Below are 55,993 nucleotides of genomic sequence, written 5' to 3' on the forward strand. Positions count from 1 at the left end.
GTAGACAAGGCACGCATGGCAGCAAACCCGCCAATACCCAGTGGTGAAACGGTTGACTCAGCGCCACCAGCAATCATCACGTCCGCATCACCGTACTCAATGATACGAGCCGCTTCACCGATTGAATGCGTACCTGTTGTGCAAGCGGTCACCATGGCAATATTCGGGCCTTTCAGGCCGTACATGATAGACATGTGACCAGAAATCATGTTGATAATGCTGCCAGGCACGAAGAACGGGGAAATGCGTCGATATCCCTTGTTGATCAAATCGGTGTGCGTATCTTCAATCATTGGCAAACCACCAATGCCTGAGCCAATGCTCACACCAATTCGTTCAGAATTTTGTTCGGTTACTTCAAGACCGGAATCTTTGAAAGCCTGAATTCCCGCCGCCAGGCCGTAATGGATAAAGGTATCCATGCGGGCTGCTTCTTTCCCGGGAATGTAATCGGCCACGTCGAAGCCTTTCACTTCGCCAGCAATTTTTGCTGCCAAGGCCTCGGTATCGAACCTGGTAATCGTCGAAATGCCGGATTTGCCTTGAGTCAGGCTTGTCCAAGCCTCGCTAACAGAATTACCCACAGGGCTAATGATGCCCAAACCGGTAATAACAACACGTCTACGGCTCACAAGCCCTCCCTGTATCCTGTGTTTGCATGAACAGGCAGAGGCCGAGGAAGACAGGCTTCCTCCGCACCTCTTCAAATTCAGCTATTAAGACTTAGAGTTTGTCTTAACGTAATCAATCGCTTGTTGAACTGTGGTGATCTTTTCAGCTTCTTCGTCAGGAATTTCTGTTTCAAATTCTTCTTCCAAAGCCATGACCAATTCCACTGTGTCCAAGGAATCAGCGCCCAGATCATCTACGAAAGAAGATTCGTTTTTGATTTCCTCTTCCTTTACGCCGAGCTGCTCGGCCACAATCTTTTTAACGCGCTGTTCAATGTTTTCCATTACGGAGCCTCCGTGGGTTTTTAATAAAATCGAGTGAGAATAGCAAAGCGATATGACAGATCATATTCTATATGCCCTGCTATTAGCCCATCCACATTCCACCATTCACGTGTAATGTGGTTCCAGTCACATACCCCGCCTGATCGCTGGCCAGATATAGCACTGCCGCAGCAATGTCACCTACCTGCCCCAAACGGCCCAACGGGATTTGTTGCTTCAACTGATCTACCTGAGTTTCATTCAGTGCATCAGTCATGTCAGTTTGGATGAACCCGGGCGCCACACAGTTTACCGTGATATTGCGACTACCGAGTTCACGTGCCAGCGCTTTTGTCATTCCAGCCACACCGGCTTTTGCGGCGGCATAATTGGCCTGGCCGGCGTTGCCACTGGTGCCTACCACCGAAGTGATATTAATCATGCGGCCAGTGCGTGCTTTCATCATGGGTTTCATGGCCAGCTTGGACAACTTGAAAACGGCGGACAGATTCGTGGCAATAACCGCATCCCAATCTTCGTCCTTCATTCGCATGGAAAGCTGATCACGAGTAATTCCAGCGTTGTTCACCAATATTGCCAACGGCCCAAGTTCTTCGGAAATTCTGGTGAACAACGGCTCAAGGCTTTCCGAGTCAGTCACATTCAGCAACGCCCCGAAACCCTTCACACCGGCTGCCCTAAGACCTTCGGTGATGTCTGCTGCCCCCGCTTCGGAGGTCGCAGTGCCCACTACAGCCGCCCCAGCTTTGCCCAAAGTAATTGCGATCTCACGGCCTATGCCGCGACTGGCACCAGTTACCAAGGCCACTTTTCCAGTCAAATCAAACATGGTCATCCGGCTTATCCTCTTATTCCACAGCAAGCACTGCTTGAATGCTGTCGGGGTCAAATATATTGACTACAGGCACATCACTAATCCGCTTCACCAAACCTGCCAAAACCTTGCCGGGTCCGCATTCAACAAACAGGGTTGCACCCGCCGCGGTCATGGCTTCAATGGTTTCAACCCATCGCACCGGCCCATAGGCCTGACGCACCAGCGCGTCACGAATTCTAGCGGGATCGGATTCTACAGCCACATCAATGTTGTTGTACACAGGCACTGCCGGAGAATTGAAGTTTGTGTTGGCCAAAGCTGTCGCCAATTTAACAGAGGCGGGCTTCATCAGGCTTGAATGGAAAGGCGCAGACACAGGCAACTCGAGGGCGCGCTTGGCACCCAGTGCCTTGGCAGCCTCGCAAGCCGCCTTTACGCCTTGTGCACTGCCTGCGATAACCACTTGGCTGGGCGCATTGAAATTCACGGCCTCGGCCACTTCCCCATTCACACAGGCCTGCTGACAGGCTTGGATTACTTGCTCATCGGTCAGACCCAAAATGGCGGCCATACCGCCTTGCCCGACAGGAACCGCCTCTTGCATGGCTTGGGCACGAATGCGAACCAGCCCCAACCCCTCGGAAAAGCTGAACACGCCCGCAGCCACCAAAGCAGCATATTCACCCAAAGAGTGGCCTGCCACCAAATCGGGTGCACTACCACCCGCGGCTAGCCAAGCGCGCAACACAAGCACATCAGCCATTAACATGGCCGGCTGCGTGTTGGTCGTCAAATTGAGAGATTCTGCGGGACCTTGTTCAATTAAAGCTGCAAGATCTTGCCCCAATGCCTGTTGGGCCTCGAGCGCTGTCGTGGTGTACAAACTGGCAGTTGCGCTGTTGCTTTTGAATGCGTTCAACATGCCGACAGCTTGGGAACCCTGCCCAGGAAACAGGAAGGCAATTTTCTTTGTCATTTTCGAGGAATTCATCTAATTTGCAATTTGCGCTATTTTACATGCGAACGAGCACGCTGCCCCATGTAAAACCGCCCCCGACACCCTGTAACAGCACGTTATCGCCTTTTTTAATCTGTTTTTGCTCAATTGCATGGTTCAAAGCCAAGGGAACCGAGGCGGCAGACGTGTTTCCGTGCATGCCGACAGTGATGACAACCCTTTCTTCAGGAAGCTTCAATTTTTTCGCAACGAAATGCAAAATTCTCACGTTGGCTTGGTGCGGAACCAGGAAATCGAGGTCCTCGAGCCTGAAGTCAAGGCTTTCAAATAACTCAAGCGCATTGCTGCCCAACACTGACACCGCTTGGCGGAACACGGCTTGACCATCCATGCGTAGAAACGGATCTCCCACAATTTTCCCGCCTTCAATGCGGCCAGTGGTGTTCAAAATACAGCCAAGGGTGCCGTCGGAGTGCAACTTACAGCCTAATATTCCCGGCTCAGAACTGGCTTGAATGAATACCGCGCCAGCACCATCGCCAAACAACACGCAAGTGGTGCGATCATTCCAGTCCATCAGGCGGCTAAACACCTCCGAACCGATGACCAGTGCATTACCCACCTGACCGGAACGGATCATGGAATCTGCAACAGTCAACGCATAGACGAAGCCACTGCACACGGCCTGAATGTCGAAGGCCATGGCTTTTTTGGCGCCAATTTCGGCTTGAACCGCACAGGCTGTGGATGGGAAAACCTGATCGGGGGTTGAGGTGGCCAACACGATCAAGTCCACTTGATCTGGAAGAACGCCTGCAGCTTTCAGAGCCTGCAAGGCAGCCTTGCTGGCCATTTGACAGTTTGTTTCATCGGCTTCGCAAAGATATCTTTGCTTGATCCCGGTGCGCGTTTCAATCCATTCGGCACTGGTTTCCACGCCTTTCTTGGCCAGAAACTCAGTCAACTCCTGATTTGAAACCGCACGCCTTGGCAGGCTTGCGCCGGTGCCAAGGATTGCACTGTATTGAGACATTAAATCACTTGGTCTGGTTTTGCCTCGACTAGTGCAGTTGCTGCCTCTTGATTACCATTGGTCGCTGGGGCGGCCAATGGCACATAGTGCGACATGGTGAGCCTGATGCTATCCAGCAAATTGCCGTTGGCTGCATCGTAAGCTCGCTTGATCGCATAGAAGAAGGCATAGGCATCTGCCGAGCCATGGCTTTTGATCACAATCCCTTTCAGCCCAAGCAATGCAGCTCCGTTGTAGCGGCGGTGGTCCACCCTTTTTTTGAATCGAAGCAACACTGGCGCCGCAAATACTGCAGCAACTTTGGGCCACAGGCCTCTCTTGAACTCTGTCTTGATTATATCGCCCAGCATTTGTGCCAGGCCCTCAGAGGTTTTGAGGGCTACATTGCCCACAAAACCGTCACACACCACTACGTCGGTGGTGCCTTTGTAAATATCATTACCTTCCACGTTGCCATAGAAGTTCAACTCACTGGCGCGCAGCAATTCCGAGGCCTTTTTAACCACATCATTGCCCTTGATCACTTCCTCACCAATATTCAGCAAACCTACTGTGGGCCTTTCAATTCCCTCAGTGCCTTTCACGAAGGCTGATCCCATGACAGCGAACTGAAACAAATGGGCCGGTTCGCAGTCTACGTTGGCTCCCAGATCGAGCATTAGCGTGCCCTTGCCTTTCATGTTGGGCAAGGCCGAGGCAATTGCGGGTCGATCAATGCTATCAAGGGTTTTGAGTACAAAACGGGAAATAGCCATCAGCGCACCTGTATTGCCAGCACTGACGAACGCGGATGCCAACCCGTCTTTTACCAGGTTGGCGCATACTCGAATAGATGAGTCTTTCTTGTTGCGCAAGGCCTGTGCGGGAGGCTCGTCCATCTCAACCACCTCACTGGCGTGACGGATCGTGATCTGGGGATGCTCCAGCGCTTTTTTCTTGGCCAGGGCCGCCTCTATTTCAGCCTGCTTTCCGACGAGCACAAGCTGAACGTCGGGGTGCTGTTTGAGAAAGCGCAAACAGGCCGGGACGGTGACCGACAAACCGTGGTCTCCACCCATGCAATCAATTGCTATGCGAACCATCCGTTCTTAGACCTTTTGGTTTTCATGGCAACATGACTGCAGTTGCCTTGTTGATTTGTAATTAATTACTCGTCAGCTTTGGTTTTTACCACTTTCTTGCCACGATACATGCCGTTGGGGCTGATGTGGTGGCGCAGGTGTGTTTCACCAGATGATGAGTCAGCGGACAAGGTGGGCGCTGTCAGGTTCTGGTGTGAGCGGTGCATTCCACGCTTTGAGGGTGATTTTTTGTTCTGTTGAACGGCCATTTTAAAGCTCCATGTATAAAAGTGTTACTTCTTGCCACCCTTGAGCAAATCGCCCAGGTTAGCAAAGGGACGCTGTACTTCCTGTGTTTGACCATCAGCAGTGTCATCCTGATAGTCGTCAGTATCTTGCATGTCGGCCCCCTCTTCTCGCCAGCTTCGCCCCGCTAATTCAGCGCAGGCATCATGCTTGGGAAACATAGGGCATGCCAACAAAATCTCGTCTTCCAGCCAATCTCGCAAGTTTATCGCACCCGGACATGCAACAACGTCAGTGTCCTCATCGAGCGTGTCCTCATCATAGCTGTCCGCCTGCGTCTCTGACGTCATCAAAATCAAATGACGATCAAAGTCAATGACGTTCTGCACACCTGAACCACACACTACACAAGAAAGCTCTGCGGTAAAACGGCCTTTGAACCGAATTACGCTCTCAGACTTGGCGTTGATTCGCCCGGAAACCTCCCAATAAGCGACGTGACTGGACAGAATGTTTTCATCGCTTGCCAGCCTTGGGAAATCAAACTTCACATCTTCGCTGCAGATGCTTTCGCCCAAGCGAGAAAACGACCAAGCGTCGAATTCTTCAAACTGTTTTAATGGGCCTTTTTGGCGCATGCCGATAAGAAAAGCAGGAAACGCGCGATAATACTCTGCCTAACGTAATCTGTCAAAGCCAGCGCGCTATCCAAATGACCCGTTCACTGTATCTAGCTTCCAGTTCCAAGTATCGCCGTGAGCTGCTGACTCGCCTGCAAATCAGTTTCAGATGCGAATCGCCTCAAATTGATGAATCCCCGGAACCCAATGAATCTCCCTTGGAAACCTGCACGCGTCTCGCTCGGGAAAAAGCCATGGCAGTGGCCGCCGAGCACCCGACTGCAATTGTCATAGGATCAGACCAGGTGGCAGACGTGGATGGCGTGGCCATTAGCAAGCCCGGCACCCATGATAGAGCCCGTGCACAATTGCGAAGCATGAGCGGGAAGACAATTGTGTTTCATACCGCCGTCTGCATTTACTGTCATGAAACCTCTCAAGCTGTGGAGTTTACAGTGCCCACTTCAGTGGAATTTCGGGAATTGAATTCCGCTGAAATTGAACGTTACCTCATTGCGGAAGAGCCTTATGATTGCGCAGGTTCAGCAAAAAGTGAAGGCTTGGGCATATCGCTACTCAAGCGAATTGAGTCAAGTGACCCGACTGCCCTGATAGGGCTGCCTTTGATCGAGGTGGCCAACGCACTTCGGCAATTCGAAATCACTCTTCCTTGACATGCTTTATTTAGTTCCGAGCCCGCTAAGCCAGAAAACTCCAAAACTGCCTTTACTGGAGGCCGACCTGCCCTTGGTGCGGCAATGCAACACCTGGCTGGTAGAGAACGCAAAACCGGCTAGGGCTGCCCTAGGGCATTTCAATATGCCCACGGCCATTCGGGATCTGCAAATATTTGAAATCGCGCAACTAAATCCCCAGCAACGCCAAGATATCGTGCAACGCTGCAAGGCAGGGGAACCAATTGCGGTGATGAGTGACGCAGGCTGCCCCGGCGTGGCAGACCCAGGCGCCGAGATTGTAGGTCTCGCGCACCGACTGGGATGCCCGGTTCACCCTTTGGTAGGTCCAAGCTCTATTTTATTGGCGCTCATGGGAAGTGGCTTGAATGGACAAAACTTCCGCTTTTACGGATACCCGCCCTTGGACCCGGGGCAGCGTGATGCATGGATAAAACAGACGGAGCGAGAGTCCAGGACGCAACGCTGCACTCAAATCGTTATCGAAACACCATTCAGAAATGACAAACTGATTGAGGCACTTCTGAAACAGCTTTCTGACTCAACCTTGCTTTGCATAGGCTGGGACTTGACAGGCGACGAGCAGCAAATACAAACCAAAACTGTTGAACAATGGAAAAAACGGATGCCTACGCCAGGCAAGTCACCCTGTCTGTTTTTGTGGTTGTCAGCCTGATTTGTTCAACTCTTTTACTGAAAACCAAGGGTTTGCTTAAGCCCGAGCTCTGGAAACACACTGCGAACACCCTGACCAAACACAACACCCACCCGCTGAGCAAAACGCTCCGCAAATGAATCTTGCTCGGTGTAGTCCAGAATATCTTCGGCCTTCAGCACATCACGCGCAACGGTATCAATCGACCCTAATTCGTCTGCCAAGCCTAACTCAACACTCTTTGCGCCAGTCCAGACCAAACCACTGAACAATTCGGGGTTCTGTTGCAGCTTTTCACCTCGACCTTCTTTAACTACCTCGATAAACTGTTTGTGAATTTCCTCTGCCATTTGCTTGGCGAATTCAGTCTGGTAGGGATCTGCTTCACTGAAAGGATCCAGAAAACCCTTGTTTTCGCCAGATGTGATCAAACGGCGTTCGACGCCCAGTTTCTCCATCGTTCCTGTGAAGCCGAAACCATTCATCACCACCCCAATGGAGCCCACCAAACTGGCTTTATCCACAAAAATTTTGTCAGCTGCCGCCGCGACGTAATATCCACCCGAGGCACAGACCTCTTCTACTACTGCATAAAAGGGTTTGTCGGGATACTTGGCGCGAAGACGCTTGATCTCGTCGTTGATCAGGCCAGCCTGAACGGGGCTACCGCCGGGGCTATTGATTCGGAGAATGACACCGACAGAGCCTTCACTTTCAAACGCCGCTCTGAGGCTGGAGTTTATTCTGTCAGCGCTGGCCAGGCTATCACTGGAAATGACACCATCTAGATCCACCAGTGCAGTGTGTCGGCTGACTTCAAGGCTGGGCGTGGCGGTAAACCCCAGCACTGAGGCAATTAAAATACCCACATACACCAAACCGATCAACTTGAAAAAGATGCCCCAACGTCTCTTTCTTCGTTGCTCAACCAACGCTTCGGAGGCCAGCTTTTCCAGAAGCTTTCGCTCCCATTGATTGTTTTCATCACTCATATTCAATCCTCAATACCATCGGCCGGCACCGTAATCAGCTCAGTAGGGGTCCAGTACACGACACCGTTTTTCTCTTCTACATTCAATCGCACCAACGGGTTACCGTCACATGGGCCACCCAAGCAACTGCCGTCGGTGGCGTCGTAACTGGCACCGTGAGTGGCACACACCACAATTCGACCAGAATCGTCGAGAAATTCGCCATAATTCCAGTCAAGTTCAACGGGTACATGGGAACAACGATTCAAAAAACACCTCACTGCATCATCAACACGTACCACGAATGCAGTGGTTTCCTCGTTGTTATACAAAACCCTGAAGCGGTAGCTTGTGCCGCCCTCTTCTAGTTCACTGGATTGACATACCTGAATTTGCTGCATATTGATTGATTAGCGGGCTGAGATTGTTTGAATGAGCCAAGGGGCCAACTCATTGATTGAACGAAAAGACTCCAGATGAGGCACTTGATTCAGTAATTTGGGTGGGTGAGCGCCTGTCTGAACCGACAAGGCGTGCACGCCAGCGGCTTGAGCCATATTCAGATCGTGCGTCGTATCACCGATCATGACCACATGTGCTGGGTCTGTATTGAACTCCTCCATCAACTCCAAAATCATTTGAGGATGGGGTTTGCTGTGACATTCGTCTGCGCAACGTGAACTCATGAAATAACGAGCTGTATCAGAGTTCGCCATGGCGCGGTTCAGGCCTTGCCTGCTTTTACCCGTGGCCACTGTGCAAATAACCCCCATTTCATTCAGTTGTTTAAGAAGGGGAACGGCACCGGTAAACAATTCCAACTCGTGATCTTTGCTGAGGTAGTGCTTGCGGTAGCTTTCAACCAGCAGGCCAATTTGGGCCTCGCTTGCTCCGGGGGCTGCATGGCGTAACGCATCACTCAAGCCCAAACCGATGACATAAGAGGCAATCTCCTCGCCGGGATCAGGCAAGCCGGCATCTAGACAGGCTCTCTGAATGGAGCGCGTAATCGCACCGGTTGAGTCGAGTATGGTGCCATCCCAATCAAACACCACCATTTTGTAGGTCATCTGCTTTGTACTGCCTGTAACGATTTTAAAAAACTGTTCAATTCGGGGGCCAAAGGAGCCTCTAGTACTATAGTTTCATTTGAAGCCGGATGAACCAGCTGCAAGCGTGCTGCGTGCAAAAACATGCGTTTCAGGCCATGTCTGGCCAATTGTTTGTTCATTTCAAAATTTCCGTAGCGATCATCGCCAGCAATTGGAAACTTGTTGGCACTGGTGTGCACCCTGATCTGGTGAGTCCGTCCAGTCAAAATTTGCGCCTGAATTAAAGTAAAAAGTGAGTAATTCGATTTATACTCCTGAATTATCTTGAACTTTGTTAAAGCCTTATCCCCATTCTCATCGACAAAAACCCTTGCTTCCTTCTCACCCGCCTGAGTTTTCAGTAAAGGTAGATCAACTTGTCGAAGTGTCGTTGGCCAACGTCCGAGTACCAAGGTTTGGTAGTACTTCTTCCAAGATCGAGCTCTCAGTTGTTCCTGTAAGATTCTGAGAGCGCTACGCTTTTTAGAAATAATCAAGATTCCCGACGTTTCACGGTCAATGCGGTGAACAAGCTCCAAATCTTGATGGGTTTCAGACCTAAGTGCCCGAATACATTCAATTAATCCAAAGCTTGAGCCCGAACCACCGTGAACTGCCATGCCAGAAGGCTTGTTGACCACCAGCAAATGTTCATCTTCAAACAACACGGGTATTTCAGCGGCGGTTCTTAACAGCTGTGCTTTATTTACAGTGTTACTTGATGAAAGAGATTCAAGTGTCTGTTTTTCCAGTACTTGAATTGGAGGAATACGTACCACATCACCCACACACAGCTTGGTTTTAGCCTCTGCACGCTTTCTGTTGATTCGCACCTCTCCCGACCGGATAATTCGAAAAACATGGCTTTTGGGTACGCCTTTGCAGACGCTGCACAAAAAGTTGTCCAGTCGCTGGTTTTGATGTTTTTCGTCAATTTCGAGCAAAACAGCCCTGTCTGGATTGGGTTTTTCCTGTGTTTTCAATTCTTTGTTTTACCAATTGGGCGGGTTCAGCATATAATCGGATTATCGCTTGGGAAGCGTCCGAAATCACTTCTGGATACGCCCCATGGCGATTTTATTTAGTGGGTGTGCCGCCTACCCTGGATGGTGGCAATGATGGCTGAAAAAGAGGCGCGCGGCTGAATGCCCGCCTTAAGCTGGAAACAAAGAATTTTACGCACCAGCGCGCACAAGAAGCGCTGGGTACTAACAAAAACGACGCAGGCCCACCTTACGCAGGTGAAATTTGAACCAATATTTATTATTAAATATCAATGCCTTAGTTTAATCGCCGCTCTTGGTTATATCCGAGTGGCGCATTGTTGTATTCGTTTTTGAATCTCTTTGTTCCTTCCGCTTTTTCAGCATCTCTTTTCGCACTGCGGTGCCATTGGAGTGTGCATGAAGCGCATGTTATTTAACGCAACTCATTCAGAAGAGTTGCGGGTCGCGATTGTCGACGGCCAGAAACTTATCGACATTGACATCGAAACTGCGGGCCGTGAACAACGGAAAAGCAATATTTACAAGGGTGTAATTACCCGAGTAGAACCTAGTCTTGAAGCCTGTTTCGTCAACTACGGCGAGGACCGACACGGTTTTCTGCCTTTCAAGGAAATTTCCCGACAATATTTCAAGGAAGGCGTTGAAGCCGGGAAAGCCCGTATTCAAGACGTCGTCAAAGAAGGCCAGGAGCTATTTGTTCAGGTTGAAAAAGAGGAACGTGGCAACAAGGGCGCGGCCCTGACCACTTTCATTTCACTGGCTGGCCGTTATTTGGTACTGATGCCCAACAACCCCCGCGGAGGAGGCGTTTCCCGTCGTATTGAAGGTGAAGAACGGCAGGAACTGCGTGAAGCGCTCGACAAGCTTGAATACCCCAAAGGAATGAGCATTATTGCTCGTACAGCCGGTATCGGCCGCTCGGTAGAAGAATTGCAGTGGGACTTAAATTACCTGTTGCAACTCTGGACTGCCATCGACGGGGCCGGGAAATCTGCCAACGGCGCATTCCTGATTTACCAGGAAAGCAGCCTTGTTATTCGCGCCATTCGCGATTATTTCAGCCCTGATATCGGCGAAGTGCTCATCGACACCGATGAAATTTACGACCAAGCCAAACAATTCATGCAGCATGTGATGCCTGACATGATGAATTTGGTGAAGCGCTATCGCGATGATATCCCCTTGTTCAGTCGTTTCCAGATTGAACACCAAATTGAAACCGCCTACAGCCGCATGGTTCCCCTGCCTTCGGGCGGAGCCATCGTCATCGATCACACGGAAGCCTTGGTATCGATTGACGTGAACTCGGCCCGCTCTACCCGCGGCACCGACATTGAAGACACTGCCCTTCGTACCAACCTGGAAGCAGCGGAAGAAGTAGCCCGTCAGTTGCGCTTGCGCGACTTGGGTGGCCTGATCGTGATCGATTTCATCGACATGGAAAAAGCCAGCAACCAGAAAGAAGTGGAAAACCGGGTTAAAGACAGTCTGCATTTTGACCGTGCACGTGTGCAAATGGGCAAGATCAGCCGTTTCGGCCTGATGGAACTAAGCCGTCAACGCATTCGCCCTGCCCTGAATGAAGGCTCGCACACCACTTGCCCACGCTGCAACGGCACGGGTGTGATTCGCGACACAGAAAGCACAGCGCTGCATGTACTGCGCATTCTGCAAGAAGAAGCCATGAAAGAAGGCACCGCCAGCGTGCACGTGCAGGTTCCGGTCGATGTGGCTACGTTTCTTCTGAACGAAAAGCGTTCAGAAATTTACAAACTGGAAGCGCGCTTGAAGGTCAATGTGCTGTTGATTCCAAACAAACACTTGGAAACACCACACTATGAAATTACCCGCTTGCGCCATGACGATGAACGCCTGGAGGATCCGCGTCAGAGTTTTGAACTGGCTACATCCAAAGACGAACAAAGCTACTACGACAAGAAAACCGAAGGCGAAGCGGTAAAACGTCAAGAAGCGGTGATCAAAGGCGTCATTCCAACCCAGCCTGCCCCACCCCACCAGGAACGCAAGCCAAAGGCTGAACTGGCTGTTGTGGCTGCAGCACCCGCTGGCCCTTCCTTGATTCAGCGAATAATCAGCTGGTTCAAGCGAGGCACCACAGCAGAAATACCGGCAGTGGTGATTGAACAAAAGTCCAATGATCGCACTGGCCGGGGACAGAACCGTTCCCAGGGAGATCGCAACGATCAACGCAATGGGCGCGGTGGAAGAAATCGCCGACGTGGTGGGCGCGGTCGTGACGATGAGGCCACAAACACATCCTCTGGTGACGAGGTCAAGGCCTCCGATGCCCAACAAACAAGTGCCGGGCAACCGAATCGTGGTGGCAGAGGCAAACCACGCGATGAACGCGCTGCCGGCGCCGAGGTTCTGGAAGTGAAACCTTTGGCGGCCGTCGAGGCTGTGGCTGGCGATTCGGCCGAGTCATCTGCCGAACAAAGCGAACGCACTGGCGGTCGCCGCCGCCGCCGTCGCGGTCGTGGAGGCCGCGGTGCGGGCGAAGGTGAAACCAGCACATCTGTGGATCAGGCTGCGATGCAATCCGAAGACGCATTCCAGGCCGCAGACTCAGCAGAAGACGAAGAGCTGGCCAACAAGATTGCTGAAACCATGTCGTACGGCAGTGATGAAGAAACGGGTGGAGATGAGCCACGTCGCCGTCGTCGTCGCCGTGGTCGTGGTGGCAATCGTGACGGTGCTGCACGTGATAACGCTGAAACCGGACAGAATTCAGAAACTTTGCTGGACAAGCCCGATGAAGTTGCGGATGCAATAGGTGACCAGCCAATTGCAGCTACTGGCATGCATGTTTCGGAAATGGGCTTACCTGCTGAACCTACTCAAATGGGTTCCACCGAGAACAACCCTGATGAGTCCAACGTAGCTATCGCAGATGTACAGGCGGTGCAATCAGTGATCGCGGCGGTAAGCCAAGTTCAGGACGCTGATCCAGTCGTGGTTGAATCGGAAGCCGTCTCAACACCGGTCACGGAATCTGATGTCATTGCCGCCCCAGTCCAGGCATCAGAAACCCTGACTGAAGCTGGGGCAGACACCACAGCCCAGCCAACGCCCGTTGTTGATAACGAGGTGGTGAGCAAAGCAGCCCCACCCCAGCCAACAGCACAGTTGAATAAGGCTGAACTGGAACAAATGCTGAGCAGCGCTGGCATGCTGTGGGTTGAAACTGATCACGAAAAATGGTCAGTGGTTCAATCCAACCTGGCGGCAGCACCCAAACCTGTTCGTGTTCCTCGTGAACGCAAACCAGTTGTTCAAATTGCAAGCGAGAACCTGGTACTGGTTGAAACCAAGCCTGAGTTTAGAAGCGGTTCCAACTAAGATGAAGTGATGCGGCTGTGACCATCAGTCACTGCCGCATGGGTGTACAGGTGCAGCACGAAAGTCTCTAGATGCGGTGAAGTGTGAGTGGTTCGCTAAGCAGTCAACCGCCACTCGACAACATTCAAACAAAAAGCCCGATGAGAGCAGTATTCATCGGGCTTTTTGTTTAATCGATAAAAAAACCCACTCGTTATTGAGTGGGTTTTGTGTTGCTCTAAAGGCATCTCAAGATGAGAGTAACTTTTATTGCGCCATGACCTGAGAACCCATGGCGGTTGCGCCTTCCTTGGAACGCACCGGCGAAATCTTGCCGGACTTGATGTCATCGTACCAAGCATCGTGGTGAGCCTTTGCCCATGTTTCATCCACATAGCCATCACGCATCGCTTCCAGAGCACCTTCCATGCCAATAGAGCCAATGTAAATGTGGCCCATGGACATGATGATGAACAACAGTGCGGCACTGGCATGAATCACGTGTGATTGTTGCATCAGCAGGCGTTCCTGGTCGAAGTTGGGGAAGTTCAGGATCAGCCCCGTGGTGGACACGACGATACCAAGTACCGTCACACCGCCCCAGAACCAGATCTTTTCACCCATGTTGAAGCGACCTGCAGGCGCGTGGCCGAACAAACCGCCACCCTTCTTCAGCCACTCAATGTCATTCTTCTCAGGCATGTTGTCCTTCACATACATGATGAAGAACACAATCACGCTGACTGCGAACAATGGACCCACGAAGTTGTGAATCACAATGCTGATGGAAGCGAGCCAAGAGTTAAGCGTAAGCCCCATCCAAGGCGCCAACACATACTTGCCAAACATCAACAGCAAGCCGGTCAAGGCGAGTGCCACGAAGCTGAATGCCATGGTCCAGTGGGCCACACGCTCAGCCGATGTAAAACGCTCGATCAACCTGCCAGTGCGTGGCTCTGGCAACTTGACAGGGCCTTTCACCAAGTGAGCACCCACAATCAACAGGAAAATTACCGCAACAGCCCAGCCGCCGTAGTAAGAAATCCAGTCATTGCGGATTTGACGCCATGTTTCACCGCTTTTATTGATCAACACACCAGTTTCACGACCTTTGATCACGGTAGTGAACGATTCACCAGACGCAACGTCTTCCCACACTGGCGAGTTGTTGAGGGGCTGCGTTTGTTGCTTTTGAACCTGCGCTTGTGAGCGTTCAGAAGCATCTTGCGCCATGGCCCCCATTGACCAAAGTGAGCACACGGCAAATACCATGGCCATGAACAAAGCCACGAAGGCCTTGTTCAGACCCGGATTTGCAGCGGCCCGAATGGTTGAATGTGTCATGATTGACTCTCCTTATTGGGCCTTTGCCGAGTCGCCAGTACGAACATACTCGTTCTGGGCTTTGGCTCGGACGTTCAGGGTTTCTTGCCAGCTTTCCTTGTCGCCTGCCTTGAAACCGCCGGCAGTATACTGACCGCCGCCTGTTTCAAATGCTGGTGTATCAGCCTTGCCTGCATACCCCTTGCCGTTGTTGGCGTCTTCCAAGGGTGAACAGCCAGTGACCAAGATAAGGCCCGCGAAGGCCCCGGAAAGAATCAACTTGCCGCGAAGCGCCATATTACGCGCCCTCCTTGGCGGGTTGACCATAAGCTGAACTCCAGCCCCATACCTCTGCACCCTTGCCTCGAACAACTACGCGATTGCGGAAGATGTCGGAAACCACGTCGCCGTCACCTGCCAACAATGCCTTGGTTGAACACATTTCGGCGCACAGCGGCAATTTGCCTTCAGCCAAACGGTTACGGCCATATTTCTCGAACTCGGCCTGAGATGCGTCTTCTTCCGGACCACCCGCACAGAATGTGCACTTGTCCATTTTGCCGCGTTGACCGAACGCACCTTCCTGAGGGAATTGTGGCGCACCGAAAGGACATGCGTAGAAACAGTATCCGCAGCCGATACACAGATCCTTGTCGTGCAATACAACACCTTCGTCGGTCTTGTAGAAGCAGTTCACGGGGCAAACGGCCTGGCAAGGCGCGTCTGAACAGTGCATACAGGCCACGGAGATTGAGCGCTCGCCCGGTTCGCCGTCGTTGATGGTTACCACGCGGCGGCGGTTAATGCCCCACTCTACCTCGTGCTCGTTTTTACATGCGGTGACGCAGCCATTGCACTCAATGCAACGCTCGGCATCACACAGAAACTTCATACGTGCCATTTTCTTATCTCCTTTGCATTAGTGCTCAAACCAGCTTTTCAATCTGGCAAACAGTGGTCTTCGTTTCCTGCATCATGGTTACGCTGTCGTAGCCGTATGTGGTTGCAGTGTTCGCTGCTTCACCACGAACCACAGGCGCCGCACCTTCTGGGTAGTACTGCAGAAGGTCTTTTCCTTCCCAGTGTCCAGAGAAGTGGAATGGCAAGAACACCGTGTCTTCGCCCACACGACGTGTGACTAAGGCTTGCACCTGAATCTTCGCGCCAGTCGGGGTCATCACACGGACCTGATCACCATGCTTGATGCCACGATCGTTCGCTGCCTTGGGGTTGATTTCAACAAACATGTTTTGCTGAAGTTCAGCCAGCCATGGGTTGGAACGAGTCTCCTCACCACCACCTTCGTATTCCACCAGTCGACCTGAAGTCATGATCAATGGGAAGGACTTGCCAATGTCGGCGTTCTTCTCTTGAATTGACTTGTACAACGTTGGCAAGCGCCAGAAACTGGCCTTGTCATCGTGAGTTGGGTACTTGGCCACCAAATCTGGCTTGGTTGAGTAAATTGGTTCACGGTGCTTTGGCACTGGATCAGGGAAGTTCCACACCACGGCGCGCGCCTTGGCGTTACCGAATGGGTGGCAACCGTGCTTCATGGCTACGCGCTGGATACCGCCAGAAAGATCGGTTTTCCAGTTCTTGCCTTCGGCTTCGGCCTTCTCGGCTTCGGTCAGGTCATCCCACCAGCCCAACTGTTTGAGCATGTCTGCGGTGAATTCAGGGTGACCAGTAGTAATCTCGGCACCCACTGGGTGTGAGCCAGCTTCAGCCAACAAATTGACACCGTCTTTCTCAACACCAAAGTTGGCGCGGAAGTTACCTCCACCGTCCATCACTGATTTCTCGGTCGAGTACAGATTGGGCGATCCTGGGTGCTTGATATCGGCTGTACCGTAACATGGCCATGGCAAACCGAAGTAGTCCCCGTCACAAGGACCGCCTTCCGCCTTTAATGTACGCACGTTGAAAGTGTGCATGTTTTTCATGTGCAACTTCAAGCGCTCTGGGCTTTGTCCGGTGTAACCGATAGTCCATGTGCCTTTGTTGATTTCTTTCAAGACGGATTCCATTTCGGGTTCCATCATGCCACCCTTGCCTTTCACCAGAGTGTGTGAACGGCTGAACTCATCCGCAAAGCCCAGCTTTTCGGCCAACTGATACATGATCATGTGGTCTGTGCGGCTATCGAACATGGGTTCGATCACCTTTTCACGCCACTGCAGCGAACGGTTGGAAGCCGTACAGGAACCAGAACACTCGAACTGTGTTGCAGCAGGCAGCAGGTATACCTCGCGGTTTGGATTCAAACCAGCCGGATCACCTGGCATGGCCGCCATGGAGGCAGTTGCTGACGGATAAGGATCGATCACCACGAGCAAGTCAAGCTTGTCCATGGCTTTCTTCATGTCCAAACCACGGGTTTGTGAGTTTGGTGCGTGGCCCCAGAAGAACAAACCACGCAGGTTACCGGCCTTTTGATCAATCAGCTCTGGATTTTCAAGTACACCATCAACCCAGCGAGACACCGTCATACCCGCTTTAGTTGACATACCCTCGGCGTAACGGCTCTTGATCCATTCGTAATCCACTCCCCAAACACGGCACCAGTGTTTCCACGAACCTTCCGCAACACCGTAGTAACCAGGCAATGAGTCTGGGTTTGGACCTACGTCGGTAGCACCCTGAACGTTGTCGTGTCCGCGGAAAATATTTGCACCGCCGCCAGATACACCAATGTTGCCCAATGCCAATTGCACGATACAAGAGGCGCGAACCATGGCATTACCGATAGAGTGCTGAGTTTGCCCCATACACCACACCAACGTGCTTGGACGATTTTTGGCCATCATCTCAGCCACTTTGTACATTTGCGCTTCGCCAACACCGCAGGCTTCTTCAACCTTGTCAGGAGTCCAGTTGGCCATTACATCGGCCTTGATCTGGTCCATGCCATACACGCGGTCATTGATGTACTTTTTGTCTTCCCAACCATTCTTGAAGATGTGGTGCAACAAACCAAACAGGAAAGGAATGTCTGAACCGGAACGAATGCGAACATATTCGTCAGCGCGCGCAGCGGTTCGAGTGAAACGCGGATCAACCACGATCATTTTTGCGCCAGTTTCCTTGGCATGCAGCATATGCAATACAGACACAGGGTGAGCTTCAGCAGCGTTTGAACCGATGTACAACGCACACTTCGTGTTTTGCATGTCGTTGTAGGAGTTGGTCATTGCGCCGTAACCCCAAGTGTTTGCGACGCCAGCCACTGTGGTGGAGTGGCAAATGCGAGCTTGGTGATCGGTGTTGTTGGTGCCCCACATGGACACCCATTTGCGCAGCAAATAAGCCTGTTCGTTGTTGTGCTTGGAAGAACCGATGAAAAACACGGAATCTGGACCGTTTTCTTCACGCAGCGCCAACATTTTCTTGGTGATACCGTCCAGGGCCTCGTCCCAAGTGATCTTCTGGTATTTGCCGTTGACCAGCTTCATGGGGTATTTCAGGCGATATTCACCGTGACCGTGTTCGCGCAAGGCCGCACCCTTGGCGCAGTGTGCGCCTAGGTTGATCGGACTTTCAAATACAGGGTTCTGCCGAACCCAAACACCGTTTTGAACAACCGCGTCGGTGGCACAACCCACAGAGCAGTGCGTACAAATTGTTCGCTTAATCTCGATAGGGCCTCCAGCAGTGCCGCCCTCAGCGGCAGCTTCAGCCTTGCGCACCATGCCAAATGGCAAACTGCCCGCTACCGCACCTGCACCCACACCGATACCGGAGCGCTTCAGGAATGCACGGCGATCCATGGTGGCGCCCAAGCGTGACCCAATTTTATTGAGCAAACTGTGGTTGTGATTGGGAATCACTTTGGCCACTGTCTTTTCGTCTCTTCTCTTTAACATCCTGGTCTCCTTGATTTACACCAGCAAGGTTCTGTAATAGGTTTTCACATGCTCAGAGAGCTGATAACCCTTCGATTTTTTCTCAGTGCCTGCGGCAGCGGCCTGTTCAGCCACTTCAGGTTGTTTGCTGACTACCAATGCAGCACCAGCGGCAGCGACACCCGCGCCAGCACCCACCAGAAACTGGCGTCTTGCTAGTTTGGGTTTGTCTTGATTTATCATTTTCTTGGTCATCTCATCACCTCCAATCAAACGGCACTTTCAAAATCGAAAGACTGTGTTTCAACATCAAAGAACACGCGGGCCAAACGACCCACAGTTTTGTAAAAATCGGTATTATTTGCGGCCTCTATGTCGTCGACCATTCGACCATACCAACTCGCCATGTGGGTCTGAAAAAAGGCACGCTGCTCAGCGAACGACACGGGCGGGTCGTCCGCCAAAATCAGGTAGCGCATCACCTCACAAAGAAAAGCAATGTGATCCTCTGTCTCCACCAATGCTTCGTCCCGTGTTAGCCCAAACTTGGCCAAATCGTCGCGCAAAACAATCAAGGGTTTCTCGTTTAAAAAACCTGCCATGTAATACGAGCCGTACAACATGACTTCTGGGCGTCCGACACCAATAAAGTTGTCGACAAACTCCTGATTGATTCTCTTGCTGTCAAATTGCCCAACCACGCGGAGCAACTCCGAAAACTCAAAACCCAGAGGGGTAGTAATATCGAGCGATTCGCGGTCGATTTCTCGAAAACGAGCCAAAAACTCATCGCTCACGTTTCCGGAAAACAACTGAGACAACAAGCCGTAAAAGTCGGCACGAGCCCAGTCCTCACCGGCGATCAAGTTGTCGTCCTGTTGAGTCTGGGTGTTCATTTTTTCACCTCAAAAATAGTCATCTCGTCTTTAGCGCTGTACATGTCGGTTACCCTACAATCCGCGCACATTTTCAATCGGTTTGCATTGCGCTCGAACATGCTGTGCTGGCTGAGCTTGGCGAACATGTTGTCGATCATGTGCTTGGTACCGAAGGCCTTTCCACAGCTGATGCAATGAAATGGCTGGGATTCGTTCAACACACGTTTTTCACGTGCAGCGGGGCCCAACAGCAATTGAGGCATCAACTGCATGGCATTTTCAGGGCATGTTTCAACGCACAAACCACATTGCACGCAGTTGCGCTCAATGAAGCGCAGCTGCGGCATCTCTGGGTTGTCAATCAAAGCAGACGAAGGACACGCACTGGTGCAACTCATGCACAAAGTGCATTTGTCCTTATTCACCAACACCGCTCCAAAAGGGGCAGCCGCAGGCAAAGTAATTGGCTCGGAGAAGCTAAAGCCAGCATTTTTTTGCGCGTGTTCAACCAGATGATCCACCGCGAATTCCATGCGGGTGCGTTTGTTGGAAGACAGTTCGAAGCTGGCTGGCTCTACAGCAGAGGCACCAAGGTCCGTAAGCTCGAATAACTTGGCAGTTTGATCTATTGTCAGCAAGCGAACACGACGACCCAAGCCAATGGCCTCGAGCAAGGTATTGACCCAGCCCATTTGCGCATCTAGAGGTTCGCCGTAGTGCCCTGCTTCAGTGGCCGATTGCAACACCGTGATTCTGTCCGCACCAAAGGCCAGAGCAGACAACCACAAATCGGGCCCGACACTGGCGCTGTGGTTCAATTCAATTGGCAACAAACTGAAATCAGAGGGCGCTGATTTGCTTGAGTTGACGACACCCATTTTCTTGGCGGACTCAAGCCAATTGTGCTCAAGGTCTGGACCGTGAAACACCAGTTCCAGTTTTTTTCCGTGGTTGGCACGAAACGCTTTGATTGCTGTTTTAATGGCCCGACCCTGCGCCGTTACCGGATTTAAAGCAAACTGAATCGCCCCAGTTGGGCATACAGTAGTACATGCACCGCAACCCAGACAAAGGTGCGGGTTTACTTCAATTTTTTCACCTGCAGACTTGATTGCCTTTGTACTGCACGCGTCGATGCAATTATGACAACCCTCTTTGTTAGAGCGGCTGTGTGCGCAAATGCTCGATTTGTACTCAAAAAACTTGGGTTTTTCAAACTCACCCACGGTTTGAACCGCATCAAGCATTGCTTCCAGCAAAAGCTGATCGCTATCACCCACATGCCAGTAACCAAGGGGTGCCTGACGGTCGGCGAAAAGACCTGGCATAGTGCAGTCAATCACCATGTCATATTCACGCGCCGTAGTCGCCGTCATGTCAGAAAATGAAATTGCCTTGAACTCACCACAGGCCTTAATACAGGCACCACTTTGGTCGCAGCTGCTCAAATCGATCGAGAAGGAATCTCTGGAAATCGATTTGGTGGGACAAACATCAACGCATGCACCACATCGCGTGCACAACTCCATGTCCACTGGATTGGTCTTGCGGGTACTCAGAGTAAAGGCACCCAAATAACCTTCAATCGATTCCACAGACAATGCCAGAACGTTTAAATCACGCTTTGCAGGCAACACCATGCCTGCTGCATCTGCAATCAGAAGGTCGACCGTGAGGTTGTTAGCCAAAGTTTGAGCATGATGAAGCTGCTTGTCACTTTGAGCCACCATGGCCACCCGTCCTTGGGACTTGAACAAGACAGCTGGAACTGGTTCGACTTGAAATTCGGTTTCATACGCCGCCAATGCAGCGACCGTCGCCGCAACCTCTGGCTGATTTTGGGCAGCCGGTTGCCCACGCAGCAAGCCGCGTAAATTAACGAATTCAATGATTTTCGTGCTTGAGGACGATTCAGCGACAGATTCAAATACCGCCTGCTCTTGGGTACAACCCACAAAGCAACGAGCCCCAGCGGTGTGGTTTTGGGTATCCAGCACGGTGGTAATCCCGTCGCGACAGGCGCGCTGAGCAGACAAAAAGCGCACGCCGTCAACGCTCACGTTCTTCAACGCTTTGTCGATCGTCTCGCCGCTTCCCTGGCAACCACACACAAACACATCCGAGTTGGTCATCTGATACTTTTATTTTGTTTATTTAGCAATTAATTGCAAAACTTGTGCCAGATTACCCTTGTAATTTTTCTTATTTAAAATCATTGGGCTAGAAATACCTTCTTGTATACAAAGAGGACAGGTGGTGCATTTTGTCTGTATCGACTTGGACAAGCGATACGTCAAAATGTACCAAATGAAGATCATTTTTTTGAAGAACTTTCAAACGAGCGTTCTGCCGGTAGTTCTTTAGAATCAACAACTTGCGACCCATTAGGGATTACCCTCGGATCCACTGGTGTTTCTGAAGATATCTCATTGGAGAGCATTTCACCGTCAGCCTTGTCTAATACAGGAGATGGGTTTTCAACTACCTCAGTTACCGTATCTGTCAACACACTAAAGCCTTCCCTGATGTCATCTATCTTTGGTACCTCGAGATCCGGTCGACTCAGCAGCTGCTTAGAAAGAGCCATCTTGGCAATGTCTTCCTGACTCAATGGCGTGAACTTGTTGTAATCATCAATGTAGATATCCAGTCCATCCATGACATTGAACTCAGGGCGTGAGAACAACGCCTTAAAAGCCTTGTTTTTTAACTCGGCCGAGACTTTGTCTACCATGAAGGCTTTGATATCGCCCCCCTTCTCCACAGCCTGCAAATCAGCTTCGGTGGGTAAAGGCAGTTCGGGGTTTACAGCCTCCGCAGCTGGGCTGCCATCAACCTCAGTCGTTGCGGACAATTGCATCGCAATTGGCTGTTCGGTCAATTGCTCGGGCAGATCACGCAAAGTTTCAGCTTGCTTTTCCTGCTCCTTGGCTTCCAGCTTTCGTTTGGACCATCTACTCAAAAAATTGTCGCTCATTGCTTTACCTACGCTCCCCTGGCTTTACAAAGGACTGCGGGCGCCTGCGTTGCTTGGTTTCAGGCTGATATTTCGCCTGAACCAGCTCCGCTAGCCAGCTGGCTACAGGAGCTGGCAACGGCAAAGTTTGTACTTCCTCATTCGAATCCATCCAGCGTGCAGCCTCGTCATAGCTCAAAGTGGCTTCAAATACAGAGGGCATTCGTGTTTTGTCGTCCTCTGGATAGCGTACGCAAAAAAATATGTAAGGAATCTCGGTGTCCAGATTCAAAAAATAACCCTGTAACTGATCTTGATACACCTCTGCTTTCACAGTTTGCACCAACTCATCAGGGCCCTGTGACATAGATATATCAGCAGGACCCATCTCGAGCACTTGCCAGCGGAACGGCTGCCATGGCGATTTCTGCATCACCTTTCCGATTTTCACGTTAATGGCCAGCTCACCCAGCACCAAAAATTTTGCGCTCAAAAAACACCTCTGCGAGTTGCCGGTGCCCGTCAGTACGGGCACAATTCATGGTTATCAGATTAGAAGATACACCACAAGTATCACAATAGGAGTTTGCCCCATGGGGCGAGGGATTGAACGATGACAGACCGAGTTATTCAACTGGTCCAGGACAATTCGCGCGTAATTCCCCTGAATTTCAGCGCGCCGCAAAACAGTGAAGTACCCGCAAAAGATCATTTCAATCGCAGGCTTCACGACTTGCGTATTTCTGTCACGGATCGCTGCAACTTTCGTTGCGTGTACTGCATGCCCAAGTCGATTTTCGACAAAAACTACCAGTTCTTGCCGCACAAAGACTTGCTCAGCTTTGAAGAAATCGAACAGGTTGCCCGTGAATTCGTAGCACTGGGGGTTGAAAAAATTCGCCTTACAGGCGGAGAGCCCCTGCTCAGGAAAAACATCGAGATTCTCATTGAACAATTGGCACGCCTGCGCACACCGGGCGGAAAACCAGTCGAAATTACACTCACTACAAATGGCACGCTGCTTCGCAAAAAATCGAAAATTCTGAAAGAGGCAGGTTTAAATCGCGTCACAGTAAGTTTGGATGCAATCGACGACGCCGTTTTCAAAGCCATGAACGATGTAGATTTTTCGGTCAACGAAGTACTTGACGGCATTGAGGCTGCCCATGAGGCTGGCCTGGGCCCGATCAAAGTCAACATGGTTGTGAAAGGTGGCATGAATGACGGGCAAGTGCTACCCATGGCCAGACATTTTAAAGGCACACCCCATATCCTTCGGTTTATTGAGTATATGGACGTTGGCAGCAGCAATGGCTGGAAAATGGACGAAGTAGTGCCATCGGCGCGCATCATCAACATGATTTCCCAACAGGTGTCGCAATTGCAAATGCTGGATGCCAACTACACCGGTGAAGTGGCCGAACGCTGGAAATACAGCGATGGCACAGGTGAAATCGGTGTAATTTCATCGGTAACACAAGCATTCTGCAAAGACTGCACCCGCATCCGTTTGTCCACTGAAGGCAAGCTTTATACCTGTCTGTTTGCAAGCAAGGGGCACGACTTAAAGCCCTTGATTCGTTCGAACACCCAGCCCGAATCGATTAAACAGCAACTGAGTCACGCAATCAGAAATTTGTGGTCAGTTCGGGCCGACCGATACAGCGAAATTCGGACTGAAAACACCACACAGCCCAAAGATAGAATTGAAATGTCGTATATCGGCGGCTGAGGAATCAGTGATACAAGTTATGGCAGCACACATACATACTACTCATGCAAGCATACCGAGCACCGTTGAAATTACGGCTATCAATGAACGTGGCGAGCAAATACCCGTTCAAATTTCTGGTGAACACCCTCTCACACTCTACTTCGACAAAAAAGAATTACTCACCATCATGACCTTGGGTGCTCAACCTGAGGCCTTAGCGCTGGGTTGGTTGCGCAACCAACGGCTGGTGTCCGACCCCGCGGAAATCGCAGCAATTCACGTGGACTGGGAAACAGAGAGCGTTGCTGTCACCTCAACAGTATTAAAAAATACAGGTCAAACCATTTGGGAAACCACCGAAAAAGCGCAGAAGTTAGAGAAGAAGACAACCACATCGGGTTGCGGACAAGGAACCGTGTTTGGCGACTTGATGGAAGACCTTGACAAGGTGCAGCTCAGCAACGCCTACAGCCTCTCACAAGACGTTTTGTATGGCGTGATGGACCATGTACGCAAACACGAATCAATTTACAAACATGCTGGCGCCGTGCACGGTTGCGCGCTATGTTCCAACAGTGGCGAAAACCGCGGCGAAATTCTGCTTTTTGTCGAAGACGTGGGGCGACACAACGCAGTCGATGCGATTGCAGGTCAAATGTGGCTGCATGGAATGACTGGCGAGGACAAAATTTTTTACACCACCGGCAGATTAACCTCCGAGATGGTAATCAAGTGCGCACAAATGGGTATTCCCGTACTTGTCTCTCGCTCGGGCCTCACACAAATGGGCTATGAAATAGCTCAAAAATTAAATATAACCATGCTGGGCCGCTGCCAAGGCAAACACTATTTGCTTTACACGGGCACACATCGATTCAACACCTTAACTGATACACAATTGGCATGAGCATTTCACTGGATGACATCACTGGCGTAATTCTCGCCGGTGGCATGGGTCGCCGCATGGGCGGCGTTGACAAAGGTCTTCGTAATTTCAAGAATGCCCCGCTTGCATTGCATGCCATGATGCGATTAAGCGGACAGGTAGGCAGCATGACAATCAATGCAAACCGGAACATTGGTGTCTATGAGGGGTTTGGTATACCAGTCATTTGCGATCAGCAACCTGATTTTGCTGGCCCACTTGCAGGTATGCAAACCGCACTTAGCTATGCCACGGTGCCCTTCCTGGTCACCGTGCCTTGCGATGTGCCCATGTTCCCTTTGAATCTGGTTGAGAAACTGAGTGCACCATTTGAGAAAAACGTGGGATTGATGCTGACAGTGGCTTCAACAAAGGGCCGCCACCATCCCGTGTTTTGCATGATGCGCACCGAACTGTTGCCCAACATGGAGGAATTTTTGCGCAAGGGTGGTCGAAAAATTGATGCCTGGTACGCCAACATTCCACATGAAGCGGTTGAATTTGACGATGAGGCAGCCTTTCACAATGTCAACACCCTCGAAGAACTCAAAGAACTCGAACAAAAATCCTGAGTAGCAAGGCAAAGCATGGAAACTGATTTTCAAACTGTTGAAGAAGCAAGAATCAAAATTCTGTCGCTTCTCAAGCCGATCACAGGCACCCGAACCGTCGCCATTCGCGAAGCGCTGGACCAAGTGTTGGCTGCCGATTTGTTGTCCCCCATCAATGTGCCCGCACACGACAACTCTGCGATGGATGGCTACGCCTTCAACGGCAACTGCATACAAAACGCCGAGATTACCGAACTGAAAATGATTGGTACCGCTTACGCGGGTAAGGCGTTCAATGGCAGTTGCGCCCCTGGTGAATGTGTACGCATTATGACTGGTGCGGTGATGCCCCAGAACTGCGACACCGTGCTGGTGCAGGAAAATGCCACTGTCAGTGGTGACCACATCAGCTTTCCACCAGGTGCAGTCAAAGCGGGCGACAACCGCAGGCTTGCCGGTGAAGACCTGACGATTGGCAAACCCGCCCTGCCCGCAGGCAAAGTGCTTCGGCCCGCCGACCTGGGTTTGCTGGCCTCGCTGGGTATTGCCGAAATTTCGGTGCGTAGAAAATTGCGGGTTGCTTTTTTCTCCACTGGCGACGAATTGCGATCCCTTGGCCAGCCACTGGATGAAGGCTGCGTGTATGACAGCAACCGCTACACACTGTACGGCATGCTGACCCGACTGCGATTCATTGAATTGCTGGATATGGGTGTGGTACACGACTCCCCGGAAGCCCTTGAACAAGCCATGTTGCAGGCCATGGAACAAGCCGATGTAATCGTGACTTCGGGCGGTGTTTCTGTGGGTGAAGCGGACTACACCAAGCACGTCATGGAAAAACTGGGCAGCGTGAATTTCTGGAAAATTGCCATGCGCCCAGGTCGCCCAATGGCTTTTGGTCAAATTCACAACAAAGCCAATGGCGACTCCGCCTACTTGTTCGGCTTGCCTGGCAACCCGGTCGCAGTCATGGTGACTTTTTATGCATTTGTACGCGACGCCCTCTTCAAGCTGGCCAATGCCAACCCCTTGCCAATTCCCATGCTGACCGCGAAGCTCGTCCAAAACGTTCGCAAGCGCCCAGGACGGACTGAGTATCAGCGCGCTCGTCTGGTCATGGAAGATGGTGTTCTGGTTGCCCACCTCACGGGTTCACAAGGATCCGGAATTTTGCGCAGCATGTCGGAGTCAGATGGTTTGCTGGTACTTGAACACGAACAAGGCGACCTGAAAGCCGGTGATACCGTGCTGGCACTGCCCTTTGAAGGCTTGATCTGACGAAAATCACACACCCCACTCAGGGGAGTGAACCAAGTGAGTGATTTTCAGGGCGAAACTCAAGCGCTACCATGGGCGCACTTGAATTTCGGCCCCTGACATGCTCCAAGATCCCCGCCCCATCAGACCAACACAGCACGCCCTGCGCAGCGTACTTGAGAAAATGGGGCTGGAGTTTTTACCCAGCCAATGGGCATTGCAAGCCAATTTGGCTGAGACAGGAAACGACCCCGAACTGAATCAATTGTTGGCTTATCTATCAGCCTGCAATATTTCTCGGCAGCTGTTTCAAAATGTGTCCACCAGTGAAATAAAACACCTTGGTCCACACACGCTGGCCATGTTGCACAACGGCCAGTGTGACTTGCTTGAAGAACTGATTGCATCGAATTCCCCACCAGCGTCCTTGAAATGGGCCCTGCAAATTGAAGCCCCCCAAACCACTGTAGGCACCCGCAGCGAACCAGCGCCGTCAAGCCTGTTTGAGTTTTGGCAACAGCTTCGTGATAGCCAATGGTTGCGAGAAGCACTCGATTTTGAGAATGGAAGCTTCAAGCCGGTGATCTATGCCTCTCTGTTGATCAACTTGCTGGCCCTGGCAGGCCCGCTGTTCTCGCTACAGGTGTATGACCGCATCATTCCCAACCAAGCCTATGCATCAATGATTGCATTGCTGTTCGGTGTATTTCTTTGCCTGGGTTTTGAGCATTCTTTAAAGCATGCGCGCCATCGCTTGATGGAAATTGCGGCAACCTCCATCGACACCCGCTGCACCATGCACCTGTCAAAATCACTCTTGAATGTGCCCATCCACAAAACCGAACCAACCCTGCTTTTGCAGCACCTTCGTTCGTTCGAGCAACTGCGTGAATTGGTTACAGGCGTGTTTCTGCTTGCGCTGATTGACCTGCCGTTTCTGCTGCTTTTTCTGGCGGTAATTGCCCTGATTCATCCCCTTTTCCTGTTGATCTCGGGCGGAGTAATTGGACTCACCTTGCTGTTCATCGCCACATCTCACCGAACAATTTCCCGGCTCGGGCAAACACAAATGCGGCAAAGCCGCGAAACCCAAAGCCAATGGCTAGACTCGCTGGCCTGTCTGGACAACATTCAGGCACACGGCGTTCAACAAGCACACAGCAAACTGTTGAACAAACTTCAGCTTAAATCGCGGCTAAGCGGCAATGCAGTTCGCGATCAAATGTTTTTAATCAATCAACGAATACACCTGTTGCAACAAGGCAGTTGGGTACTGACCATCGCGCTGGGTGTTTATTTCATTGTTGAAAAACAACTCACCGTGGGTGGCTTGATCGCAGTCTCCATGCTCACCATGCGCTGCTTTGCGCCCATCCAGAAATTACAGGCCCACCTGGTACAAACCCATTCGGCCCAGGCCAGCTTCGAAGAACTGGACCGGTTTTTAGCGCAACAAACCCAAACCACTGAGCAACGCGCCGCACTTGAACGCATCGACACCATGGCACTTGAATTTGCAAGCGTTTTGAAACCGGGCCGCAACCGTGAAACTGCTCAACCTTTTGACTTCATACTGCGCACCGTGAACCTGCAACTGCACGCGGGAAACCGGCTTGGAATCATCGGTACAACAGGCTCTGGAAAAACCTCCCTGCTCAAACTGCTGGCCCAACAACTGAAATGCGATCACGGCCAACTGGCGGTCAACAAGCTTTCGATTGCACATTTTCACAGCAGTGAATTTCAGTCCAAAGTGGGTTATGCAAGCCAACCCCCGGTGCTGATCAAGGGCAGTTTGCTCGACAACATTCGCTTCATGCGCCCGCAAATCAGTACTGAGAACTGCTGGAAAATTCTGCAACAACTTGGGCTCAAAGAATGGGTAGATCAACACCCGGACGGCATTCACATGGCAATTGACAGCCAGGGCAACAACTTGTCTTCAGGGCAAAAGCAGGCTGTGTCGCTGTGCAGAGCGCTGGCGGGCCAACCCCAATTGGTACTTCTGGACGAATCCCCTGTGTGCCTTGATCAACACATGGAGAGCCAGCTGATGCAACACCTTCAGCAGCTGCCAGAACACAGCATTTTGGTATTCACCACCCACAAGCTTGGGCTATTGGCTTGTGCCAGCAGCCTTGCACTGATGCACAAGGGGCAAATTCACGCGCAGGGCAACAAGCCTGAAGTACTGCACGCAGCCAATGCACTTGCCACACAACACAAACAAAAAAAGCAGGTTGAACCATGAAAATTCAACATCACGCACAGCGAATTGTCGACTGGCTTGTCGGGCGGAATGAAGAACATCACATGCCGGCTACTGCAGGGCTGGACCAGTCAAGGCTGTGGCATGAACAACAAGTGCTCACCAAACGCCTGGTACATGGCTGCGCCCTCACCTTGCTGGCCCTGCTGGCGTGGTCTGCAATTGCAACAGTGCCCCAGGCTGCACATGGCGAGGCACGTGTGGTTCCCTCGCAGCGATTACAGGTCATTCAAGCCGTAGACGGCGGCGTGATCAACCAGGTGTTTGTCCGCGAAGGTCAGCTGGTGAAGGCTGGTGACAAACTGGTTCAAATTGACATCACGCGTTTTTCATCAAGCCTCAAGGAAAAGGAAGCGATCGACGCCTCGTTTCAATTTCGAGAAGCCCGGTTAATGGCACAACTTAACAACACAACGCTAAACCTGCCTGCCCCACTCATTCAGCAGTACCCCGATTTGTACCTGCAAGAATCCAAGTTGCTACAAACCAAACTGCAAGAATGGGCCGCACAAACGCAAATTTATGAACAGCAGCTTGACCAACGGCAACGCGAACTCGACGAAGCACAAAGCAACGCCACTGCAGCCAAACGGAATCTGGAAATATCGGAACAAGAATTGAGCAGCATGCGGCCACTGCTAAAAAGCGGCGCTGTATCCCCGGTTGAAGTACTGCGACTTGAACGCGATGTAGCCAAGGCCAAAGGCGACTATGAAGGTGCCAATGCACAAACCAACCGACTGTACTCTGCCATTCGTGAGGCCCGCCAGAAAATTGAAGAAATTCGATTAAAGCAAATCAACGAAGCACGCATCGAGCTCTCGGAAGTCAAGGCACGCTTGGCCAGCCTTGAGCAAAACCAGATCGAACTGAACGACAGGGTGAACCAGGCCACCTTAAAAACCCCGGTGGACGGCCTTGTACAACGTATTTTGTACAACACCCGGGGTGCCGTTGTGCCTGCGGGAAAAGAGGTGATCGAAATTGTGCCAATTGATGAACAGCTGGTTTTCGAGACACGAATCAACCCAAAAGACATCGCATTCATTCGACCTGAACAAAGCGCCAACATTCGAGTCACAGCCTATGACTATTCCATTTACGGCGCACTTAAAGGTACTGTAGAAAGTATTTCTGCGGACAGTTTGCTCGATGAATTCGGCCGACCTTACTTCAGTGTGAAAGTGACAGTGCCGCGCCTGAAAGTACATGAAAAAATTCGTCTGATGCCTGGCATGGTCGCCAATGTCAGCATTGAAACTGAAGATCGAACGGTATTGTCCTATCTCACCAAACCTGTCATACGCGGCTCAATTCAGGCATTTACTGAACAGTAAATCAACACCAGCCATCCCAATAACTCCATAGAGTTAACTCTCACTCATCCTGACCCAATCACCTGTTTGGCACACAGGTGATTTGGAACCAAACTCGCGACTCGATCACTTATCAATGACATCGAACCCGAGGACACCCATGAGCGAGAAGCCCGTTGTAAATGCCCAAGAATGCGACCCCAGTACCCTTGGCTTGGCCAGAAAACCGCGCCCGGCCTTAAAGCGCAAACCGCAAACTGAGGTGGTTGTTCAACTGGGACCCTTTACAGACGGGCAAATTACGGCACCTGAAATGATTCGTCCCCTTGAAGGACCCACGGAATGGCTGATCAAGCCAAAAACCGGTGAGATTGTTCCCTTTGACGCAGGCACGCCACCCGAGAAGGATGTCATCCGCAAATACATCACCGTGGGTGCTCAGGACAACGATGTACCCGAGGATCTTCCCAAACTGAGCGAAGGCTATGTTGTGGAGCGGATTAACCAGGACCCGCTGCCCAGCATGGATGGTGAAGTTGGCGAAAATGGTGTCAACACAGTTCGTGTGGTTGAAAAAGAAGGCCCAGCCAGCGTGGAATGCAAGGACACACCACCACCCACGCCCGTCGATGAAAATGAAGAACCCCCACCCGTAGACCCACCTGTGGATGAGGAAGAGGACTGCGAATGCCCTACGCCACCCACCTGCCCGCCTGTGGACGAACAGGAGGACTGCGAGCCAGAACCCGAATGCAAACCGGAACCTGAATGTACACCTGAGCCTGAGTGCAAAACAGATCCTGATTGCCCGGAGGTTGACGCGGTTAATGACTGCGCCAGCACGAAGGTGGATTGCCCGGTAATTGTGGACGTTCTGAAAAACGACCTAGGCTGCGGTGATTTGAAAATCACCGAGGCCAGCGCCGAGAACGGCACGGTTGAAATCAGGGATGGCAAATTGCACTACACACCGAACGAGGGTTTTTGCGGGGAAGATGTCATCAGCTACACCCTGGGCGATGAAAGCTGCCTGACCGACACCGCCCATGTGTACATGAACGTTGAGCCTGACGACACGCCAGTGAGCGACAACGACTGCCCAACCGGCTACCCCGACTGCACCGAATACACCGATGGCAACGACTACGCGGGCAATACCAAGATGAACGACCATGAATACTCGTCTGAACACTACACAGTCGATGCGGTAGTTGAAGCGGTTCAGGAAAAGGTACAAACCTATCTGGATCAAGCCCAGGAACAAGCCAACGAATACATTCAAAGCAAAACTGGCTGGGCTTCTGGTTTTGGCAGCTGTGGTTTCGACTCTTCAGCCTGCGCACCGGCTGAAGAAGCTGCCGTAGTTTGCTGATGCAATTTAACGAACGAGCCAACATGAACACAAGCAACACACCAAACCCCACGCTGAAAACCTTGCCTGCGGCCATGCTCCTTGCCTTGCTCACCCTGAGTGCCCCTGCCGCCTGGGCACAGGAAAGCCAGGCTGTAACCGAGGTGCCAGCCCAATCAGCGACGCAAGCAACTGAAAACAATCCGCCAAATCCCTTGCAACAAAGTGTAATTAAAGGCCTGCAAAACAGTCCGACACTGGATGCCGATGTGCATGCACTCGAGGCGCAAATGGAAGAAGCCAACGTGGTGTTCGGCACTTTGCTACCCACTGTCGATGCACGGGGCTCCGCAGGTCGCGAACGTACCCGGATCGAGGATGCTGACACACGCACCTACAACGCGAACTCCTATGGCATTGAAGCGCGCCAAAACCTGTACAACGGTTTTGCCTCACAGGCTCGTTACCTCGCAGCCCACTCTGGAGCCATGCAAAGCTATTACCGATATCTGAACAAAGCCAATCAGGTTGCCTTTGAAGCCTCTAGCGCGCATGTTGATGTATCCCGCTTCCAGGCACTGACTCGCCTGTCAGAAGACAACTTGAAATACCATCAGGACCTGATGAACCGGATTGAAGAAAAGGTCAAAAGTGGTGTGACCCGTCAATCTGACCTTGAACAGGCTCGTAGTCGATATACGCTGGCTTTGGGCAATTTGGCCACAGAAAAAGCAAACACCTTTTCTGCAATGGCCAACTATCAACGAATCACCGACACAGTTTGGCCAGTCAATCAAGTCGGGGAATATGTTGTGAATGCGAACTTTGAAATCGAGAACCGAGAACGCCTGGTGTTCGCGCTGAACAATCACCCGCTACTCAAGGCTTCTAATTCCGCACTTACCGCGGCCAAGCAGGAAGTGACCGCCGCCAGTGAAGGTTTTCATCCTCGACTTGATTTGCGTGCAAAAACCGACATTTACAGCAACTACCTGTCGACATTCGACGAACGACAAATCTCGTCGATCGATTTGCTGGCCACAATCAACCTGTACCGAGGTGGTGCAGACACTGCAACCCGTAACGCTGCGATCAAACGTCGACTCCGCAGCCTGGACGACAAGTTGGTGATCTGCAGAGCCATTCGCCAATCGACTCAAACTGCACTTTTTGACGTGATCAGTTCGCAAAAAAAACTGAATTACTTTCGCGAACAGGCAGCTGCAATTACCAAAGCACGAGCTGCCTATGAACAACAATTTGCGGTGGGACGACGCAGCCTGCTCGATTTGCTGAGTGCGGAGAATGAGTACTATCAGGCTCAGCGCGCCCTAATCAATATCGAAGCTGATTTGAGCGTTTCCAAACTGAAGTTGCTCGGCGCCACTGGTCAGCTCACCACATTGTTTGCAGTGGACGCGCTGATTAACGCTGATGAACCCACCAAGCGCAATGTAATGTTCTACGATGAACAGCGGCTCAGTGGTGCTGAGTCTGAGGGTTGTCCAGCCAGCTTGATCAATCTTGAAGACTTCGATTTGCCCAACATCGGATTCGATGAAGCCTTGAAGTCAGTGGAAGCCACAAACAACTTGCCTCCAATTCAATTGGCCCAACTCGCCAATGGTGACGTAACCAACCAGCAGGTGGCCGCATTTGGCGACCCTGCGGAAGTCTCCAAAAGCCTGATCGACAAAACCAAGGCATGGGCCAAGGCTTGGGAAAGCAAAGACTTGAACAGTTACATCGCCTTTTACGCGCCAAACTTCAAGCCCGAAGAGGGCAGCTACGAAGCATGGGTCAGCAAACGACGTGATCGAATTTCAAAAGCACAGGGAATCGACATCGAAATTTCTGACTTGCAAGTGATACCCAGTTTTGACAAACCCGATGAGTACGAAATCAGCTTTGTTCAAGATTACCGTGCAAAGTTTTATCAAGAACGCTCGAAAAAAGTACTGACCTGGAAAGAAAACAAAGGCATTTGGCAAATTATCCGGGAACAAAACACGCCTGTGACCACAGCACAAACCCAAGGCAGAAAAAACCTGAATCTCGCTCATGCCAAGGTCAATTAAATAGGCAGTTATTGCCCAATCAGGCTGTGGGTCAACACTCGCAGCCGTTCGTAAACCACGCATTTGCAGAGGCTTAAACTGCCCGATTCTGAATAGACCCCCACCAGCCCCTTTTGCGTCCCATCCGCCCTGAAATCATCGAGCACATTGAACTCTCCCCCCTGCTCTACACCACCTGCTGCCACGCGGCTAGCACGCACCACACTGACACCATTTAACAGCAAGCGACGCAACACCGGCACACAGGCCTCTGGAATGTTGCCATGCCCCGGTGCAGCCACCACCACCGAGGCAGGTTTGCGATTCAGCAAATCATTCAATTGACGCAAAGGCCCGTTGCCCGGTGTGCAAAACACCACGGGCACCTCCATCGCCTCAAACAATGGGTGCGCTTGCGTGCCCGCATCAAACAAATTGGAAAACTGACCCAGCATTCCCACATCGGCCGGAGGGTTCAATGCCGTGAGGTTATCGAACCAGTTGACATCGGGCCGCACTGTATACGGACCATCAAACGCATCAAAACCAGCTGTACTTTGTTTCTCAACATGTTGTGCAGGCGTAAACAAACCTTGCATGAACAGGCCAAATGGCACTTCGCAATTGGACAGGTGCGCTGGCAAGGAGAGCAAAGCAAAATCGAGGGCACCACTCAGATTACTGGGTCCGTCAGCGTCCTCTGCATCCGAAGGCAGCATGGCCCCTGTAAATACCAACGGCTTGGTCAAGAGAGAGGCCGGGAGTGTCAAATAAAGGAAGTACAACATGTCTTCCATGGTGTCAGTGCCATGTGTCACCAAAACGGCATCGACGTCTGGCGACTGAAGCAGGCGAACTAACGTGGTACGCAGTTGTAGCATGTGGGCCAATTCAAGATCTTGACTACCGATGCTGTAGGGCTGCTCAAAGTGCCACTTAGCACGGTGAAGCAGGCCAGGTATGCCCATCACGAGGCTTTCGCCGCTGCGCTGGGCCGACTCATAGGCCCAGGTTTCTGAACCCTCGACTAGCGTACCGGCAATGGTTCCACCCGTGGCCACCAAGGCGACCTGAGGCAGAGAATCAAACGTTTGTGGGCGTATCGTCATCATCCAGCGGGTCCACCTTGCCGTCATTTAATCCAAGCAAATCGATCGCATCTTTTTCGGGTAATTCATCAACACCCTTCAGTTTTCGCTGCATAACACGTGAACGTGTTTCGGCCTGCTCGATATTTTTGGCAGCGCGCTCAAGCGTGTCACGTGTTTTGGCAAGTATGTCGCCAAACTTGCCGAATTCGGTTTTAACAGCGCTGAGCACAGTCCACACCTCGCTTGAACGTTTTTCAAGCGCCAGTGTTTTAAAGCCCAACTGCAAGGCGTTTAATAATGTGGTTAAGGTAATTGGGCCAGCCACAGTCACCCGGTGCAATCGTTGTAAATCGTCGACCAAACCAGGGCGTTTGACCACTTCGGCATACAAACCCTCGGTGGGTAGAAACAAAATACCGAAATCGGTAGTGTATGGCGGGGCCAGGTATTTTTCGGCGATGGTTTTTGCCTCGGCACGAATGGCCATATCCAGCGCTTTTGATGCAGCCGCTACGCCATCTGCATCGGCTCGATCAAAACACTCCAGCAAACGCTCGTATTGTTCTTTGGGAAACTTCGAATCGATGGGCAACCAAACCGGTTGCTCTTCTTCTTTGCCGGGTAAACGCACAGCGAATTCAACAATGTTGTTGCTACCTGGCACCGGCTTGATGTTGCGACCAAATTGCGAGGGTGTCAGCATTTGCTCCAACAACGCCTGCAGCTGTACCTCGCCCCATGTTCCCCTGGTTTTCACATTGGTTAGCACACGTTTTAAATCGCCCACACCGGTGGCCAGGGATTGCATTTCGCCCAAACCTTTGTAGACCTGCTCCAGGCGTTCGCTCACTTGTTTGAACGATTCGCCCAAGCGGGTTTCAAGAGTGGCATGCAGTTTTTCATCCACTGTTTTGCGCATCAACTCCAGCTTGCTGGCGTTGTCGTCTTGAATGTCTTTCAATTTCTGCTCAACCGACAAGCGAATTTGCGTGAGCTGATCCTGGATCAAAGTGTTGGTGCGATGAAGTGTTTCAGAGAACTGATTCAGCTTTTCAGACTGAATTTGATTGCCCTGCGTGAACTGCCCGACGATAACCTGCTGCAAACCATGAGCGGCCTGCTGGCTTTCCGTGCGTGCCTGTGCAAAAGTTTGCGTCAATAATTCAGATTGCTTGCTTTGGCGAGCCTCCATGTCTTGGTTGAGCAAACGAAGTTGCTTGCCCAATTCTTCGGACACAAAACGCTGCTGTGCCTGCGCATCCATGACTTCATCCAGATTGGCCAACACTTGGCTTTGAAATTGAGCCAGCTCGGCCGAATTGTCGACAGTCATTTTCCGATACACCAGCACGAGGCCAATCAATACCAGCAACAGCAGGCCCACCACGGCCCATATCAATTGTGTGTCCATCAACTTACTCGCCCTTGATCGAAACAGTGTTCAAACCCTTGGCGCTGCCTTCGGGATCGGGCTTGTTGCGCATCCAGTCTGCGGTGCGGAAGAAGGAAAGCATAAGCCCTTCAATCACTTTCTCGGGCAGTTGCATGGCGCGCAGCGCGTTCACCATGCACAGCAACCACTGGTCGCGATCTTCACTGGAAATTGGAAATGGCATGTGACGCATGCGCAAGCGTGGGTGGCCAAATTGTGGTGAATACAGGTCGGGGCCGCCCAGCCAGCCCGACAAAAATAGGTAAAACTTTTCGCGTGAGTGGTCCAGGTGAACCGGGTGCAGTTTGCGAATGCGCTCAAAACTCGGATTTTGATCCATTTCGTCGTAGAACAGATCAACCAGCTTGCGCACGCCAGCTTGCTGCTCCTCTGGCGTACTGCCAAAGTAGACAATCGGCGGCTTGGGTTGTGCGTCGCTGCCGGTGGTGTTACTGGTTGAATCGTTGTTGCTCATGGAGATGCCGGTGAGAATATGGGTAGATATCCCACATTGTAACCGTGCACTGCCACGTAAATTCGACTGTAATTCGATTAGTCGATGGCTTGCTAGGCAGCAGCTTGCCTTAAGGTTTGCATCACGGGGGCGCGGCAAACCTTGTTGACCGACCATGCACCAAACAACACCGACACCACTGCACCCGCAACCACACCAGCCACAATGTGCATGGGCGACAGGAAGTACTCAAACTCGAACACAAAATGCGCCACGCCCCAACCCAGGCCTTGGGCGGCAATGGCAGCCACCAAACCTGCCAGCGCACCCAGCACGGAAAGTTCAAGCCAAGCGGCCCGTTGCAGTTGAGCCGTAGATGCTCCCATGGCCCTGTAAATTGCAGCCTCACGGGTGCGCACACGTGCACCTGTCATCACACAGGCCACCACCACCAATCCACCGGCGGCCACTGTGAACAAAAATACAAACTGAACAGCCTGGCCCACCTGCCCCAGAATTTTCCGCAACTGGGTGATGATCAACTCGGTGTCCAGCACAGTGAGGTTGGGATATTCGCGCACCAGGTCACGGGACACAGGAATGGCTTTGTCTTTCTGCAAACTAACGGAAGTGATCCAGGTTTGCGGGAAAGATTGAAGTACTTCGGTCGGAAACACCATAAAGAAATTCACTTCCATGGAATCCCAACGCAGCTCGCGAATGCTGGTAATTTCGGCTGTTAAGGGCGTACCTGCAATGTCGAAGGTGAGCTTGTCGCCCATGCCTATCCCCAAGCGCTCTGCCACACCGTCTTCTACGGACACTTCGGCTTGGGTGGGAGTTTCATCAAACCAGCTTCCGGCAGCGAGGGTATTGTGCGTGGGCAAGGTGTCTGCAAAGCTCAAATTCAGTTCACGTTCCACTGTGTTGCGGGCGCGTTCATCCGAAAAGGTATCGGCAGTGATGGTCTCACCGTTGATGGCGCTCAAGCGCCCGCGCACCATGGGGTACAAATTGACCGGACCAAGGCTTGCGGTATTCAACACTTGTTGAACACCTTCAACCTGATCGGGTTGAATGTTGAACACAAATCGATTGGGTGCATCCTCGGGCACGGCCTCTTGCCAGCGATCAATCAAATCACCCTGTACCACAGCCAGCATTAACAATGCCGCCAAGCCCAAGGCCAGACTGACACCCTGTAACACCAGCGTGCCTGCTCGTTTGGACATGCTTTGAAAAACCGCGATGTTGGTGCCTGTACTTGTCCTGCCCCTCCCGAGGTAGGCCAGGGTTTTCAACAACCCCCAGAACAACAAGGCAAACACCAAGGACGTACCTACAAAGCCTGCGAACAACAAGAGGGCCAACACGACATTGTTCACAATCAGCAAGCACACCGCAATAGCAGTCAACACACCAAACAATACCGACAGTATCAATTGCCCACGGCTGCTTTTCAATGTTTGGTGCCGAATGACGGCGACTGCAGGCGCACGCAAGGCGTACCAGGTGGGCACCGCTGCAAAACCCAGCAACAACAACGCTGACAGCAGCATGCCCATGGGCAGGTAATGCAAACCGGCCAGTGGTAAATCGACACCCACCAGCTCAGCCAACAGGGCCAGCAAGCCCCAATGCGCCGTCCACCCCAGGGCCACACCCAGCACGCCAGCGCCCAGCGTCAACATTCCCATGCCAATAGCCCACATGCGCAGCAAACGTTTGGGGGTGTAGCCCAGACTTTTCAATACTGCCAATTCGCTGGCCTGTTCTTTGGCAAACAAGTGCGCCACCAGCGCAATGCCCACACAGGCCACCATGGTGCCGATCAAAGCAGCCATGGCCAGGAAATCATTGGCGCGCTCAAGCGTACCGCTAACTTCAGGACGTCCATTCTCCAGGGTTTCAATTTCTTCAACGGGCGACAACACTGGGGTCAATTCGGAAATCAGCTGATTGATCACCGGCTGAGCGCCAGTGAAGTAAATCCGCCAGGTGGCCCGTGACCCCAGGCCCAACAACTTCGATTCTTCAAGGTCCGCAGTGTTCATCATGACGCGGGGAGCGAAGTTGACAAAGCCACCGCCACGGTCGGGTTCCACCAAAATAACGCGGGTTACGGGACGGCTTATTTCGCCCACTTGAATTGAATCACCCAACTGAACATCCAGTGAACCCAGCACACCTTGGTCTACCCACAATTCGCCTTGAGGTGGGCCACTGGCCACTTTTTCATCTTGACCCTGTGCGTTGCGAACCGTGAGTAGCCCGCGAAGGGGATACGTGTTGTTCACTGCCTTCAACGAAACCAGTAAGTCGACCCGCTCCGAAGGTACAACGCTGGGAAACACCACGCTTTCAGCCTGCTTTAAGCTTGCGTACTGTGGTTTGTCAAGAATTGAAAGCCAAGGCGCATTTTCAGTGTTGCGCTTGGACTCAATCACCAAATCACCGCCTAGCATCTGACTGGCGTCACGCACGAGGGCAGCTTCAATTCGGGCCGAGAATACGCCGACGGACGATATGGCCGCTACAGCGAGGACTAAAGCCACAAATAAAATTCGGAACGACGCGCGGCGTGACTGCCGCGCCCAATACTGAACAGACTGCATGAAGAAGGCGCTTGCTGGATAAAACACCAGTTTAGGACAAACCGCGTGGATACAGGTTCCCTTGTTTATTGCAGCGCAGTATTTTCTTCATCAATAAAACACGCAAAAAATTGACCGATCGTGCTATTTTGAGTGCAGATTTGAACACTCACTCCAACAATAAAAATTACTTTTCAGTAACATAAGTAAATACATTACAAAAAACTACCGATTTTTAAGGAGACGGTAACGTGTCTGACGCATTTCCCCATTTGAATTCTCCACTTGACCTCGGCTTTACCACCCTGCGCAACCGAATCATGATGGGTTCGATGCACACTGGTCTTGAGGACAAGTACAAAGAGTTTGACAAGTTTGCGGCTTACTTCGAAGCACGCGCCAAAGGCGGTACCGCCCTGATTGTAACCGGTGGTTTTTCACCCAATCTGGAAGGCTGGCTATACCCGTTTGCATCAAAGCTAAGCAGCAGCGGTGCAATCAAGCATCACAAAAAAGTGACCGAAGCTGTGCACCGGCACGACGGCAAAATCGTGATGCAGTTGCTGCATGCTGGCCGTTATGCCTACCACCCGTTAAGCGTGTCGGCATCGAACGTGAAATCGCCAATCAATCCGTTCAAGCCGCGTGAGATCGGCGACTTTGGCATTCGCCGCACCATTGCAGCCTTTGCACGTTCAGCCAAGATTGCCCAGGAAGCAGGTTATGACGGCGTAGAAGTGATGGGGTCGGAGGGTTACTTTTTAAACCAGTTCATCTGTAAACGCACCAATCAACGCACAGACCGTTGGGGTGGCTCGGTGGAAAACCGGGCTCGTTTGTCGGTTGAAATTGTTCGTCGAATCCGCGAAACCGTGGGTGAAAAGTTCATCATCATTTATCGCCATTCATTGCTGGACCTGGTCGAAGGCGGCAACACTTGGGACGAGGTCAGTTACATCGCCAAAGAGATCGAAAAGGCCGGCGCCACGATGATCAACACCGGTATTGGCTGGCATGAAGCACGTGTACCTACTATCGTGACTTCGGTTCCCCGCGCTGCATTTGCAGAACTGACCGCTAGGCTTCGCAAAGAAATCAAAATACCGGTGATTGCCTCCAACCGAATCAACAAACCTGAAGTGGCAGAGCAGTTACTTGCCGATGGTGCCTGCGACATGGTATCCATGGCCCGGCCACTACTTGCTGACCCTGATTTTGCGATCAAGGCCAAAGAAGGTCGCGCCGATGAAATCAATGTGTGCATTGCCTGCAATCAGGCCTGCCTGGACCATACCTTCAGCTTGAAGCGCGCGTCTTGTTTGGTGAATCCGCGTGCCTGCCATGAACTGGAAATTGTAGACAAACCATTGGAGCGCAAAAAGAAAATTGCGGTGGTGGGTGCGGGCCCTGCGGGCCTGGCTGCTGCCACTGAATTGGCTCGCCGTGGGCACAGCGTCACCTTGTTCGACAAAGCGGGTGAAATTGGCGGTCAGTTCAACATGGCCAAACAAATTCCAGGCAAAGAAGAATTCCATGAAACCATTAGCTACTTCAGACGCCAGCTGGAGTTGAAGAAGGTGGATGTTCGTCTGAACACCGCTGTGGATGCTGAGCTAATCTCCAAAGAGCGTTTCGATGAAGTGATACTGGCCACCGGCATCAAGCCCCGCACACCAGGTATCGAAGGCATTGATCACCCCAAGGTGTTGAGCTACATCGATGTGCTGTTACACAAAAAAGAAGTAGGCAAGAAAGTGGCTGTGATTGGCGCTGGCGGTATTGGCTTTGATGTGTCGGAATACTTGACGCACGACTTTTCCCACCCTTCTCCAACCCTGGATTTGGAAAGCTGGAAAAAGGAATGGGGTATTACCTTTGACCCCAAAAACGCAGGTGGCATTGATGGGGTACACGCCGAGCCACCCAAACCCGCACGTGAGGTGTGGCTGTGCCAGCGCAAGGACGAACCCTTGGGTAAGCGCCTGGGTAAAACATCGGGCTGGGTGCACAAGGCCAGCTTGAAAAGCCGGCGCGTTCACTTCATGCAAGGTGTGGAGTACTTGAAGATCGACGACCGTGGATTGCACATCATGAGCGCGCATGGCCCAGAAATTTTGAATGTCGACAACATTATCGTGTGTGCAGGCCAGGATCCCTTGCGTGAACTTGTAGAACCGATTGAAGCATTGGGCATACCAGTGCATTTGGTGGGTGGTTCATCGGTGGCTGCAGAACTGGATGCCAAACGCGCAATTAATCAAGCCACCCGACTGGCTGTAACCCTCTAAAGGCAAAAGAAAAAATGAGTCAAAAATCGATGCTGCAAAAGGTGTATGCGCAAGTGGACAAGCTGCCCACGCCTTTGAAAACCCGTGCATTTACCCTGCTGTTTGGCCGCGCAGTGAAATACTTCAAAACCAGTGGTCTGAAATTTGAATGGATTGAACCTAACCACTCCATCGTGGTGATCAAAAACCGCCCTTATGTACAAAACCACATTGGTACTGTGCACGCGGTTGCCATGATCATGATTGCCGAATCAGCCACGGGGGCACTGGTGGGTTTGAATGTGCCGGCCAACGCAATACCCGTGATCAAGCGCATGGAAGTGGATTACCGCAAACGTGCAGTGGGCGATATGAAAGCCGAAGCCATGCTGACACAAGAGCAAATCGCGATGATGCAAACCGAGGAACGCGGTGAAGTTGATGTAGCGGTGACGATTACCGATGGCGAAAGCAAAGAACCCATCTTCGTTCGCGCCATTTGGGCATGGACCCCGAAGCGCAAAGGCTAAAATATACAGAACAGCAAGGAGACACCCGCATGGCACCATTTGAATTCAGAACTGTGAACCGCATTGTGTGCGAATCCGGAAGCTCGCTTCGAATGGCTGACATGTTGGCTCCCTTGCTGGCTCAGCATGGCCTAAAAAGCGCAAGGGTATTCATGCTGGTTGACCCCTTCATCGCGGGCACCGCAGCCTTCAAAACCATTGTTGAAAACCTGGCCACAGCAGGCCATGCAGTTCACAGTTGCAACGATGTAGAACCCGACCCTCCCGAGGCTTTGGTGCACAGAGTCACTTTGCTCGCCATGGAATTCAAGGCCGATGTAGTGGTGGCCATCGGTGGCGGCTCCACGCTTGATGTGGCCAAGCTGATTGCCGTGTTGGCGCGCGGAAAACAAGAACTGAACACCATGTATGGTGTAGGCAATGTGACCAGCGACAGGTTGCCTTTGGTGCTGGTGCCCACCACGGCTGGCACAGGCAGTGAGGTGACTCCGATTTCAATTGTCACCACGGGTGTGGACACCAAAATGGGCGTGGTGTCGCCTGTGTTGTATGGCGACCTGGCCATTCTGGACGCTGACTGGACACTTAGTCTGCCCCAGCATGTCACCGCGGCCACCGGCATTGATGCCATGGTGCATGCGATAGAGGCTTACACCAGCAAACGCCTGAAAAACCCCTACGCTGATTTTCTCGCCTGCGAGGCGCTAAGGCTGTTGGCTGCCAACTTGCATACCGTGTGCAAAGAACCAGGCAACCGCGAGGCGCGCCAGGCGATGATGTTGGGCTCTTGCATGGCTGGCCAGGCTTTTGCCAATGCGCCAGTGGGTGCGGTACATGCATTGGCTTATCCAATTGGCGGCATTTTTCATGTGCCGCATGGTTTGAGCAATTCATTGGTGTTGCCGCATGTGTTGCGCTTTAACTTGCCCGCAGCCGAGCAGCAGTACGCAGAGCTGGCCCAGGTATTGAAGCTGGGTCACCACGGCGACAACACCGAGCAACTGGCCCAGGCCTTTATTGATTACACCGCCACATTGTCGCCTTCTACAGGTTTGCCGGTTGGCTTGCGCGAAGTGGGTATTGGCGAGAAAGATTTACCCCTGATGGCCAGCGCAGCCATGCTGCAGACCCGCCTGTTGAGCAACAACCCACGTGATGTGAACGAGGCCCAAGCCTTGGCTATTTATCAGGCGGCCTACTAAGAATATTCGATTGATAACCATGACCACTTTGGCCCAATACCCACTGCATCAGCTTGTTCAAACCCGTTGGCACGACAACGACATTTACGGCCACGTGAACAATGTGGTGTATTACAGCTACTTCGACAGTGTGGTGAACCGTTATCTGATTGAAGAAGGCGGACTGGACATTCACAACGGCGAAGTGGTGGGTTTTGTGGTGGAAAGCCAGTGCAAGTACCTGAAACCACTGGCCTACCCTGAGCCGGTTACGGCCGGCCTGCGGGTGGGTAAACTGGGCAACAGCTCAGTGCGCTATGAATTGGGTTTGTTCAACGCCAAGGGCGAATTGTGCGCTGAGGGTTACTTTGTGCACGTGTTTGTGAACAAGACGAACAACACCCCCACCCCAATACCTGAGAGCATTCGCAGCAAATTGGCTGTGTTGCTCGCTTGACGATTGAGTACAACTGGTCAGGTCAAGTCTTTCTGTCGTATTGAACGCCAATTTTTTTCGCCACTTCCAGCAAGCCTGCTGGCGACAAATCATGCAGTTCAATCAAAGGCGATTCGTCAATATTGGGGTACTCACGCAAAATTGAGCGGCGATAGGCCGGGTCGTAATGATTACGCATCAGCCGCTCAAACAGTTCGGGCATTTTACGCTCGGCAGCCAGTTGCTCCCATTCTTCAAATTCCTTACCGCCCACCAGGCTGCGAATAAAACGCAGACGCTCGAGCAGGCCTTCCGGATCTTCTTCAAAGTGCTTGTAATCCTGTCTCCATAGCTCGACACGTTGCTGCATGTCGGCATGCACGCGAATGGTTTTTCCTTTGCGCATGGCGTCAAGCATGGATGCAGGGATCTGCACATTGCCGATCTTTTTGCTTTCGGCTTCAACCCAGACTGGGCGTGTGGGATCACATTTCGCGAGTTCTTCCAACAGCAAAGTGTCGAAATACTTTTGCGAGGGTTGAGGAGTACCAGGCACTGCCCCAATGATTGAACCTCTGTGACGGGCGATTGCCTCCAGATCCACCACTTGGCAACCTGCTTCCCGCAAGGCATACAGCAGCCGGGTTTTGCCGCAGCCGGTTGGGCCGCTCAGCACATGATAATCAAACTTCTTGGGCACAATTTCGAGCTGTTCATTCACCCAGCGCCGGTAAGCTTTCCAGCCACCGTTTAATTTGCGAACATCGTAGCCAATCGTTTCAAGCGCATCAAACCACAGTTTGCTGCGTTTTCCACCCCGGAAACAGTACACCAGTACCTTTGCATCTTTGGGGTATTTGGGCAAATCATCGCTAAGGTGCCGCGCAATATTGGCCAACGAATAACGCACACCGATGCTGTAGGCTGCCATTTTATCGGTGCGGTGAAGGGTGCCAACCTCGGCGTATTCGTCATTGTTGACCACCGGCATGTTGATCGCGCCCGGAATGTGATCCTCCTCAAACTCCCGGGGCGAGCGTGCATCAATAATCAGGTCGTAAGAGGAAAAGTCATGCATGAAAAAGCCAACTTCAAAACAAATGTTCAGCCCGGCAGAATAACGCAAAACAAGGCTTCAATTGCAAACCTAGGTCGGCAAGTTTCGCCCAGGAAGTGTTTTAAGTCCGTTGGCAATGGTTTTCAAGTCTTTCCAATCGGTGGCTTTTCGCTTTTGCAGCATAGGCCAAAGCTTCATCAACAGCTGTGCAGTGGCTAACACATCGGCTGCCGCCTGATGCCGTTGTTCACATTCAATGCCGTATCGCTGCATCCACACATCAAGAGGAAGTTGGTGGTTTTCCTTGTGCAATACTGCGGCCAAATGCTCCAGATCGAGCCAATGCCGGTGCGTTGAACGCCCCAAAACCTTGCGCATGGCCTTATTGATCAGGATTTCGTCAAACCAACTGTGGAAGGCGATCAATGGTGAATTGCCCACATAACGCAGGAATTCCGACAAAGCCACTTCCGCCTTCACCCCTTTTTGCTGTGCGCCAATGCCAATGCCATGTATCAGAATATTGTTTTTGTCGATGGCTTCAAATTCAATCATATCGACAATATCAGGGGGCTGTTTGATAACCACCTCAAAAGTGTCTGTAAGCGATATGCGTGGGCGGCGCTGAGCATCAAACGCAATGGCAGTGGCTGCAATGGAAATCAACCTGTCTTTCTTCGGATTCAGACCGGACGATTCCACATCCAACACCACCCAGCGATCTGGGTTGGGGTTTGAAAAATTGAGTGTTTGAACCAGGCGGTTCTTGATATAACTCGCCCATCCTCGCGTGGGCAGCAATTGTCCCTGCGACGTGGTGCTCAACGCATATGCTCCATCTCGATTCGCTGCTGCAAACGGCGCCCTACCCTGAAACACTCTTTCAATATACGACGGTCGATGTTGTCGAGCACATCGTAGTTCACCACATTGGGCTGATCCGGCAGATTGGGAACGGCGACACCCTCGTCAAGCTGAATTCGCAGCCGCATCATTTGCAGAAATTCAAACGCACTCACCCAGGCATCTCGGCGTTGTTCTTCAACGCTCAATCGCTTGGCCACTGCCTCAAACCGACGCCGTGTATTGACTTCATCGATGCCAAACACCAAAGAAAAAAAGCGCGCAGCATCGACAAATACCGCCGTACCCTGCTTTTTCAAATCAAGCGTGCGAATATCCTCGATCTCGGTGGTGTCTATGCTGCCGTGCCAGTTCAAGGGTGGGCGAAAACGCATGATGTTTTCAGCCAGCAGGCGCAAGAAGATGGTGGATTCTTTGGCGCGGGTCACAATGTAATCCCGAAGGGGCTGTGCCAGCTCTTTGTTGCCCGCCAGGGGGCGAAGATCGAAAAATATGTTCACACGGAGCAGATTTTCAGGCGTGGCTACATCGATCCATCGCGCAAATTTGTTCAACCACTCGCCAGCAGTCATACAACATTCAGGGTTGCTGGCCATGATGTTGCCTTTGCACAAAGGGTAGCCGCACTGGTCCAGAGTTTGGTTTACTTCTTTGCCAAACGCCAGCCAGCGTGGTCTGTCCGCCTCCGGCTGATCACTAATAAACAGCAAGCCGTTGTCCTGGTCTGTGGCAATTGTTTGCTCCGAACGGCCTTCCGAGCCGAAACTTAGCCAGCAATAACTGCTGGCGTCAATGCCCATTCGGTTACCGACCACCTCCAAAATCCGCTCGGTGAGAACATCGTTCAAGTGGCTGATCAACTCTGTGAGCTGCTTGGCTGCAATCCCCTGCCCCAACAGGTTTTTTGCAAAACTTCGAATGTCGTTGGCGCAGGCGCGCAACATATCGGCATCTTGCGCTGAACGAATATTGCTACTGATCTGTTTCAGCGACAAACGCTGCATGGCGAAAATATCTCGCTCGGAAACAATGCCACTTAATTTTCCGTTGCGGGTTACCGGCACGTGGCGAATGCCAAATCTGGACATCAGCAGGGCGGCATCCTGCGCAGTGCAACTTTCGTCCAAGGTATGAACCGGAGTGTTCATAACCTCTGAAATCAGCGAACTCAGGGGCTTCTGGGCCATAGCCACGCGCGACAACACATCCTGGCGGGTCAAAATTCCCTCCACCGCCATGGCCTCATTCACTACGATCATGGAACCAATCCGGTGCTCATGCATCACTTCCAACACCTGCTTCAAAGGGGTATTTGGCGCGCAGGAAAAAGGCTCATGACGGCATACATCACGCAGGGGTTTCTCAAGCGTTTGCTCGGCCAGAGTTTGAGAGGAGTAAGCAACCTGAATCGCCTTTCTGGACAAATCCAGAAACTGCATGGTGCGCCGTGTTAAATAATCGGAAAAGACCGGGCTTTTACGTGCCAGGGCTTGGACGCCGTCAAAGGTAAACATGAGGCAGAAGGTGTCTTCCCGAGCGCTGTAGGTGGCTGTCACTGCGCGTTTGGCAAGAAATGCGTTGACCGGAAACATTTCGCCCGCCTCGTATTGAAACCCGGTCGAGGACAGGTCAGCCAACCCCTTACGGCCTACAGCAGAGCCTTTTTCAACGTAGTAAAGAAACTGGGGTGGGCCGTCCTCGGGCCGTACGATCACCTCGTTGGGTGCAAAATAGGTCTCCGCGCAACCATCCAGCAGGCAATCCAGGTCGCGAAGCGGGATTTCACTGAACGGTGCGTGCTTGACCAGTCTTTGTTTAATGTAATCCAGCATTTGCCCTGATGGGCTGGTACTGGTTTGTGCAGAATCGGGGGCAGTATTCCCCGAATCGGCCACAGAAGCGGCATTCGGTCGATTCACAGTCTCTCCATTTCCTTGGGGTCAATGGCTCTTATAATGGTTTTCCCTATTGTAGCCTTAGCACCTTACAAAAAGCTTGTTTCTTCCAAACCACGTGACCTGCAAATAGTGCTTGCTTTGCGCTTGTGGCAGGAATATATTCGCGCAACTCTCCCCATGGCTGTTTTTTTCCGAGGTTAAATTGCAGTCAAACCCCACCACAATTATTGTTGATGGCGCTGGCGTTGAAGCCCTGTGCCAGAGCTGCGGCGTGTGTTGCTCCACGTTCCGAATAAGCTTTTACTGGGGGGAAACCACAGCCGCCGAGGGCGGCGTGGTACCGGTTGAAATGACGGAGCAAATGAACCTTTACCGCAGTTGCATGAAAGGCAGCTCACAAAGCAAACCGCGTTGCATAGCGCTGTCAGGCAATATCGGCGAGTCAGTGACCTGCACCATCTATGAGAACCGGCCCTCACCCTGCCGTGAATACGATGTATTTGACGCCCAAGGTGAATTGAACCCCCGTTGCAACCAAGCGCGCGCCAAGCACGGAATGCCGCCTTTGAATGTGCGGTTTGTACCTGTGGCTGGCGTACCGGATCACATTACCCTGCCCACGCCAGAAATAAAACCTGCCAATTAACTAGCTGGCACCGTTGTATTTTTCCTGATCATGCTCGGTAAGTGCGGCGCGAACCGCCCTTGCATTCATCAAAGCTTCCGGATTATCCCCATGGACGCACAATGTTTGAGCGGTAATCACTCGGTTTGAGCCATCCAGGCATTGAAGCGCCTGACCACGTAAAATCAACTCCGCTTGCGCTTTGACCTGAACAGGGTCGCGAAGCACTGCCCCAGGCTGGTCTCGAGGAGCCAGTGCGCCGTTGCCTAAGTAGGCCCTATCCGGGAATGCCTCTTCGATCACCTCGATGCCGGCTGCACGTGCCCGAGCCACCAACGGGCAATTGGCCAACGCCAGCAGCTTCAGGTGCGGAAAAGCATGGGCCAAATTGATGATGATCTCGGCCTCGGCCGCTTGAAAGGCAGCGTCGTTGTACAACTGCCCATGCGGTTTGAAATGTCCTGACGCACATCCTAGTGCTGCAGCGATATTTTCGAACAAATTCATTTGCCGCTTCAATTCACCCAGCAACTGTTCATTTGATCCCTCAGGCTTTTGACGCCCAAACCCAGCACGGTCCGGATAACTGGGGTGGGCGCCCACCTGTACACCATGTTCCAGCGCAAGCCTGCAGGCCAAACGAATGCTGTGTTCATCACCAGCATGCCCGCCACAGGCAATATTGGCCCAATCAACAATCTTGAACAGGGCCTCATCATGCGCACAGCCTTCACCCAAATCTGCATTAATCCACATCGGTGATCACCTTGTTGCTTTCAATGGCATATTGGTAACGCCTGTCATCAAGCTCATGCTTTGTAAGCAGGCGCTGGGCCTTCTGTTCGTCAACCACAACCCAGCGCAGGCTTTCCCCAGGCGCCAATTGAGACAACTTCCAAAGATCGCAAGACAACACACAGCCTAGACGCGGGTAACCGCCGGTGACCTGAGCATCACTGAGCAACACCACCAACCCACCGTCGGGTGGTAATTGCACCATTCCCGGGTGCACCGCATGTGAACGCAAAGACATCTTTTGTTTCAGGTACAAAGGGGATTCAGAAGCCTCCAGCCGATACCCCATTTTGCTACTTTGAGTGCTCAGCTTGAAGCATTGGCGGGCAAACAGATGCTGGGAATCCTCACTGAGTTCAACAAACTCTGGACCAGGCAAAAAATGAAGCCACAAGTGGGCCGAAGGCTCGCAGCGAGCCAAGGGCATGGCAAGGCGCACGCCCGGTCGCAGGCTGGCGGTCCATTGCCGCACAAAATGAAGTTCATCCCCAACTTGCAACGCCCGACCTTGCAAACCTCCAAAACCGGCGGCAAGACAGGTGCTGCGAGAACCCATCACTTCGCTCACATCGACACCACCTTGCACACACAGTATGTTCCACATGCCAAGGCAAGGCGGCTTTGTGCGCAACACGTCACCTTCCTGCAATACTAAAACTTCACCACACCACACCTGCTTGTTGTTCAACAAGGCCTGTGCACCTCGGTTGGCAAGCAATACCCGGCACGGCCTGGTGCACACAAAATCGAATTGCCCCATCAGCTCAAGACAAGCCGAATTGGCTGCATTTCCCAAAGCAAGGTTGCCTAGGCGAAACGAAAAAGAATCCAGCACGCCCCCGATCGGCACGCCTTCATGCTGATGACCCCAGCGGCCCAGGTCGCTGACAATCCCCTGCCCTTGGGCTTTGACCACTTTAAGCATGATCAGCCCGAACAAATTGAACCGTATCACCAGCGTTGAAGATTGACGGTCCTTCCTGAGGATTGCGTTCAGGATCAAAAAGCAACTGCTCCACATGTCCCATCAAATGCCATCCACCCGGACTTTCCCAGGGATACACTGCGCAGTAATGGGCGGCAATCGCCAGCGTACCCGCTGGCACTCGCGAACGCGGGGTTTCCCGGCGAGAAAAATGAAGCTGCTTGGGCAAACCAGTCAGATAAGCAAAGCCAGGCAAAAAACCCAAAAACTGAACGGTGTAGATGGCGCTGCAATGCAAATCAATTACCTCGGCTACACTGAGCCCGGTCTGTTGAGCCAACCACTCGAGATCTTGGCCAGCAACACCACCATAGTTCACGGTAATTTGGTGATGGCGGCCTGGGTTGTCCGCAGGCCATTTGGTTTTATCGACTTCGGTCAGAAAGTGGGTGAGTTGGTCAAGCAAAGCCTTGTAACGTCCGTTTGCAATAATGGGGTGTTCAAAGATCACGGTCATTGATTGATCCGCCTGTACACACTGCCAGGCCGGCCAATTCAATGTTTGAGGGGACTGTATTAATTTGTGTCTGATCATGGCCAGTTCCGTTGCCTGCAAACTTTTCTCGGTAGCGGCAATAGGGGAGGCCCAGTCTATCTGGATAGCGCGATCGGAAAGAAGGTATGCGCTGGGCATGGATGCTCAAACAATTGGACCAAGAGGCTTTTAGTTTAAACACAAAAAAAGCAGCCAATGGCTGCATTTTTTTGATGTGTGCAACCACTTCGCACGAATTATGCGGCGGCTTGGCTGTCCTGACTTGCCTCGTTGGCTTCAATGGTTCGAAGACCCGCTTCACCAATCGGAATTCTACGCGCTTTCATTTGCTCCGGAATCACCTTGCGCAACTCGACTACCAACAAGCCATTTTTCAGGTTAGCCCCTTCTACTTGAACGTAGTCGGCCAGGTTGAATTTGCGTTCAAAACTGCGGAACGCAATGCCTTTGTGCAGGTACTGTTTACCCTCTTCGTCACCCTTGCGGCCACGGACGGTCAGCACGCCGCGCTCCACTTCCAGCTCGAGCTCTTTTTCCTCGAAACCTGCCACAGCCAAGCTGATTTGATAGCGGTTTTCCTCGAGCGCTTCGATGTTGTAGGGAGGGTAACCTGCTGAAGTGTCAGCGCGCATAGCTGCATCCAGAATACTGGCCATGCGGTCAAAACCAATGGTGCTGCGGTACAAAGGGGTGAGATCGATTGTTGCCATGATTGATTCTCCTGAGAAGCAAAAAATCAGTTGTTAAATATGTGGAGAAACTCTCTCGGAGACATTTCCCACATTCCTGATTTATGAACCACCCCTGAAGATTTCAAGCGCCGTGATTGAAAATTTTTACATGGACTACAACAGATCACCATCCACGTAATACCAACGCCCCTGCTCCTGCACAAAACGGCTCCGTTCATGCAGACGACTGGCGGGCCCATGGTTGGGTTTGTAGCGAGCTACGAACTCCACTTCGGCTTTGCCATGGCCTGGCCAATGTCCTTTAACACTCAGCCCCAGCCATTTGCCTTGCGCAATGTCCTGTTGAAGGTTTAGTTGGGGCGGTCGTGTACTGGAATGCCAGGTTAACAACACATAGTCGCCCAGGCCCAAGGCATATGCACTGTAACGCGAGCGCATCAGTGCTTCTGCGGTCGGTGCGGTTTGCGTCTGGATATGAAACGGTTCGCAGCAGGCTTGGTAGGCACCATGGCCACAGGGGCACGGCAATGATTTATTTTTTTGGACCATGTGGGGCAAAAGCGATGAATTCAGCAGATTTTTCATTTTAGACTGAAGCCAGAGACAGCCAACCTTAGACCAACAACAATGATCACCCACAATGACAATTAAGCCTAGACAAGTACACGCGTTTCACCATACCGACGCTTTGGGTCATCATGATGCCGTGGCCTTGGCGGGGCAACTACAACGCGGAGAAATCAGTGCCACTGCACTGGTGCAGGCCGCCTTCAAACGACTTGAACTTGTCAACCCGGCGCTACACGCCACGGTGTGCTTGCAAGAGGAAGCGGCCCTGGCACAAGCAAGCTTTTACGACAACCTGGGTAACTTCAGGGCATTTCAGGGCATACCGGCATTTTTGAAGGACAATCTGGATTTGAATGGCTTGCCCACTCTGCACGGATCTGCGGCCATGCCAGCCACCAACAAAAATCACACCAGCGCCGTCGCACAGCAGATTATCGACACTGGCGTAGTGCTGCTGGGTAAAACAAAGCTGCCCGAGTTCGGGCTGACTGCCACCACCGAGTACAGCAAAGCCGAGCCAGCACACAACCCATGGAACATTGGGTACAGCACAGGGGGTTCTTCGGGCGGTTCGGCTGCTTTGGTGGCAGCGGGTGTGGTTCCAATTGCCCATGCAAACGACGGCGGTGGCTCAATTCGCATTCCCGCTGCATGTTGCGGGCTGGTGGGTTTGAAACCCAGCCGCGGGCGTTTGGCCATGAACGAAATGGCAAAAAACCTGCCCATCAATATTGTGAGCGACGGGATTGTCTCGCGCAGTGTACGGGACACTGCTGCGTTTTTCGCGCTGGCGGAAGAGCATTACAAAAACCCGACATTGCCACCACTTGGCCATATCACAGCCCCTGGCCGCAAGCGCCTGAAAATCGGCATGTTCACACAGAAAATTTCTGGTCATGAAACAGACTCCGCCTGCATAGACGCTGTGCACAAGGCAGCCGCCTTGTGTGAAGAGTTGGGCCACGAAGTGCAGGAAATCAAGGTGCCCATCAGCGCCCAGTTTGCCGATGATTTCTTGCTGTACTGGGGCATGCTGGCCGCATCCATTTCACACTTGGGCAAACTTGCAGTTGACCGGCACATGGACACCGGAAAACTCGAACCCCTCACTGACGGTTTGGCCAAACATTTCACGCGCAACCTGCTGAAATTTCCATTCGCTTTGCGAAGGCTTTACCAGTTTGAAGCGCAATACGCTACGGCCTTTGCCGATCTGGATGTGTTGCTGAGCCCAACGCTTGGCCAGCCTGCACCGCCGCTAGGTTACCTGGCACTTGATGTGCCTTTTGAGCAGGCGCGGGAAAGGCTGCTCAACTTTGCATCATTCACAGCAGCTCAAAACGTGGCGGGGGCCCCAGCCATCAGCCTGCCCATGCACCATACGGCCGAGGGTATCCCCGTCGGGGTACATTTTGCCGCTGCCATGGGGCATGAATTCAGGTTGATTGAGCTTGCGCTGGAAATTGAGCAAGCCCAACCATTCAAGATGCTGGCATGAATTCCAGGTGAGCTTTGTAAACTACCGAGGCCCTGTCGACCATGGAACAGTGGCCAGTGTTTTCAAGCATTAAATCGACAATCGCGGGTTGCGCCTGTTTCAATACAGCCAGGCCACTGGGGTGAACCAACTGGTCCGAATCTCCCCACACCACCATCAAGGGCACGGTGGTGTTTTCCACCATGTCGTTCAAACTGACGTTGGCGTCCGGATTCACGAACTCCATGAATACCCGGTCGAGCAAAGCCTTGTTCTTGATCGACATGCGGCCAAAGTATTTGCGCATAAAACCAGGCATGGGTGGCGCTTTTCCATTAAAACAGAGATCGACCACCTTCTCATATTCTTCAAAATTGGTGGGTGCCAGAATAATTTTGCCTTCGTCTGCAAAAGCACGCCCAATGGCTGTATGTTCGGCACCCTTTACCCCGGCAGGGTTTAACAAACAGGCGCTGAGAACCCGGTTCTCAAAATTGGCGGCCAAGGCACCCGCCAAATAGCCGCCCATGGAGTTACCCATGACATGGAAGGTTTTTACTCCCACCGCATCCAGCCAACGCACCACTCGATCGGCCTGTTCTGCAATATTAAAACGGGCATTGCTCGGTCGGTCAGACTCACCAAACCCGATCAGGTCGGGTATCCACACAGTGTAATGGCGCATCAGGCGTGGAGCCAGTGCCAACCAGTTTTCCTTGTTGGCACCAAAGCCGTGAACCAACACCATGTCGGGCCCTTGTCCGCCCTTGAAATACACGGTGCGTCCGTCTACGGTATTGACGCTGCTTTTGACCAAACCCATTTGTTTGCATTTGGAATCGATCAATCTGCGGCACAGCCAGTTCATAAACGCATTGCTCATTGTTAATTTCACCTGTCTCGTTGTCTGGTTTCTTCTTACATACGCAATGGCTGCTCGCTGATCTCGCTTACAGCAATTGGATGGCTTAGTTTTTTTCGCGGTTCATCAACAATACATTCACTGGGATCGATGTCTGTGGGAAGCGTCGAAACCTTCTGAAAAAGATTGCTTGATTTGAATAGGAGGATGTTCAAAATGAAAGCAAATGAACTACTGGAACAAATTCGCGAAGCCAATTTATCTTACCTGCTTCTGGCCAAACAACTCATCAATGAAGACAAAGCCGAGGCCATCATTCGCCTGGGCATCGACGAAAACACGGCAGACCTGCTGGACCAACTGACTACCGCTCAAGTTTTGCGCATCGCAGCAAACAATGTGCCGATGTGCAGCATTCGGTTCGAAGACCCCGCCGTATGGAAACTCCTTGGTGACCACGGAAAAGAACGCGCGATTTCAGGCATGCATGCAGCCATCTTGATGGCTGGCCGCAGCGCCCAAATTACCGCTTAAGCGCACTTAGAAAACAACCGTGGCACATGCACCCGCGGGTGCGCTGGAGAACAAATATGTCCAAGATTAAATCCTTGATGGCTGAGGCTGTCCAAATCAAACTCGCTTCTGACCTGATCAAGCTGGATGCCCGCTTGCAGGTCCTCGAAAGTGAAACCCAATTGTCACGTGAACGCCTGATCCGCCTGTACAAGGAAATCAAGCAGAAATCGCCGCCCAAAGGCATGTTGCCCTTCTCCACAGACTGGTTCATGACCTGGCAGCCCAATATCCACTGTTCCCTGTTCATGAATTTTTACTCCACATGCATCAAACACACCGACCTTGAAGACGGTGAATGTTTGGTGAAGGCCTACAAGCTGTATCGCGAACAAATTACAGCCTTGGGTTTGCCAGAGGTTTTGTCTCTTACCCGCGCATGGCGTCTGGTGAAATTTTTTGACGCCGGCATGTTGACCACCACAGCTTGCAAAACCTGTCAGGGTCACTTCGTCGTACACACCTATGACTTGGTCAATAACTATGAATGCGGCCTGTGCAACATGCCATCACGCGCCGGAAAAACGAAACAGGACGCAGCCACCCGCTTCTTCAATGAAGAAAGCTTGATGGAAATTGCTTAAAGAATTGAATTGCAGTGCCGTTGTACCAAGCAGTAACTTGTTTTTTGTCTCTCTCCCCTGTCCGTAGTACAAGGACACTTCAAACACCTGTCAGCCCTGGCTCACAGGTGTTTTTTTTGACCAATTTTCAGGCCATAAAGCGAGCCAGAATCTGACGGCTTCGTGTATCCAGCGCGAACATGTCTTCGATGATGAACTGCATGCCGTTGGCATGGGTGAGCACCAGCCGGCTTCCTCCCAAACGTCGAATGCTCTCATCCGTGGGCAACTCAAACTTGCAAGGCCCTTTGTCAGTTTCCAGGGTCCAGATGCTGGGTGTGGAGTAGGTCGACACTGAGGTAATTCGAAGCACAGTGGGCCTGAACTCACGCACTGCCAGGAAATCTTTCACGACCGCCTGTGAGTCAGTATCCAATTGATCCAGACGATCCAGCCAGGCTAATTCTTTGCTGTATTCATCCACAATTGAAATGCTTTCATCTGGGGCTGAAAAGGGGAAAGCCAGCACTGGCATCACCTGGTCGGCCACCAATTCACTGCCTTTGTACAAGGCCAACTTGCCTTGGGTTGATTCACGCAATCGCCAGTCAATCATATTGGGCTTGCTCCTGCTTCAGTTTTTCCTGGGCCTGGTGC

The 55,993-nt window shown here is 51.9% G+C and carries 54 protein-coding genes; 19 read left to right on the forward strand and 35 right to left on the reverse strand.

All coding sequences use genetic code 11. From position 1 onward, the window contains the following. The 8 genes from A0129_RS06475 to A0129_RS06510 all read right to left on the reverse strand — a co-directional run. Nucleotides 1–632, reverse strand: a 632-nt coding sequence (locus A0129_RS06475) for a beta-ketoacyl synthase N-terminal-like domain-containing protein (RefSeq protein ID WP_291713479.1), incomplete at its 3' end; no start/stop codon positions are given. Nucleotides 633–716: 84 nt separating this feature from the next. After that, nucleotides 717–956: an acyl carrier protein gene (acpP, locus tag A0129_RS06480; RefSeq protein ID WP_008249131.1), complete on the reverse strand. Its 240-nt coding sequence runs from the start codon at nt 954–956 to the stop codon at nt 717–719. Between the two features lie 82 nt (nt 957–1,038). Continuing rightward, on the reverse strand, nt 1,039–1,791 hold the full coding sequence (fabG, locus tag A0129_RS06485; protein WP_291713481.1) for a 3-oxoacyl-ACP reductase FabG: 753 nt from the start codon (nt 1,789–1,791) through the stop codon (nt 1,039–1,041). A 13-nt stretch (nt 1,792–1,804) separates the two neighbouring features. Then, nucleotides 1,805–2,749, reverse strand: a complete 945-nt coding sequence (gene fabD, locus A0129_RS06490) for an ACP S-malonyltransferase (RefSeq protein WP_291713483.1) — start codon at nt 2,747–2,749, stop codon at nt 1,805–1,807. A gap of 37 nt (nt 2,750–2,786) precedes the next feature. Further along, nucleotides 2,787–3,764: a beta-ketoacyl-ACP synthase III gene (locus tag A0129_RS06495; protein ID WP_291713485.1), complete on the reverse strand. Its 978-nt coding sequence runs from the start codon at nt 3,762–3,764 to the stop codon at nt 2,787–2,789. Beyond that, nucleotides 3,764–4,846: a phosphate acyltransferase PlsX gene (gene plsX / locus A0129_RS06500; protein ID WP_291713487.1), complete on the reverse strand. Its 1,083-nt coding sequence runs from the start codon at nt 4,844–4,846 to the stop codon at nt 3,764–3,766. The genes A0129_RS06495 and plsX overlap by 1 nt, the downstream gene beginning before the upstream one ends. 65 nt (nt 4,847–4,911) lie before the next feature. Continuing rightward, nucleotides 4,912–5,094 (reverse strand): 50S ribosomal protein L32, encoded by a 183-nt coding sequence (rpmF, locus tag A0129_RS06505; protein WP_008249122.1) that lies wholly within the window; start codon nt 5,092–5,094, stop codon nt 4,912–4,914. 24 nt (nt 5,095–5,118) lie between these two features. After that, on the reverse strand, nt 5,119–5,709 hold the full coding sequence (locus A0129_RS06510; protein WP_291713489.1) for a YceD family protein: 591 nt from the start codon (nt 5,707–5,709) through the stop codon (nt 5,119–5,121). 74 nt (nt 5,710–5,783) lie between these two features. Here A0129_RS06510 and A0129_RS06515 point away from each other — a divergent pair, with 74 nt between their 5' ends. After that, nucleotides 5,784–6,365, forward strand: a complete 582-nt coding sequence (locus A0129_RS06515; protein WP_291713491.1) for a Maf family nucleotide pyrophosphatase — start codon at nt 5,784–5,786, stop codon at nt 6,363–6,365. 1 nt (nt 6,366) lies between these two features. Next, nucleotides 6,367–7,062, forward strand: coding sequence for an SAM-dependent methyltransferase (locus tag A0129_RS06520; protein WP_291713493.1), 696 nt, complete (start codon nt 6,367–6,369; stop codon nt 7,060–7,062). 14 nt (nt 7,063–7,076) lie between these two features. On the opposite strand, the gene A0129_RS06525 is transcribed toward A0129_RS06520, so the two are convergent. The 4 genes from A0129_RS06525 to A0129_RS06540 are packed head-to-tail and all read right to left on the reverse strand — an operon-like array spanning nt 7,077 to nt 10,086. Beyond that, entirely contained in the window at nt 7,077–8,033 is a 957-nt protein-coding gene (locus A0129_RS06525; protein WP_291713495.1) for a S49 family peptidase, read from the reverse strand. Nucleotides 8,034–8,035: 2 nt separating this feature from the next. Further along, the gene (locus A0129_RS06530; protein WP_291713497.1) at nt 8,036–8,413 is read right to left on the reverse strand and encodes a Rieske 2Fe-2S domain-containing protein; all 378 of its coding nucleotides are present in this window, start codon (nt 8,411–8,413) and stop codon (nt 8,036–8,038) included. Between the two features lie 9 nt (nt 8,414–8,422). Beyond that, a complete protein-coding gene (locus A0129_RS06535; RefSeq protein ID WP_291713499.1) occupies nt 8,423–9,082 on the reverse strand; it encodes an HAD-IIIA family hydrolase in 660 nt (219 codons plus the stop codon). After that, on the reverse strand, nt 9,079–10,086 hold the full coding sequence (locus tag A0129_RS06540; protein ID WP_291713501.1) for an RluA family pseudouridine synthase: 1,008 nt from the start codon (nt 10,084–10,086) through the stop codon (nt 9,079–9,081). The genes A0129_RS06535 and A0129_RS06540 overlap by 4 nt, the downstream gene beginning before the upstream one ends. 420 nt (nt 10,087–10,506) lie before the next feature. Between A0129_RS06540 and A0129_RS06545 the strand changes: the two genes are divergently transcribed. Continuing rightward, nucleotides 10,507–13,470: an Rne/Rng family ribonuclease gene (locus A0129_RS06545; RefSeq protein WP_291713503.1), complete on the forward strand. Its 2,964-nt coding sequence runs from the start codon at nt 10,507–10,509 to the stop codon at nt 13,468–13,470. 246 nt (nt 13,471–13,716) lie between these two features. Here A0129_RS06545 and A0129_RS06550 read toward each other — a convergent pair whose 3' ends face one another. The 9 genes from A0129_RS06550 to A0129_RS06590 all read right to left on the reverse strand — a co-directional run bounded on the left by A0129_RS06550 (nt 13,717) and on the right by A0129_RS06590 (nt 22,944). Further along, complete coding sequence (locus tag A0129_RS06550; RefSeq protein WP_291713504.1) at nt 13,717–14,793, reverse strand: formate dehydrogenase subunit gamma; 1,077 nt, start codon at nt 14,791–14,793, stop codon at nt 13,717–13,719. Between the two features lie 12 nt (nt 14,794–14,805). Next, nucleotides 14,806–15,069, reverse strand: a complete 264-nt coding sequence (locus tag A0129_RS06555) for a hypothetical protein (protein ID WP_171098937.1) — start codon at nt 15,067–15,069, stop codon at nt 14,806–14,808. Between the two features lies 1 nt (nt 15,070). Continuing rightward, complete coding sequence (fdh3B, locus tag A0129_RS06560; protein ID WP_291713505.1) at nt 15,071–15,673, reverse strand: formate dehydrogenase FDH3 subunit beta; 603 nt, start codon at nt 15,671–15,673, stop codon at nt 15,071–15,073. Between the two features lie 25 nt (nt 15,674–15,698). After that, entirely contained in the window at nt 15,699–18,638 is a 2,940-nt protein-coding gene (locus A0129_RS06565; RefSeq protein ID WP_291713507.1) for a molybdopterin-dependent oxidoreductase, read from the reverse strand. 15 nt (nt 18,639–18,653) lie between these two features. Further along, complete coding sequence (locus A0129_RS06570) at nt 18,654–18,872, reverse strand: twin-arginine translocation signal domain-containing protein (RefSeq protein WP_008249079.1); 219 nt, start codon at nt 18,870–18,872, stop codon at nt 18,654–18,656. A gap of 14 nt (nt 18,873–18,886) precedes the next feature. Beyond that, a complete protein-coding gene (locus A0129_RS06575; protein ID WP_291713509.1) occupies nt 18,887–19,513 on the reverse strand; it encodes a molecular chaperone TorD family protein in 627 nt (208 codons plus the stop codon). Beyond that, nucleotides 19,510–21,627, reverse strand: coding sequence for a 4Fe-4S binding protein (locus A0129_RS06580; RefSeq protein ID WP_291713511.1), 2,118 nt, complete (start codon nt 21,625–21,627; stop codon nt 19,510–19,512). The genes A0129_RS06575 and A0129_RS06580 overlap by 4 nt, the downstream gene beginning before the upstream one ends. Nucleotides 21,628–21,809: 182 nt before the next feature. Further along, on the reverse strand, nt 21,810–22,472 hold the full coding sequence (locus A0129_RS06585) for a DUF3306 domain-containing protein (RefSeq protein ID WP_291713513.1): 663 nt from the start codon (nt 22,470–22,472) through the stop codon (nt 21,810–21,812). 4 nt (nt 22,473–22,476) lie between these two features. Further along, complete coding sequence (locus A0129_RS06590) at nt 22,477–22,944, reverse strand: DUF3305 domain-containing protein (RefSeq protein ID WP_291713515.1); 468 nt, start codon at nt 22,942–22,944, stop codon at nt 22,477–22,479. Nucleotides 22,945–23,064: 120 nt separating this feature from the next. On the opposite strand from A0129_RS06590, the gene moaA reads away from it, so the two are divergent. The 8 genes from moaA (at nt 23,065) to A0129_RS06630 (ending at nt 33,915) form a co-directional block, all read left to right on the forward strand. Then, entirely contained in the window at nt 23,065–24,183 is a 1,119-nt protein-coding gene (gene moaA, locus A0129_RS06595) for a GTP 3',8-cyclase MoaA (RefSeq protein ID WP_291713517.1), read from the forward strand. Nucleotides 24,184–24,202: 19 nt separating this feature from the next. Then, the gene (locus A0129_RS06600; protein WP_291713519.1) at nt 24,203–25,072 is read left to right on the forward strand and encodes a formate dehydrogenase accessory sulfurtransferase FdhD; all 870 of its coding nucleotides are present in this window, start codon (nt 24,203–24,205) and stop codon (nt 25,070–25,072) included. Continuing rightward, complete coding sequence (gene mobA, locus A0129_RS06605; protein WP_291713521.1) at nt 25,069–25,662, forward strand: molybdenum cofactor guanylyltransferase MobA; 594 nt, start codon at nt 25,069–25,071, stop codon at nt 25,660–25,662. Before A0129_RS06600 ends, mobA begins: the two co-directional genes overlap by 4 nt. Before the next feature lie 15 nt (nt 25,663–25,677). Continuing rightward, on the forward strand, nt 25,678–26,922 hold the full coding sequence (gene glp / locus A0129_RS06610; RefSeq protein WP_291713523.1) for a gephyrin-like molybdotransferase Glp: 1,245 nt from the start codon (nt 25,678–25,680) through the stop codon (nt 26,920–26,922). Between the two features lie 100 nt (nt 26,923–27,022). After that, complete coding sequence (locus A0129_RS06615; RefSeq protein ID WP_291713525.1) at nt 27,023–29,152, forward strand: ATP-binding cassette domain-containing protein; 2,130 nt, start codon at nt 27,023–27,025, stop codon at nt 29,150–29,152. Beyond that, nucleotides 29,149–30,507, forward strand: coding sequence for an HlyD family type I secretion periplasmic adaptor subunit (locus A0129_RS06620; RefSeq protein ID WP_291713527.1), 1,359 nt, complete (start codon nt 29,149–29,151; stop codon nt 30,505–30,507). The genes A0129_RS06615 and A0129_RS06620 overlap by 4 nt, the downstream gene beginning before the upstream one ends. Nucleotides 30,508–30,646: 139 nt before the next feature. Next, a complete protein-coding gene (locus tag A0129_RS06625) occupies nt 30,647–31,858 on the forward strand; it encodes an Ig-like domain-containing protein (protein WP_291713529.1) in 1,212 nt (403 codons plus the stop codon). Nucleotides 31,859–31,881: 23 nt separating this feature from the next. Continuing rightward, nucleotides 31,882–33,915: a TolC family protein gene (locus A0129_RS06630; protein ID WP_291713531.1), complete on the forward strand. Its 2,034-nt coding sequence runs from the start codon at nt 31,882–31,884 to the stop codon at nt 33,913–33,915. Between the two features lie 8 nt (nt 33,916–33,923). Here the strand turns inward: A0129_RS06630 and A0129_RS06635 are convergent, their stop codons facing one another. The 4 genes from A0129_RS06635 to A0129_RS06650 all read right to left on the reverse strand — a co-directional run bounded on the left by A0129_RS06635 (nt 33,924) and on the right by A0129_RS06650 (nt 39,426). After that, entirely contained in the window at nt 33,924–35,006 is a 1,083-nt protein-coding gene (locus A0129_RS06635; protein WP_291713532.1) for an asparaginase domain-containing protein, read from the reverse strand. After that, nucleotides 34,978–36,396, reverse strand: a complete 1,419-nt coding sequence (locus tag A0129_RS06640) for a DNA recombination protein RmuC (RefSeq protein ID WP_291713534.1) — start codon at nt 36,394–36,396, stop codon at nt 34,978–34,980. The genes A0129_RS06635 and A0129_RS06640 overlap by 29 nt, the downstream gene beginning before the upstream one ends. 4 nt (nt 36,397–36,400) lie before the next feature. Next, nucleotides 36,401–36,892 carry a group II truncated hemoglobin gene (locus A0129_RS06645; RefSeq protein ID WP_291713536.1) on the reverse strand — a complete coding sequence of 164 codons (492 nt, stop codon included), beginning with the start codon at nt 36,890–36,892 and terminating at the stop codon, nt 36,401–36,403. 92 nt (nt 36,893–36,984) lie between these two features. Further along, on the reverse strand, nt 36,985–39,426 hold the full coding sequence (locus tag A0129_RS06650; protein WP_291713538.1) for an FtsX-like permease family protein: 2,442 nt from the start codon (nt 39,424–39,426) through the stop codon (nt 36,985–36,987). Between the two features lie 290 nt (nt 39,427–39,716). On the opposite strand from A0129_RS06650, the gene A0129_RS06655 reads away from it, so the two are divergent. The 4 genes from A0129_RS06655 to A0129_RS06670 are packed head-to-tail and all read left to right on the forward strand — an operon-like array spanning nt 39,717 to nt 43,900. Further along, a complete protein-coding gene (locus tag A0129_RS06655) occupies nt 39,717–41,753 on the forward strand; it encodes an NADPH-dependent 2,4-dienoyl-CoA reductase (RefSeq protein ID WP_291713540.1) in 2,037 nt (678 codons plus the stop codon). A gap of 14 nt (nt 41,754–41,767) precedes the next feature. After that, nucleotides 41,768–42,262 (forward strand): DUF4442 domain-containing protein, encoded by a 495-nt coding sequence (locus A0129_RS06660; protein WP_105028989.1) that lies wholly within the window; start codon nt 41,768–41,770, stop codon nt 42,260–42,262. Nucleotides 42,263–42,291: 29 nt separating this feature from the next. Beyond that, nucleotides 42,292–43,464: an iron-containing alcohol dehydrogenase gene (locus tag A0129_RS06665; RefSeq protein ID WP_105029864.1), complete on the forward strand. Its 1,173-nt coding sequence runs from the start codon at nt 42,292–42,294 to the stop codon at nt 43,462–43,464. A 19-nt stretch (nt 43,465–43,483) separates the two neighbouring features. Continuing rightward, entirely contained in the window at nt 43,484–43,900 is a 417-nt protein-coding gene (locus A0129_RS06670; protein ID WP_105028988.1) for a thioesterase family protein, read from the forward strand. A gap of 22 nt (nt 43,901–43,922) precedes the next feature. Here the strand turns inward: A0129_RS06670 and mnmH are convergent, their stop codons facing one another. The 3 genes from mnmH to A0129_RS06685 form a co-directional block, all read right to left on the reverse strand. Beyond that, nucleotides 43,923–44,957, reverse strand: a complete 1,035-nt coding sequence (gene mnmH, locus A0129_RS06675; RefSeq protein ID WP_291713542.1) for a tRNA 2-selenouridine(34) synthase MnmH — start codon at nt 44,955–44,957, stop codon at nt 43,923–43,925. Between the two features lie 69 nt (nt 44,958–45,026). After that, nucleotides 45,027–45,761 (reverse strand): 3'-5' exonuclease, encoded by a 735-nt coding sequence (locus A0129_RS06680; protein WP_291713544.1) that lies wholly within the window; start codon nt 45,759–45,761, stop codon nt 45,027–45,029. Continuing rightward, nucleotides 45,758–47,719 carry a DUF294 nucleotidyltransferase-like domain-containing protein gene (locus tag A0129_RS06685; protein WP_291713545.1) on the reverse strand — a complete coding sequence of 654 codons (1,962 nt, stop codon included), beginning with the start codon at nt 47,717–47,719 and terminating at the stop codon, nt 45,758–45,760. Before A0129_RS06685 ends, A0129_RS06680 begins: the two co-directional genes overlap by 4 nt. Before the next feature lie 181 nt (nt 47,720–47,900). Between A0129_RS06685 and A0129_RS06690 the strand changes: the two genes are divergently transcribed. Continuing rightward, nucleotides 47,901–48,344 (forward strand): YkgJ family cysteine cluster protein, encoded by a 444-nt coding sequence (locus A0129_RS06690; RefSeq protein ID WP_291713547.1) that lies wholly within the window; start codon nt 47,901–47,903, stop codon nt 48,342–48,344. Here A0129_RS06690 and A0129_RS06695 read toward each other — a convergent pair whose 3' ends face one another. The 5 genes from A0129_RS06695 to A0129_RS06715 form a co-directional block, all read right to left on the reverse strand. Continuing rightward, nucleotides 48,345–49,079, reverse strand: coding sequence for a LamB/YcsF family protein (locus tag A0129_RS06695; RefSeq protein WP_291713549.1), 735 nt, complete (start codon nt 49,077–49,079; stop codon nt 48,345–48,347). Continuing rightward, entirely contained in the window at nt 49,069–50,043 is a 975-nt protein-coding gene (locus A0129_RS06700) for a biotin-dependent carboxyltransferase family protein (protein WP_291713551.1), read from the reverse strand. The genes A0129_RS06695 and A0129_RS06700 overlap by 11 nt, the downstream gene beginning before the upstream one ends. Beyond that, a complete protein-coding gene (gene pxpB / locus A0129_RS06705; protein WP_291713553.1) occupies nt 50,036–50,737 on the reverse strand; it encodes a 5-oxoprolinase subunit PxpB in 702 nt (233 codons plus the stop codon). The genes A0129_RS06700 and pxpB overlap by 8 nt, the downstream gene beginning before the upstream one ends. A 98-nt stretch (nt 50,738–50,835) precedes the next feature. Beyond that, nucleotides 50,836–51,309 carry an Hsp20 family protein gene (locus A0129_RS06710; protein ID WP_291713555.1) on the reverse strand — a complete coding sequence of 158 codons (474 nt, stop codon included), beginning with the start codon at nt 51,307–51,309 and terminating at the stop codon, nt 50,836–50,838. A 135-nt stretch (nt 51,310–51,444) separates the two neighbouring features. Next, entirely contained in the window at nt 51,445–51,876 is a 432-nt protein-coding gene (locus tag A0129_RS06715; RefSeq protein WP_291713557.1) for a YchJ family protein, read from the reverse strand. 55 nt (nt 51,877–51,931) lie between these two features. Between A0129_RS06715 and A0129_RS06720 the strand changes: the two genes are divergently transcribed. Next, entirely contained in the window at nt 51,932–53,359 is a 1,428-nt protein-coding gene (locus A0129_RS06720; protein WP_291713559.1) for an amidase, read from the forward strand. Here the strand turns inward: A0129_RS06720 and A0129_RS06725 are convergent. Then, on the reverse strand, nt 53,343–54,221 hold the full coding sequence (locus tag A0129_RS06725) for an alpha/beta fold hydrolase (protein WP_291713561.1): 879 nt from the start codon (nt 54,219–54,221) through the stop codon (nt 53,343–53,345). The two genes, A0129_RS06720 and A0129_RS06725, sit on opposite strands and share 17 nt — an antisense overlap. 195 nt (nt 54,222–54,416) lie before the next feature. Between A0129_RS06725 and flhD the strand changes: the two genes are divergently transcribed. Next, nucleotides 54,417–54,734 carry a flagellar transcriptional regulator FlhD gene (flhD, locus tag A0129_RS06730; protein ID WP_291713563.1) on the forward strand — a complete coding sequence of 106 codons (318 nt, stop codon included), beginning with the start codon at nt 54,417–54,419 and terminating at the stop codon, nt 54,732–54,734. A 56-nt stretch (nt 54,735–54,790) separates the two neighbouring features. Further along, on the forward strand, nt 54,791–55,357 hold the full coding sequence (flhC, locus tag A0129_RS06735; RefSeq protein WP_291713565.1) for a flagellar transcriptional regulator FlhC: 567 nt from the start codon (nt 54,791–54,793) through the stop codon (nt 55,355–55,357). A gap of 127 nt (nt 55,358–55,484) precedes the next feature. On the opposite strand, the gene A0129_RS06740 is transcribed toward flhC, so the two are convergent. Beyond that, the gene (locus A0129_RS06740) at nt 55,485–55,952 is read right to left on the reverse strand and encodes a DUF1854 domain-containing protein (protein ID WP_291713568.1); all 468 of its coding nucleotides are present in this window, start codon (nt 55,950–55,952) and stop codon (nt 55,485–55,487) included. Nucleotides 55,953–55,993: the final 41 nt, after the last annotated feature.

Origin of the sequence: Limnobacter sp. CACIAM 66H1 (assembly GCF_001601825.1) — a bacterium.
Taxonomy (GTDB): Bacteria; Pseudomonadota; Gammaproteobacteria; order Burkholderiales; family Burkholderiaceae_B; genus Limnobacter.

What these genes read in the sequence shown, in the direction of transcription:
- A0129_RS06580 (WP_291713511.1), bottom strand. Translation starts at nt 21,627, where the DNA reads ATGACCAACTCGGATGTGTTTGTGTGTGGTTGCCAGGGAAGCGGCGAG.
- A0129_RS06515 (WP_291713491.1), top strand. Translation starts at nt 5,784, where the DNA reads ATGACCCGTTCACTGTATCTAGCTTCCAGTTCCAAGTATCGCCGTGAG.
- mobA (WP_291713521.1), top strand. Translation starts at nt 25,069, where the DNA reads ATGAGCATTTCACTGGATGACATCACTGGCGTAATTCTCGCCGGTGGC.
- A0129_RS06570 (WP_008249079.1), bottom strand. Translation starts at nt 18,872, where the DNA reads ATGACCAAGAAAATGATAAATCAAGACAAACCCAAACTAGCAAGACGC.
- A0129_RS06545 (WP_291713503.1), top strand. Translation starts at nt 10,507, where the DNA reads ATGAAGCGCATGTTATTTAACGCAACTCATTCAGAAGAGTTGCGGGTC.
- A0129_RS06710 (WP_291713555.1), bottom strand. Translation starts at nt 51,309, where the DNA reads ATGGCAACAATCGATCTCACCCCTTTGTACCGCAGCACCATTGGTTTT.
- A0129_RS06600 (WP_291713519.1), top strand. Translation starts at nt 24,203, where the DNA reads ATGGCAGCACACATACATACTACTCATGCAAGCATACCGAGCACCGTT.
- flhC (WP_291713565.1), top strand. Translation starts at nt 54,791, where the DNA reads ATGTCCAAGATTAAATCCTTGATGGCTGAGGCTGTCCAAATCAAACTC.
- A0129_RS06525 (WP_291713495.1), bottom strand. Translation starts at nt 8,033, where the DNA reads ATGAGTGATGAAAACAATCAATGGGAGCGAAAGCTTCTGGAAAAGCTG.
- A0129_RS06715 (WP_291713557.1), bottom strand. Translation starts at nt 51,876, where the DNA reads ATGAAAAATCTGCTGAATTCATCGCTTTTGCCCCACATGGTCCAAAAA.
- A0129_RS06550 (WP_291713504.1), bottom strand. Translation starts at nt 14,793, where the DNA reads ATGACACATTCAACCATTCGGGCCGCTGCAAATCCGGGTCTGAACAAG.
- A0129_RS06625 (WP_291713529.1), top strand. Translation starts at nt 30,647, where the DNA reads ATGAGCGAGAAGCCCGTTGTAAATGCCCAAGAATGCGACCCCAGTACC.
- fabD (WP_291713483.1), bottom strand. Translation starts at nt 2,749, where the DNA reads ATGACAAAGAAAATTGCCTTCCTGTTTCCTGGGCAGGGTTCCCAAGCT.
- A0129_RS06640 (WP_291713534.1), bottom strand. Translation starts at nt 36,396, where the DNA reads ATGGACACACAATTGATATGGGCCGTGGTGGGCCTGCTGTTGCTGGTA.
- moaA (WP_291713517.1), top strand. Translation starts at nt 23,065, where the DNA reads ATGACAGACCGAGTTATTCAACTGGTCCAGGACAATTCGCGCGTAATT.
- A0129_RS06720 (WP_291713559.1), top strand. Translation starts at nt 51,932, where the DNA reads ATGACAATTAAGCCTAGACAAGTACACGCGTTTCACCATACCGACGCT.
- A0129_RS06660 (WP_105028989.1), top strand. Translation starts at nt 41,768, where the DNA reads ATGAGTCAAAAATCGATGCTGCAAAAGGTGTATGCGCAAGTGGACAAG.
- A0129_RS06670 (WP_105028988.1), top strand. Translation starts at nt 43,484, where the DNA reads ATGACCACTTTGGCCCAATACCCACTGCATCAGCTTGTTCAAACCCGT.
- glp (WP_291713523.1), top strand. Translation starts at nt 25,678, where the DNA reads ATGGAAACTGATTTTCAAACTGTTGAAGAAGCAAGAATCAAAATTCTG.
- A0129_RS06645 (WP_291713536.1), bottom strand. Translation starts at nt 36,892, where the DNA reads ATGAGCAACAACGATTCAACCAGTAACACCACCGGCAGCGACGCACAA.
- A0129_RS06520 (WP_291713493.1), top strand. Translation starts at nt 6,367, where the DNA reads ATGCTTTATTTAGTTCCGAGCCCGCTAAGCCAGAAAACTCCAAAACTG.
- A0129_RS06665 (WP_105029864.1), top strand. Translation starts at nt 42,292, where the DNA reads ATGGCACCATTTGAATTCAGAACTGTGAACCGCATTGTGTGCGAATCC.
- A0129_RS06495 (WP_291713485.1), bottom strand. Translation starts at nt 3,764, where the DNA reads ATGTCTCAATACAGTGCAATCCTTGGCACCGGCGCAAGCCTGCCAAGG.
- acpP (WP_008249131.1), bottom strand. Translation starts at nt 956, where the DNA reads ATGGAAAACATTGAACAGCGCGTTAAAAAGATTGTGGCCGAGCAGCTC.
- A0129_RS06555 (WP_171098937.1), bottom strand. Translation starts at nt 15,069, where the DNA reads ATGGCGCTTCGCGGCAAGTTGATTCTTTCCGGGGCCTTCGCGGGCCTT.
- A0129_RS06535 (WP_291713499.1), bottom strand. Translation starts at nt 9,082, where the DNA reads ATGACCTACAAAATGGTGGTGTTTGATTGGGATGGCACCATACTCGAC.
- A0129_RS06695 (WP_291713549.1), bottom strand. Translation starts at nt 49,079, where the DNA reads ATGTGGATTAATGCAGATTTGGGTGAAGGCTGTGCGCATGATGAGGCC.
- A0129_RS06510 (WP_291713489.1), bottom strand. Translation starts at nt 5,709, where the DNA reads ATGCGCCAAAAAGGCCCATTAAAACAGTTTGAAGAATTCGACGCTTGG.
- A0129_RS06575 (WP_291713509.1), bottom strand. Translation starts at nt 19,513, where the DNA reads ATGAACACCCAGACTCAACAGGACGACAACTTGATCGCCGGTGAGGAC.
- A0129_RS06635 (WP_291713532.1), bottom strand. Translation starts at nt 35,006, where the DNA reads ATGATGACGATACGCCCACAAACGTTTGATTCTCTGCCTCAGGTCGCC.
- A0129_RS06700 (WP_291713551.1), bottom strand. Translation starts at nt 50,043, where the DNA reads ATGCTTAAAGTGGTCAAAGCCCAAGGGCAGGGGATTGTCAGCGACCTG.
- A0129_RS06620 (WP_291713527.1), top strand. Translation starts at nt 29,149, where the DNA reads ATGAAAATTCAACATCACGCACAGCGAATTGTCGACTGGCTTGTCGGG.
- A0129_RS06565 (WP_291713507.1), bottom strand. Translation starts at nt 18,638, where the DNA reads ATGTTAAAGAGAAGAGACGAAAAGACAGTGGCCAAAGTGATTCCCAAT.
- fabG (WP_291713481.1), bottom strand. Translation starts at nt 1,791, where the DNA reads ATGACCATGTTTGATTTGACTGGAAAAGTGGCCTTGGTAACTGGTGCC.
- A0129_RS06630 (WP_291713531.1), top strand. Translation starts at nt 31,882, where the DNA reads ATGAACACAAGCAACACACCAAACCCCACGCTGAAAACCTTGCCTGCG.
- plsX (WP_291713487.1), bottom strand. Translation starts at nt 4,846, where the DNA reads ATGGTTCGCATAGCAATTGATTGCATGGGTGGAGACCACGGTTTGTCG.
- pxpB (WP_291713553.1), bottom strand. Translation starts at nt 50,737, where the DNA reads ATGCCCAGCGCATACCTTCTTTCCGATCGCGCTATCCAGATAGACTGG.
- A0129_RS06615 (WP_291713525.1), top strand. Translation starts at nt 27,023, where the DNA reads ATGCTCCAAGATCCCCGCCCCATCAGACCAACACAGCACGCCCTGCGC.
- A0129_RS06740 (WP_291713568.1), bottom strand. Translation starts at nt 55,952, where the DNA reads ATGATTGACTGGCGATTGCGTGAATCAACCCAAGGCAAGTTGGCCTTG.
- rpmF (WP_008249122.1), bottom strand. Translation starts at nt 5,094, where the DNA reads ATGGCCGTTCAACAGAACAAAAAATCACCCTCAAAGCGTGGAATGCAC.
- A0129_RS06585 (WP_291713513.1), bottom strand. Translation starts at nt 22,472, where the DNA reads ATGAGCGACAATTTTTTGAGTAGATGGTCCAAACGAAAGCTGGAAGCC.
- A0129_RS06530 (WP_291713497.1), bottom strand. Translation starts at nt 8,413, where the DNA reads ATGCAGCAAATTCAGGTATGTCAATCCAGTGAACTAGAAGAGGGCGGC.
- flhD (WP_291713563.1), top strand. Translation starts at nt 54,417, where the DNA reads ATGAAAGCAAATGAACTACTGGAACAAATTCGCGAAGCCAATTTATCT.
- A0129_RS06725 (WP_291713561.1), bottom strand. Translation starts at nt 54,221, where the DNA reads ATGAGCAATGCGTTTATGAACTGGCTGTGCCGCAGATTGATCGATTCC.
- mnmH (WP_291713542.1), bottom strand. Translation starts at nt 44,957, where the DNA reads ATGCATGACTTTTCCTCTTACGACCTGATTATTGATGCACGCTCGCCC.
- fdh3B (WP_291713505.1), bottom strand. Translation starts at nt 15,673, where the DNA reads ATGGCACGTATGAAGTTTCTGTGTGATGCCGAGCGTTGCATTGAGTGC.